This is a genomic window from Mesorhizobium sp. B3-1-8, assembly GCF_006439495.1.
Taxonomy (GTDB): domain Bacteria; phylum Pseudomonadota; class Alphaproteobacteria; order Rhizobiales; family Rhizobiaceae; genus Mesorhizobium.
Genome location: NZ_VFTK01000014.1, coordinates 1 through 57,671 on the forward strand (window position 1 = coordinate 1; position 57,671 = coordinate 57,671).

Annotated in this window: 49 protein-coding genes (1 of these 49 running past the window's edge); 17 read left to right on the plus strand and 32 right to left on the minus strand. The window is 63.8% G+C overall.

The window, feature by feature from the left end:
• Positions 1-948: 948 nt before the first annotated feature.
• The 13 genes from FJ424_RS14740 to FJ424_RS14800 all read right to left on the minus strand — a co-directional run bounded on the left by FJ424_RS14740 (position 949) and on the right by FJ424_RS14800 (position 15,878).
• Entirely contained in the window at positions 949-1,881 is a 933-nt protein-coding gene (locus FJ424_RS14740) for a LysR substrate-binding domain-containing protein (protein ID WP_181182202.1), read from the minus strand.
• A complete protein-coding gene (locus FJ424_RS14745) occupies positions 1,868-2,554 on the minus strand; it encodes an alpha/beta hydrolase (RefSeq protein ID WP_181182201.1) in 687 nt (228 codons plus the stop codon). The genes FJ424_RS14740 and FJ424_RS14745 overlap by 14 nt, the downstream gene beginning before the upstream one ends.
• Before the next feature lie 155 nt (positions 2,555-2,709).
• The gene (locus FJ424_RS14750) at positions 2,710-3,816 is read right to left on the minus strand and encodes a zinc-binding dehydrogenase (protein WP_181182204.1); all 1,107 of its coding nucleotides are present in this window, start codon (positions 3,814-3,816) and stop codon (positions 2,710-2,712) included.
• On the minus strand, positions 3,816-5,162 hold the full coding sequence (locus FJ424_RS14755) for an FAD-dependent oxidoreductase (RefSeq protein WP_140659197.1): 1,347 nt from the start codon (positions 5,160-5,162) through the stop codon (positions 3,816-3,818). Before FJ424_RS14755 ends, FJ424_RS14750 begins: the two co-directional genes overlap by 1 nt.
• Entirely contained in the window at positions 5,069-6,064 is a 996-nt protein-coding gene (locus FJ424_RS14760) for a fatty acid desaturase (RefSeq protein WP_140659196.1), read from the minus strand. Before FJ424_RS14760 ends, FJ424_RS14755 begins: the two co-directional genes overlap by 94 nt.
• A 97-nt stretch (positions 6,065-6,161) precedes the next feature.
• Positions 6,162-7,646: a sugar ABC transporter ATP-binding protein gene (locus FJ424_RS14765; protein ID WP_140659195.1), complete on the minus strand. Its 1,485-nt coding sequence runs from the start codon at positions 7,644-7,646 to the stop codon at positions 6,162-6,164.
• A gap of 5 nt (positions 7,647-7,651) precedes the next feature.
• Positions 7,652-9,202 carry an FGGY family carbohydrate kinase gene (locus FJ424_RS14770; RefSeq protein ID WP_140659194.1) on the minus strand — a complete coding sequence of 517 codons (1,551 nt, stop codon included), beginning with the start codon at positions 9,200-9,202 and terminating at the stop codon, positions 7,652-7,654.
• Positions 9,203-9,223: 21 nt separating this feature from the next.
• Positions 9,224-10,243: an ABC transporter permease gene (locus FJ424_RS14775; RefSeq protein WP_140659193.1), complete on the minus strand. Its 1,020-nt coding sequence runs from the start codon at positions 10,241-10,243 to the stop codon at positions 9,224-9,226.
• Entirely contained in the window at positions 10,240-11,229 is a 990-nt protein-coding gene (locus FJ424_RS14780) for an ABC transporter permease (RefSeq protein ID WP_140659192.1), read from the minus strand. Before FJ424_RS14780 ends, FJ424_RS14775 begins: the two co-directional genes overlap by 4 nt.
• Before the next feature lie 77 nt (positions 11,230-11,306).
• A complete protein-coding gene (locus FJ424_RS14785; protein ID WP_181182200.1) occupies positions 11,307-12,605 on the minus strand; it encodes a sugar ABC transporter substrate-binding protein in 1,299 nt (432 codons plus the stop codon).
• 56 nt (positions 12,606-12,661) lie between these two features.
• Positions 12,662-13,006: a non-heme iron oxygenase ferredoxin subunit gene (locus FJ424_RS14790; protein ID WP_210239411.1), complete on the minus strand. Its 345-nt coding sequence runs from the start codon at positions 13,004-13,006 to the stop codon at positions 12,662-12,664.
• A gap of 737 nt (positions 13,007-13,743) precedes the next feature.
• The gene (locus FJ424_RS14795) at positions 13,744-14,391 is read right to left on the minus strand and encodes a hypothetical protein (RefSeq protein ID WP_140659190.1); all 648 of its coding nucleotides are present in this window, start codon (positions 14,389-14,391) and stop codon (positions 13,744-13,746) included.
• A 134-nt stretch (positions 14,392-14,525) separates the two neighbouring features.
• A complete protein-coding gene (locus FJ424_RS14800) occupies positions 14,526-15,878 on the minus strand; it encodes an aromatic ring-hydroxylating dioxygenase subunit alpha (RefSeq protein ID WP_140659189.1) in 1,353 nt (450 codons plus the stop codon).
• Between the two features lie 118 nt (positions 15,879-15,996).
• Between FJ424_RS14800 and FJ424_RS14805 the strand changes: the two genes are divergently transcribed.
• The gene (locus tag FJ424_RS14805) at positions 15,997-16,890 is read left to right on the plus strand and encodes a LysR family transcriptional regulator (protein WP_140659188.1); all 894 of its coding nucleotides are present in this window, start codon (positions 15,997-15,999) and stop codon (positions 16,888-16,890) included.
• Between the two features lie 13 nt (positions 16,891-16,903).
• On the opposite strand, the gene FJ424_RS14810 is transcribed toward FJ424_RS14805, so the two are convergent.
• On the minus strand, positions 16,904-18,163 hold the full coding sequence (locus tag FJ424_RS14810; protein WP_140659187.1) for an FAD-binding oxidoreductase: 1,260 nt from the start codon (positions 18,161-18,163) through the stop codon (positions 16,904-16,906).
• A 12-nt stretch (positions 18,164-18,175) separates the two neighbouring features.
• The gene (locus FJ424_RS14815; RefSeq protein WP_140659186.1) at positions 18,176-20,206 is read right to left on the minus strand and encodes a prolyl oligopeptidase family serine peptidase; all 2,031 of its coding nucleotides are present in this window, start codon (positions 20,204-20,206) and stop codon (positions 18,176-18,178) included.
• A 202-nt stretch (positions 20,207-20,408) separates the two neighbouring features.
• On the opposite strand from FJ424_RS14815, the gene FJ424_RS14820 reads away from it, so the two are divergent.
• From FJ424_RS14820 to FJ424_RS14850, 7 genes are all read left to right on the plus strand, one after another.
• Entirely contained in the window at positions 20,409-21,401 is a 993-nt protein-coding gene (locus FJ424_RS14820) for a membrane dipeptidase (RefSeq protein ID WP_140659185.1), read from the plus strand.
• A 184-nt stretch (positions 21,402-21,585) separates the two neighbouring features.
• Positions 21,586-23,145, plus strand: a complete 1,560-nt coding sequence (locus FJ424_RS14825) for an ABC transporter substrate-binding protein (RefSeq protein WP_140659184.1) — start codon at positions 21,586-21,588, stop codon at positions 23,143-23,145.
• Between the two features lie 47 nt (positions 23,146-23,192).
• On the plus strand, positions 23,193-24,140 hold the full coding sequence (locus FJ424_RS14830) for an ABC transporter permease (RefSeq protein WP_140643122.1): 948 nt from the start codon (positions 23,193-23,195) through the stop codon (positions 24,138-24,140).
• 37 nt (positions 24,141-24,177) lie between these two features.
• Positions 24,178-25,005 (plus strand): ABC transporter permease, encoded by an 828-nt coding sequence (locus FJ424_RS14835; protein ID WP_246677244.1) that lies wholly within the window; start codon positions 24,178-24,180, stop codon positions 25,003-25,005.
• Positions 25,002-25,982 (plus strand): ABC transporter ATP-binding protein, encoded by a 981-nt coding sequence (locus tag FJ424_RS14840; RefSeq protein WP_140659183.1) that lies wholly within the window; start codon positions 25,002-25,004, stop codon positions 25,980-25,982. Before FJ424_RS14835 ends, FJ424_RS14840 begins: the two co-directional genes overlap by 4 nt.
• Positions 25,979-26,989, plus strand: a complete 1,011-nt coding sequence (locus FJ424_RS14845; protein WP_140659182.1) for an ABC transporter ATP-binding protein — start codon at positions 25,979-25,981, stop codon at positions 26,987-26,989. The genes FJ424_RS14840 and FJ424_RS14845 overlap by 4 nt, the downstream gene beginning before the upstream one ends.
• Before the next feature lie 15 nt (positions 26,990-27,004).
• The gene (locus FJ424_RS14850) at positions 27,005-29,032 is read left to right on the plus strand and encodes a CocE/NonD family hydrolase (protein WP_140659181.1); all 2,028 of its coding nucleotides are present in this window, start codon (positions 27,005-27,007) and stop codon (positions 29,030-29,032) included.
• A 24-nt stretch (positions 29,033-29,056) separates the two neighbouring features.
• Here FJ424_RS14850 and FJ424_RS14855 read toward each other — a convergent pair whose 3' ends face one another.
• From FJ424_RS14855 to FJ424_RS14930, 16 genes are all read right to left on the minus strand, one after another.
• Complete coding sequence (locus FJ424_RS14855) at positions 29,057-29,719, minus strand: TetR/AcrR family transcriptional regulator (protein WP_140659180.1); 663 nt, start codon at positions 29,717-29,719, stop codon at positions 29,057-29,059.
• A gap of 51 nt (positions 29,720-29,770) precedes the next feature.
• Entirely contained in the window at positions 29,771-30,295 is a 525-nt protein-coding gene (locus tag FJ424_RS14860; RefSeq protein ID WP_140659179.1) for a hypothetical protein, read from the minus strand.
• Positions 30,288-33,167, minus strand: a complete 2,880-nt coding sequence (locus FJ424_RS14865; protein ID WP_140659178.1) for a sarcosine oxidase subunit alpha family protein — start codon at positions 33,165-33,167, stop codon at positions 30,288-30,290. The genes FJ424_RS14860 and FJ424_RS14865 overlap by 8 nt, the downstream gene beginning before the upstream one ends.
• The gene (locus FJ424_RS14870) at positions 33,164-33,433 is read right to left on the minus strand and encodes a sarcosine oxidase subunit delta (protein ID WP_140659177.1); all 270 of its coding nucleotides are present in this window, start codon (positions 33,431-33,433) and stop codon (positions 33,164-33,166) included. The genes FJ424_RS14865 and FJ424_RS14870 overlap by 4 nt, the downstream gene beginning before the upstream one ends.
• A 13-nt stretch (positions 33,434-33,446) precedes the next feature.
• The gene (locus FJ424_RS14875; protein WP_140659176.1) at positions 33,447-34,700 is read right to left on the minus strand and encodes a sarcosine oxidase subunit beta family protein; all 1,254 of its coding nucleotides are present in this window, start codon (positions 34,698-34,700) and stop codon (positions 33,447-33,449) included.
• Between the two features lie 333 nt (positions 34,701-35,033).
• Positions 35,034-36,908: an alpha/beta fold hydrolase gene (locus FJ424_RS14880; RefSeq protein ID WP_140659175.1), complete on the minus strand. Its 1,875-nt coding sequence runs from the start codon at positions 36,906-36,908 to the stop codon at positions 35,034-35,036.
• A complete protein-coding gene (locus FJ424_RS14885; protein WP_140659174.1) occupies positions 36,908-37,795 on the minus strand; it encodes a branched-chain amino acid ABC transporter permease in 888 nt (295 codons plus the stop codon). Before FJ424_RS14885 ends, FJ424_RS14880 begins: the two co-directional genes overlap by 1 nt.
• Positions 37,792-38,583, minus strand: coding sequence for an ATP-binding cassette domain-containing protein (locus tag FJ424_RS14890; protein WP_140659173.1), 792 nt, complete (start codon positions 38,581-38,583; stop codon positions 37,792-37,794). Before FJ424_RS14890 ends, FJ424_RS14885 begins: the two co-directional genes overlap by 4 nt.
• Positions 38,580-39,305, minus strand: a complete 726-nt coding sequence (locus FJ424_RS14895) for an ABC transporter ATP-binding protein (protein WP_140659172.1) — start codon at positions 39,303-39,305, stop codon at positions 38,580-38,582. Before FJ424_RS14895 ends, FJ424_RS14890 begins: the two co-directional genes overlap by 4 nt.
• A gap of 118 nt (positions 39,306-39,423) precedes the next feature.
• Positions 39,424-40,671: an ABC transporter substrate-binding protein gene (locus FJ424_RS14900; RefSeq protein WP_140659171.1), complete on the minus strand. Its 1,248-nt coding sequence runs from the start codon at positions 40,669-40,671 to the stop codon at positions 39,424-39,426.
• Positions 40,672-40,718: 47 nt separating this feature from the next.
• Positions 40,719-41,879 (minus strand): acetylornithine deacetylase, encoded by a 1,161-nt coding sequence (argE, locus tag FJ424_RS14905; protein WP_140659170.1) that lies wholly within the window; start codon positions 41,877-41,879, stop codon positions 40,719-40,721.
• 41 nt (positions 41,880-41,920) lie between these two features.
• Entirely contained in the window at positions 41,921-42,817 is an 897-nt protein-coding gene (locus FJ424_RS14910) for an amidohydrolase family protein (protein ID WP_140659169.1), read from the minus strand.
• 186 nt (positions 42,818-43,003) lie between these two features.
• Positions 43,004-44,071, minus strand: a complete 1,068-nt coding sequence (locus tag FJ424_RS14915; protein WP_140659168.1) for a branched-chain amino acid aminotransferase — start codon at positions 44,069-44,071, stop codon at positions 43,004-43,006.
• 65 nt (positions 44,072-44,136) lie between these two features.
• Entirely contained in the window at positions 44,137-45,156 is a 1,020-nt protein-coding gene (locus FJ424_RS14920; protein ID WP_140659167.1) for a succinylglutamate desuccinylase/aspartoacylase family protein, read from the minus strand.
• Between the two features lie 234 nt (positions 45,157-45,390).
• Positions 45,391-46,308, minus strand: coding sequence for an AraC family transcriptional regulator (locus FJ424_RS14925; RefSeq protein WP_140786364.1), 918 nt, complete (start codon positions 46,306-46,308; stop codon positions 45,391-45,393).
• A gap of 245 nt (positions 46,309-46,553) precedes the next feature.
• Positions 46,554-46,874 (minus strand): DUF1330 domain-containing protein, encoded by a 321-nt coding sequence (locus tag FJ424_RS14930; RefSeq protein WP_140654773.1) that lies wholly within the window; start codon positions 46,872-46,874, stop codon positions 46,554-46,556.
• A gap of 128 nt (positions 46,875-47,002) precedes the next feature.
• Between FJ424_RS14930 and FJ424_RS14935 the strand changes: the two genes are divergently transcribed.
• The 3 genes from FJ424_RS14935 (at position 47,003) to FJ424_RS14945 (ending at position 49,146) form a co-directional block, all read left to right on the plus strand.
• Positions 47,003-47,452, plus strand: a complete 450-nt coding sequence (locus FJ424_RS14935; RefSeq protein ID WP_140654770.1) for an Lrp/AsnC family transcriptional regulator — start codon at positions 47,003-47,005, stop codon at positions 47,450-47,452.
• A 163-nt stretch (positions 47,453-47,615) separates the two neighbouring features.
• A complete protein-coding gene (locus FJ424_RS14940) occupies positions 47,616-48,386 on the plus strand; it encodes a fumarylacetoacetate hydrolase family protein (RefSeq protein WP_181182074.1) in 771 nt (256 codons plus the stop codon).
• 25 nt (positions 48,387-48,411) lie between these two features.
• Positions 48,412-49,146, plus strand: coding sequence for an SDR family oxidoreductase (locus FJ424_RS14945; RefSeq protein WP_140654764.1), 735 nt, complete (start codon positions 48,412-48,414; stop codon positions 49,144-49,146).
• A gap of 25 nt (positions 49,147-49,171) precedes the next feature.
• Here the strand turns inward: FJ424_RS14945 and FJ424_RS14950 are convergent, their stop codons facing one another.
• Positions 49,172-52,054 (minus strand): AAA family ATPase, encoded by a 2,883-nt coding sequence (locus tag FJ424_RS14950; protein ID WP_140654760.1) that lies wholly within the window; start codon positions 52,052-52,054, stop codon positions 49,172-49,174.
• Between the two features lie 335 nt (positions 52,055-52,389).
• On the opposite strand from FJ424_RS14950, the gene tssA reads away from it, so the two are divergent.
• The 6 genes from tssA to tssF all read left to right on the plus strand — a co-directional run.
• Positions 52,390-53,562 (plus strand): type VI secretion system protein TssA, encoded by a 1,173-nt coding sequence (gene tssA / locus FJ424_RS14955; protein WP_140654758.1) that lies wholly within the window; start codon positions 52,390-52,392, stop codon positions 53,560-53,562.
• 6 nt (positions 53,563-53,568) lie between these two features.
• Positions 53,569-54,105 carry a type VI secretion system contractile sheath small subunit gene (gene tssB / locus FJ424_RS14960; RefSeq protein WP_140643156.1) on the plus strand — a complete coding sequence of 179 codons (537 nt, stop codon included), beginning with the start codon at positions 53,569-53,571 and terminating at the stop codon, positions 54,103-54,105.
• A 3-nt stretch (positions 54,106-54,108) separates the two neighbouring features.
• A complete protein-coding gene (tssC, locus tag FJ424_RS14965) occupies positions 54,109-55,614 on the plus strand; it encodes a type VI secretion system contractile sheath large subunit (protein ID WP_140654756.1) in 1,506 nt (501 codons plus the stop codon).
• A 71-nt stretch (positions 55,615-55,685) separates the two neighbouring features.
• Positions 55,686-56,135, plus strand: coding sequence for an Hcp family type VI secretion system effector (locus tag FJ424_RS14970; RefSeq protein ID WP_181166839.1), 450 nt, complete (start codon positions 55,686-55,688; stop codon positions 56,133-56,135).
• On the plus strand, positions 56,122-56,874 hold the full coding sequence (gene tssE, locus FJ424_RS14975; RefSeq protein ID WP_140654754.1) for a type VI secretion system baseplate subunit TssE: 753 nt from the start codon (positions 56,122-56,124) through the stop codon (positions 56,872-56,874). The genes FJ424_RS14970 and tssE overlap by 14 nt, the downstream gene beginning before the upstream one ends.
• Before the next feature lies 1 nt (position 56,875).
• On the plus strand, positions 56,876-57,671 hold the 5' portion of the coding sequence (tssF, locus tag FJ424_RS14980; protein ID WP_140654752.1) for a type VI secretion system baseplate subunit TssF. 1,079 nt of this gene lie beyond the right edge of the window; only the first 796 of its 1,875 coding nucleotides appear in the window; its start codon is at positions 56,876-56,878; its stop codon lies beyond the right edge, outside the window.

The following is a 57,671-nucleotide window of genomic DNA, read 5'->3' on the forward strand; positions in this document are numbered from 1 at the left end:
CTTGCTCTCCTCGCAAAGGGCCGAAAGTGTAACCCATCTATCCGGAATGAACTGTCACCCATCTCTCGGGAAGGGCACTTCTCCCAACATACCCTTTCATCAAAGCTTCTACGCTTGAGTTTCTCCAAAGCGCTGAAATTGCTCATCTTTTTACAAGAAAGGGCGCGAGTAGGCGCGTTTCGGGGAATTTCGGCGTATTTGGTCCAACGGAGCGCAGGGGTGGTATTTCCGTTGGTATTGGACATCCTGTTGGTATCGAAACAGCCAGAGGGAGGTCTCACGAATGGCCCGTTCTGAGGTTGTGTGCGTCAAGTTCTGCAAAAAGGGGCGGCCATGGATACTGGTATTTCGGAGCGTCGGAATTCCTGCCTGGAATCTTCTGCGACGGTGCCGCAGGCCTGCTAATGATAGCGGTCGGCATCGTTCTAATGTTGTCGGGCGCAGTACCTTAGGCGCGGGTGCTAGACTAGGCGGACTTTGTGTACGGTTAGGACCAGCTTTGACGCGACCTTGCGGTTCACGCCCTGCGGAAGCACTATCCCAACCGCAATGGTCCCTCAAATAGTGTATGGTCCGGCCTGCGATCCTGTGTCACCATCGGAAAGCAGGCTGGGCTTTCCGAGGTGCGCGAGATGTCAGATATAAGCGCCGAGGCCATTCTTTCCCGTATCGAGGCGGTTCACATGATGCGTAAACGACGCGCGAATTTGCCTTCAATCCAAGCCTATCAATCACTGAGCAATTCGGACATCCTCGCCGCTTGAACGGGGCGTACAAAGCTCCCATGTGACCCTAGCCTCGAGTTGCGACAGAACCCATTCCGGCACATGAAATCCGGGCGACTAATTCCTCCGCGACCCGATCCATTGTGGACTTGGCCTTCCAGCCACGTCGCCACTTCCGCCTATAGCCTGAAGGATCTGTGATCCTAGCGCCTCTGGTTGAGGGTCATTCCTTGCAGAGGACGGCGGCAGCCATCTGGTTGAACTTCAGATTTGAAACTTCCGTCACAAGCTTCATGAAGGCCCCGATTGGACGAAGTTCTTGACGTGCCTTCAGGCACGTTGCGAAAGACTCGGTGAATGGCTTGTGATCTGCGATCGACAATGGCGTCAACCGGTCATCGAGCTGGAACTCGGTCTTTGACACAATGCCGGCACCCAAGCCTGCCGCGACCGCTTCCCGAACGCCATCGCGCGGGATCTCCATGACCACGTTTGGTCGGATCCGATGCAATTCCAGCATCTCCTCCAACGCGCGACGCGTCATCGAACCGGGTTCGCGAAAAATCATCCGCTGCCCGTCGAGTTCCTCAAGATCGATCTGCTGCCGGCCTGCCCACGGATGGTTGCGGTGGACGAAGATAATGACCTCATGGCGGCCGAGCTGAACGAGATCGAGACGCGGATCGTCATAGTCCCGGCCGATGATGGCGACGTCCACCTCGTAATTCATGAGCTTGTTATAGACGACGTCGGAATTGCCGCTTTCGAGCGAGACCTGCACTAAGGGGTATTGAGCATGGAACGCGGAGAGAAGTTCCATGACGAAGAACGGACCCACCGTGCCGACGCGCAACTTGCCCGAAATCTGATTGCCCTCGGCGCGCAGTATGCCGACCGCCTGCTCCTCCAGCGAGAAGATCTGGCGCGCCACTGTCAGAAGAGCTTCTCCCGCGTCCGTCAGCTTCAGGCCGCGCGGCGATCGCAAGAAGAGCTGAACGTCATAAGTCTCTTCAAGCGCTTTGACCTGGGTGGTCACGGTCGGCTGGCCGATGCAGAGCAGATCGGCGGCCTTTGTGAAGCTAAGCTCACGACCCACCGCATAGAAGGAACGCAGCTGGCTGAAATTGACGAAATGAAGCTTGTTAGTGCCGCCCACGGCCTGTCTCCCTGCGAAAGGCTTCAGCCATCCGCACGATTTGTTCAGCGATTTCCGAGCGTTCCTCCAACAGATCGCACAATATCGTATAGTGGTTTTTTCCGCGCATCGGAACCAGTTCGGCGTGCTGGCCCGAGCCGCTCCAATAGGAAGAGAACTGCCGCGACTGCTCGCGGAACTCCTGGGTCTCGTCTGTGCCGACGATGGCCGCGAGCCGACAACGCGGCACCGGCCAGCGGATCGGGCTGATCCTTGCGGCCCGCTCGCGATCGAGCCCAAGCGCCGCGTTGAGTGACGTCTCTGCCAGCGGCTCGACATCGAAGATGCCGCTGATCGGAACGCAGCCCGCCAGCGGCGCGCCTGCCGTGAGGCTTCTCATCGCGAGTGTGGCAGCAAGATGACCGCCGGCGGAATGGCCGCTCGCGATCCAGAAAGCCGGGGGCGCTGCAAGGGTTCGCAAAATCGCCCGCACGCAGGCCCCGACGCGTGCAACGATCGCGTCGATACGGGTCTCAGGCGCCAGCGGATAGTTTGGCAGCGCCACGGAGAAGCCGCGGCGAACGAGCGCCGAGGCGACAAAGGAATAACGGTCCTTGTCGAGGCTCTGCCAGTAGCCGCCATGTACGAAAACCACCAGCGGCGCACCCGCGCCAGCCGCAAACAGGTCGAACACTTCACGCGGATGCGCGCCATAGGCGACGTTGCGCCGGCATGTCAGTGAGCTGCGGGCAGCGGCGCTCGTCTCGTCGAAACGTCTATAGACGTCCGTTCTTTCCGGATGACGGTCGCGGAAGACATAGCCATGTTCCTTGTTGGAATTCGCGCCATTCATTCGAAGAGAACGATGCTGCGCACCGACTCTCCCGCTCGCATCAGGTCGAAGCCGCGATTGACCTCACTGAGCGCCAGGTTGTGTGTGATCTGCCGATCCAGATCGAGCCGGCCGTCCATGTAACAATCAATCAGCTTGCTCAGCCCGCTGCGTCCTTTGACGCCACCGAAATAGCTGCCGCGGATCGTGCGGCCATAGCGGACGCCAACCGGCGGGAATCCCATTTCGGCGCCGGGCGGCTCGACACCGAGCAACACAGCGGCGCCCCAGGCCGGCTGGCAGCAATCAAAGGCCTGCCTCATGACCGGCACGATGCCCGTACATTCGAATGCAACATCGACGCCGCCGTCAGTGAGATCGCGAACCGCCTGCACGACTTTGGCGTCCTCGCGTGACGCATCGACAAAGTCGGTCATGCCGTAGGAGCGGGCGATTCCGGTTTTGCCATCCGTCACGTCGATGCCTATGATCCTTCCGGCGCCGGCAAGCCGCGCTCCCTGCACAACATTGATGCCAATGCCGCCCAGCCCGAAGACGGCAACGGCGTCGCCCTCGCGGACCTCGGCCAGCGCCGCGCCGACGCCCGTGGTGACGCCGCAGCCGAACAGGCAGACCTTGTCCAGCGGCGCATCCTTGCGGATCTTCGCCAGCGCAATTTCAGGGACGACCGTATAGCGGGAAAGCGTCGAGGTGCCCATGAAATGGTGCACCGGCCGCGATTCGATCGAGAAGCGCGAAGTTCCATCCGGCATGACGCCCTTGTCGCGCGTCGGCTTGATGGTCCAGCAAAGATTGGTCCGCCCGCTCCTGCACATGCGGCAATGCCTGCATTCCGGGCCATAGAGCGGAATGACATGGTCGCCCGGCTTGAGATCGTAGACTCCATCGCCCACCTCGACCACTCGCCCTGCGCCCTCATGTCCGGGAATGAGAGGATAGACGCTGGTCGCGTTGACGCCATCGAGCGCGGTGAGGTCCGTGTGACAAAGGCCCGAGGCGACGATCTCGACGAGCGCTTCGCCGTGACCGGGCGGCGCAACCTGCACTTCTGCTATCGCTAGCGGCTTGTGGATCTCGAAGCAGATCGCGGCGCGTGAACGGATCATGACGCCTGCCTGCCGAGTTCATCGCCGAAGCGCGCAAAGCCCTTGTGAATGAGTTCGGCGTCGTCTGGCCTTGCGCCGGCCTTGATCATCTCGCGCGCGATGCGGATGTCGCGGCCGCATCCGACCCCGACCGCGCCGACCAGCCGGTCGCCCGCCGTAAAATATGCGAGATAGGCACGATCGCCCGGTTTGCCGCGTTCATATGCCGGCTCTCCGATGCCTGGTATCCCTGCCACTTGTAAGTTGAGGTCGTATTGATCCGTCCAAAACCAGGGCACCTCGCTGTAAGGGGATGGACTGCCGCACAGATATGACGCAACGACGGCCGCTTGGTCTTCCGCATTCTTCCACGACTCCAACCGCCAGCGCTGACCGAAGAAATGGTTCTCATGAGCCGCGACATCGCCCGCTGCAAATATGTCGGGATCGCTGGTCTGCCCAAATTCATTGACGACAATGCCGTTGTCGACATGCAGGTCTGCTTCGCCGGCAATCCGGTCGTTCGGCGTGCCGCCGATGCCCACAACGACAAGGTCGGCCTCCAGCATCGATCCGTCATCGAGATGGAGGTGCCCTGCGGCGTCCAGCGTCTCGGACGAAACGACTTGCCGATCACAGAGAATGCGTACGCCTGCCCGTTCATGGAGATCGGCGAGCCATTGTGAAAGATAAGGCGGAAGCAGTCGGCTCAACGGGCGCCCGGCGGCTTCCAGAACCGTCACCGCCGCGCCGAGTTTGGCCGCGCTTGCGGCGACCTCCAGGCCGATCAGCCCCGCCCCGACAAGCACTAACCGAGCGCCAGCCACGATGCGGCTGCGTAGCGCGAGCGCATCCGAGAACGAGCGAAGATAGAAGGTGCGTGCCGCGACAGCCTCAAGCGATCGGATCCTGCGGGGCGACAATCCCGTGGCCAAAACCAGTTTCCGGTAGGAGAGGCTGCGGCCGTTAGAGAGAGCCACGATCTTCTCTCGCCGGTCGATGCCGATCGCCTCAGCGCCCAGATGGAACCGGACGCCGATCTCGTTCCACCGTGCCGGCGATAGCAGATAGGCATTTGCCGGGACGCCCGCCGACGTCAGCACGCCCTTGGACAAAGGCGGCCGCTCGTAGGGCAGCTCCGTTTCGACCCCGGCCACGTCGATCGGCCCGACAAAGCCGCCGTGCCGCAACCTTTCTGCGACGCGACCGCCGGCGTGTCCTGCGCCGACGATCACAACCCCGGTCGTCCTCCCTGGGCCTGCCACGCCGTTCAGGCCCCCTGCCCGGCAGGCGTGGCGCGGCCACTGCGCAGCACCTCGCGGATGATCTCGCGATGCACCTGGAAGTAGCTCTTGCTGACACATTGAAGATGCGGCGAGACCTCGTCATGAAGCCGGCCCAGCGCATGAAACGGCACAGAGGAAGCGAGGTGGTGCTCCGCATGGAACGGCATGTTCCAGTAGAGCATCCTGAGCAACGGGTTCGCGAGCGTGGTCCTGGTATTGGCAAGCAGGTTCGGACTTTCCTCGGCGCCGGTGTGCTCGGCCATGCGGATGGCGCGCAGCACCGGCTCGCCCATCACCCGGGGCAGCAGCCAATAGACCAGCGCGATCGTGCTGCCGAAATAGATCGAGACGGCGGCGACGGCGACATAGAAGAGGACGAGCAGCCGAATCTCCAGCATCACCTGCTTCCAGACCGATTCCGGCAGGAACTCACGCTCTTCCTCGGTGAAGCGCCCGGTCGTGCCGCGCCACAGCGTACCGACCAGCTTCGGCCAGAAGGAGAGGCCGACTATCTGCCCGAAATAGTCGCGAAGCGATGTCGGGAACGGCACGATATCCGGATCATGGTCCTCGTGCTGGGTGAACGTATGGTGGGCGGCATGCCTGTATTTGAAGTAGAGAAAGGGACGGAAGGTGAAGGCGGCGACCGCGAAACCGACGGCGTGGTTGATCCATCGCGAATGGAAAGCGGTGCCGTGCGAGCATTCATGCAAGGGCGCGAACAGCAGCACGACGACGATGCCGTAAGCGAGCATCGAAGGTATCAGCAACCACGGTGTTCCACCCGAGAGGTAGACGGCGAGCACGCCGAGGGCCAGGGCCGTAAGATGGACCGCCAATCTGATCAGCCCCGGTCCATTGGACCGCGTGCGAAGCGTCTTCAGCTTGTCGCGTGAAATGATCTCCGGTCCCGTCAGCGGCCATATCTTGCTGCCGATGCCACCGATCCCAGCATAGCTCGCGGAATTATCGCCTTGCATGCCGATCCTCCTTCAGATTGCGCATTGTCGCGACAGGTCTAACGGGTCGCGACATCGAAGAAAAATTCATTGTTCCTATGGCGTTATCGCTTCGGCGCTAGGCCACGAAGCAATGCGCGATTGCTTCCGCGGAGAAGTCCTTGCGGTGAAAATGTCCGGTCACTCGACCGCGGCTCATGACGAGGATGCGGTCGCAGGCATCCATCATCTCCTGCAACTCAGTGGTCAGCAGCAGGATTGCCTTGCCCTGTTCCGCCAGGTCCTGGATGGCGCCCCATATCTCGAACTTGGCGCCCACATCGACGCCGCGGGTCGGGTCCTCGGCGATCACGATGTCGCCGCCGCGTGCGATCCATTTGCCGATGACGATCTTCTGCTGGTTCCCGCCAGAGAGTTGCGACGCCAGTTGCGCCAGGCCGTTGGTCTTGATTGCCAATGTGCGCACCAGGCCGTTGGCCGTCGCGTTTTTTTGCCGGCGTTTCATGAAGCCGAGGCGGCCGAGTCGGCGCAGGATCGTCATTGCGATATTGTCGCCGACGCTCATCGGCAGGACGAGGCCCTCACCTTTGCGATCGGCGGGCATGAAGCCGATGCCGAAGGCGATGGCGTCACGCGGAGAGCGCAGTTGCACCTTGCGTCCCTGAACACGGATCTCGCCGCGATCGATAGACTGGTCGCCGAAGATCGCGCGCACGACAGCCTCGCGCTGGCAGCCCAGCAATCCGGCGATGCCGACGATCTCGCCGGCCCGCACCTGCAGGCAAATATCCTCGAAGACCCCGGCCTTGCCGATCCCCTTCGCCTCCAGCGCGACGTCGCCACAGCGCCTCTCCTTGTAGGCGGACTGGCCCGGCTTGTGTTCACGCCCGACCATCAACGTGACAAGAGCAGCCTCGTTCAAGCCGGCTATGTCCCGGGTGGCGACGACATGGCCGTCGCGGAGCACGGTGACGCGATCCGAAATCTGCACCACCTCGCTCAACCGGTGCGAGACGTAGACGATGCCGAGACCGTTGGCCTTCAGCTTGCGAATGATGGCAAGCAGATGCACGACTTGGTCATCGTTCAGCGAGGCGGTCGGCTCGTCGAAGACGAGGACGCGCGGACGGCTCGCCAAGGCGCGGCATATCTCGACGATCTGCTGCTCGTTGAGGCTGAGTTCGCCGACCGCCCGCGAAGGATCAAGGTTGACATGAATTTCATCGAGCAGGTCCTTCGCCATGCGGTTGAGCATAGCGCGTGTCTTGCCAAGACGACCGGCCGGTTCACGGCCGAGAAAGATGTTCTCGGCGACGCTCAGGTTCGGACATAGCACCAGTTCCTGGTGGACCAGCGCCAGCCGGTTGGCGAGCGCCACCGTGGGATCGTTGAGGACCACGGGCTGGCCATCGATCCTGATTTCGCCGCTGTCGGGCGCGACGAGGCCATTCATGACCGACAGCAGCGTCGACTTGCCGGCGCCGTTCTCGCCGACCAGGGCATGAACTTCGCCGGCCTTCAGATCGAAGGTCACGTCGGAGAGTGCAATGACGCCGGGATATGTCTTGCGGATCGATTGGACCTCGAGCAGTGGGGCGCTCATTGCGATCAAGCCGAATGATACTTGTTGAGAAGCGCGCGATGGCGATCCATGTCTCCGCGCAGGTTCTGATAGACCGACGACCAGACTTCGAAGAAATCCTGGTAACGCTCGTGCAGTTTCGGATCGGGGTCGATCGTCTCCTTAATGCGGACGATGCTTTCAAGAGGCTCGGTTGGCGATTTGTAGATCCCGGCTGCGACGCCGGCCAGGACAGCATCACCGATCGGAGCGGCCTCGCCGATGTCTGGCGTCTTCAACGGCAGGTTCACCACGCTGGCGGTGATCTGGTTCCAGAACCGGCTCTTCGTCGGACCTCCGTTCAGGATCAAACCATCGACCTTGACGCCGGCCGCGTTGGCGGTGCGGACGTTGGAATAAAGGTCGAAGGCGACGCCCTCGATCAGCGCCCGGATGAAATGCGCCCGTGTCGTCGTTGGACGCACGCCGAAGAAGTTGCCGCAGGCATTGCTGTTCCAGTTGGGCGACAGCGTGTTGCCGAGGTATGGCAGATAAAGCAGGCCGTCGGAACAAGCCGGCACGCGCTTCGCCTGCTCGGTGAAAAGGTCGAAGACATTGTGGCCCATGCGCTCGGCCAGGCGGAATTCGGCATCGCCGAACTGATCGCGGAACCATTTCAACGACGCGCCGGTAAAGGCCATCGGGCCGTCGAACATGGTCAGGCCGGGCAGCACGTGCGGCCATTTCAGGATGCGGTATTCCTCGACGTTCTGCCCGGTCGGGATCATGATGCCGAGGTTGGAACCCGTGCCCATGGAGTAGTAGGCCTCACCGGCTTTGGTGACGCCAACGCCAAGGGCTGCCGAACTGATGTCGGTGCCGCCTGCCGCGACTATGGTGCCGGGACGCAGCCCCGTCTCCTCGGCCGCCTGCCTGGTCACCTCGCCCACCACTTCATGGGACTGGTAGAGCCGCGGCAGCTTCTCGAGCGGAATGCCGATCGCCCTGGCGACCGACTCGTTCCAGCGCTCTTCGCGATATTCGTAAGCGTAAGCGAGCCCGGCATCGCCGGTGTTCATCGTGAAGTTCCCGCACATCCGGTAGGTGCAATAGCCGGAAGGCGACAGGAACTTGTGCGTGGCGTTGAAGATGTGCGGCTCGTGCTTCTTGATCCACAGCGCCTTGGGGTCGATGAACCAGGGCGCGATACGGTTGCCGTTGTTCTTGTTGATGGTCGCCTCGCCGACGCTGCGGCGGATGTCTTCGCACTCTTCCTCGGAGCGGGAGTCCATCCAGATCATGGCCTGACGCAACGGCTTACCCTGATCGCTGACGGGCAGCGTTACGCCGACAAGGCCCGAAAGCGCCACGGCCGCGATATCGTCGGCGAAGCGGCCCTGCTCCAGACATTGCCTTACGGACGAGACCACGGCGCCCCAGTAATTCGACGCATCCTGTTCGGCCCAGCCCGGAAACGGGTGAAACAGCGGATGCTCCTGCGAGCCGGACGCCACCACCTTGCCGGAGTTGGTGTCCAGAACCGCGGCCTTCACGTTGGTCGTGCCGATATCGATGCCGAGCGTGAGATGTCCGCCCATAAATCGCTCCTCCCAGAGTGCCTATGCTTGTGTTTTCTTGCGGCTCATCTTCGACAAGCCGACCGATAGGATGAGAACAACGCCAATGGCGAGGTTCTGGTACCAGGTCCCGACGCCCCAGATGGCGAGCAGGTTGAGGCCGGCGGCAAACGCAATGCTGCCCAGCAGCGTACGCCAAGGCGATCCGATGCCTCCAGCCAGCGCCGTGCCGCCGATGACAGCAATGGCAATGGCAGTCAATTCATAACCGGCAGCGAGCGGCGCATCGACCGACTTCAGCCGTGCGGTGAAGATGATGCCGGCAAGGGCGGCGCACAATCCGCTGATGGCATAGGCCAGGACCACGTAGCGCTGCGTCTTGACGCCGGCATAGAGCGCGGCTTTTTCGTTGCCGCCTATAGCGTAGAAGCGGCCGCCCCGCATGCTGCCATTTACGAAGCCCATGAGAGCAAGAAGAACGAGAAGGAAGATAACGAAACAGATCGGGATGCCGACTATCTTGCTATCGCCGATCCAGCTGTAGAGCGGTGCCTTGAGATAATAGGGGTGGCCATTGGTGAGTACGTAATTGAAGCCGCGCAAGGCCGTCAGCGACACCAGCGTCATGATGAAGGACGCGACCTTGAAATACGCCACGCCAATGCCGTTGAGCGCGCCGACCGCGATGCCCGTCGCCAGCGCGATCAAAATGACCGGGACGATCGGGCCGGCATAGGTGTTGCCGCGCACCAGCCAACGGCTTCCCAGCATTGGGCCGATCTCGGCCATGACGACCACGCCGACAATGACCGAAAAGATCATCAGCGCCGCGACCGACAGATCGATGCGGCCGGTAAGCAGCACCACCGTCATGCCGAGCGACAACAGGCCGATGACAGCGATGCTGCGCATGAGGTTCTCGATGTTGAGCGCGGTGAGGTAATACTCGGAGGTTAGCGCGCCGACAGCGAAGATCAGCAGGATCAGCCAGATGATGGGATCGCGCAGCAATCCCTGCAGGAAGGGCGTGACGCGCGGGGCTGAAAATTCCAGGACGCTCATTTCGCGATCCCCCGCTGCCACATGCCAGGCATCACGACGGCGAGGATGACTGCCGCGGTCACGACCTGCTGCAGATAGATGCTGACACCGAGCTGATTGAGAAGGTTGTTGACGATGCCGATGATCAGGGCAGCCACAACCGTACCGGTGATCGAGCCCGAGCCGCCGGACAGCGCCGCGCCTCCAAGCACGGTAACCGCCAAAACCGAAAGCTCCATGCCTTCGAAGCCGGCCGGATTGATGTAGGACAGCCTAGCGCTTTCAAGCATGCCGGCAAGCGCAGCACAGATGCCGGAAATCGCGAACACGGCGGTGCGCACGCCGACGACATTGATGCCGGACAAAGCGGCTGCTTTGACGTTGCCGCCGGTTGCGTAGAGCGCACGGCCGAAGATCGAATATTTGGTGAGCGCGATCGCAGCTGCGCCAAGCACTACAAGCAGCACGATCGGCAGCGGAACGCCGACAAGGTCGCCGCGGCCGAGCCAGAGATAGGCGGCGATCGGTTCGGGATAGAGCGCCTGACCGCCTGAGAAGATGTTGGCGAGCGCGCGGGTGATGCCGAGCATGCCGAGCGTGGTTATCAGCGAAGGAATGCCCAATGCTGCGACGAGAATGCCGTTGACCAGGCCGATGGCCAGCCCCGTCAACAAAGTGGTGCCGATGACGAGCACTGCGGAGCCGGTCGGGATCAGTAGCCCGCCGGCGACGCAGGATAGTATTGCGACCCCGGCGATGGACAAGTCGATCTCTCCGGTGATCACCACTAGTGTCATTCCGTAGGCCATGATGCCGATCGCGGCCACGGCGAGAAGTATGACATGGATGTTGGCGAGGGACAGAAAGGACGGTGTGATCGCCTGCCCCGCAATAAGCAGGGCGATCAACACCGCGACGCGGCTCATCTCGCCAACGCCTAGGTGCCGCAAGGCGTCGGAAGGCCGCGCCTGTGAGGCAACCTTGGTTTCAAGAGTACTCATGGTCATGACGTGCTCGCCTGCCTGTTCGTTCAACGCCTGCCGGTCCTCACCAGAGAATCCGGCAGGCGCATGGGAGCTGGCGATCAGCCCGCGACTGCCGGACCGTAGGCATAAGGCCACTCGTCCGGTGTCAGCGTCTCGATGCCCTCAATGTTCATCTTCTCCTTAGTGATCATCGGCAGGTTGGGCGTCATGATGAGCTTCGGCGGCGCTTCGTTGAGGCCTGCCTTGGCGCCGATATGCATGACAACGGCGCGGATGCCGATGTCGCCGATCAGCGGTGTGTAGGGCGACACCATCTCGATGTTGCCGGCCTTGATTTCCTTCAGCACCTCACGGGCATCGTCATTGGCGAGGATCATCATCTTCTTCCCGCCCGGGGCGCTGTTCAGCCGGTTTGCCTCGCGGATCGCGTCGAGTGCACCCATGGCTTCCTCGCCGCCGGTGTTGAACGACACCGAGATGTCCTGGAAGGCTTGCAACGCATCCGCCGTCGACTTGAACGCCAGCGTGCGCTGGCTGTTGGTGTGATAGTTGGCGAGCACCTTGTAGCCAGGTGTATTGCCGATCGTCTCCAGGAAGGCGCCGGTGCGGATGGAGTCCGCCGTGCTGCCGAGATCCTTGCGATTGAAGATGATGTTGCCCTCGGGCGCAGCATGCTTGAGATAGAGACCTTGCTGCAGACCGTTGGCATAGAAGTTGCCAAGCACCTCCGAGCTGATCTGCTCGGACGAAGTGCGGCGATCGAGGCTCACCACCGGGATGCCGGCCGCGATGGCGCGATCGACCGGTGGCCCCATCGGTGCTTCGCGGTTAGGCCAAAGCACGATGCCGTCATACTGCTTGGCGATCCAGGTATCGATGACCTGGCCCATCTTGTTGTCGTCGAACTCGGCGTCAATCACCTCGAGCTCGATGTTGGGATGGCGTTTGGCCTCCCAAGCGGCGGTGTCGGCGAGGCTGATCAGCCAAGGGTGGTTGAAGCCGTGAAAGACCAGCCCTATGCGGTACTTCTTGTTGTGATCCAGCACCGGACCTTCCGCAAGCGGCAGATAGTCGGTGAAAGGCGACTTGATTTGAAGCTTGCTGTAGGGGCCGACAAAACTCGCACCCATGCCCGGCTTCCATACGAACCCGCCGGCGAGCTCGCCCACAGGGTAGACGTCGAGGTAGTCGCGAAAGCCATCTTTCTCGAACAGCGCTCTCACGTCACCATTCGACATTCCGGCCTTCGCCTCGCCGGAATACTTTTTGATGAGCGCGTTGATGATGGAATGGACCGACTCCTCAGCGGCCGCCGGAGCGATTGCCAGCGGGGCGGCAGCAAGCACGGTCAGTGTCGCAGCCGTCTTCAAGAGATAACGGCGTGATAGTTTCAGCATTAGGTTTCCTCCCATATTTTGGTTTCAGCTCGGGATATGTCCCGAAGAAGTCAGTGCTAGTCTCCTCCTCCCACCAGGATGTGGACGTAGCCGTCCGCCACCTTGGTTTCGTAGGTCTTCAGTCGCTCGGTGACGGGCGGCGAAAGCGGCATGCCGGTCGGGATATGGAACAGTCCCTGATGCAGCGGGCACTCAATCGTCTGGCCATCGATGTAGCCCTCGGAAAGAAATGCGTGTGCATGGGTGCAGACGCCGGCTGTCGCGTAAAATCTGCCGCCGAGATTGAAGATTGCGATGCACGCCCCGGCGTGCTCTATGCGCGTCGCGTCGCCGACGGGCAGGCTGTCAACGCGGATCGCCTGTATCCATTGCATGTCCTTTGTTGTCGTTTCCGCCGCCATTCATTCCTCGCAGTCGTCATTCTTTTCGTTTATTTTCGTTGTCTTTCCTTATGCAGCCAATTCATTGTAAGAATGCCGGTATTGATGACTCCGATAACAGTTGCCGGACGGACCCGCTCGTCACAGCGACAGCCGGAAGAAGCCCGTAGGTGATCGGCGACTGGATTGCAGCTTCAGCGGATCGCGGCACACGGAGCCGGCGCGAGCCAGACGTTGAAAAAGCCTGCCATCATCGCGTGACGCGAGTCGGCGCTAGCAGCACAGTCGCAGCCAGCTGCGAAATCGACCCCGTTCACAGAGGCGAGCGGCGCGTTGGGGCCGAAAACCTGACCGCCGCGTCAGGAGGCCGGCTGTTTTGGCGCTGCCACGACACGTAGTAATTGCCGGCAAGAACTGCTTTCAGAAACCTACGAAGTCGATCTCTACGACTGACATTGAGGCGCAAACCGGTCGTCCACGCGTCGGCAGACGTCAGTCGCCGTTGCGTCATGAGCTGACCTTTCCGGCCCGCGATCAGAGCGCGTCTGGTCTACCTACGGCGAAGGAATAGAAGATAAAAAGCGGTAAACACACGAACTATCCCAATATTTACCGCCAGCCGCTCCCAGAATCGACCTCTGAGGACCAGAAAGTCGACACCGACGGTCGCAAAGCAGTCATTCAGAACTTTGTGGTCGACCTGTGCCATGGCATTGGCGACTCGGACTGCTGCAACGACGTATCCCGACCGGCGGCAGTCAAGCTGCGCCGGGCCGGAGCTGCGAGTAATATTCGGGAACCGAACCATCCACTTTGGCGGCGTCCTCTACGTTGCCGATGGAAACCCTAGCCAGCGCCCAAAAAGAAATCGTTCCGCCACCGGCCTCATGCCGGACGGGCGCGCCGTTCCTGTCGATGAACCGCGCCGAGATGACGGCGCTCGGTTGGAACGAATGCGCTTCCTTGAAACGGCGCCGTAGGGGATCGGCCGCCCAGGACGGGCACTCGAGGCGCACCTCTTCCGGCATGCCGGGATGGTCGATTGTGCATCTCTGCAATTTGATCAGCAGCGCGTGCTCATGATCCATCAGGATGGCAGGCGCGAATTTCACCCCATTGAACAAGCGTTTGATCTGTTCGGGCGCCCTGCCTTCCTTCGGCGTGAGCCATGCGAGCAGCCAGGTGCGGGGCATATCCTCGCGCCCATGCTTGACCAGCCACCAACCAAGCCGTCCTTGATGCCGGAGAAGCACATAGAGCGACACCAAAATCTGACCACGGTCCTTGTCGCCGATATAGCGTCGGGCGCGAAACCAGGCCGGGACGACAGCATCCGCGGGACGCGCGACGCTATCGACTTCGTGCGTAAGATCGAGGGTGGCTTGCAGACGTGCGGCAGGGATCACGGAACGACGATCAGGCTGAAAACGCCTATCAAGGCGACAGGGCTGCTCCTGACCATTGTTCGCGCGTGTCGGCCTGCCGCCAGCGAGCGATTATCGCGGGGCGACAACCCACATTTGGATCGTGGTCACAACATCTAGGATGCGGCCTGGCCATTTTTTTGCGCCCTGCAGGCTGCTTGCGGCGAGGCATAGAGCTGTGACGGCGCAGCCCAAGCCTCGTCCCCTTCCCTACGTTCGCCGGTGACCAGGGTGCGCATCTGCGATAGATAGGTCTCTATGAAAAAGGCGGTCTGCGACTCCAGCGGCGTATAAGGCCCGGGGCGATAGGCGCGCGAGGCAATCCCTTCGGCGTTGTCTTCCGTGATCTTCTTGTCCTGGACGGTCGTCACGTCCCACATCCAAGAAATCTTGTCGGCGTCCACGGCCGGATCGGCATCCTTGTCGACGAGCCAGGTCAGGATCACGTCGGTTTCGTTGGCGTTGCGCGGAATCATCTGGAACATCGTCAGATAGTCGTTGGGCGCGCTCAGGAACGAAAGCCGGCCGATCCGGAACCCGTTCTCGCCGCCGTCATACTTGCCGCGCCCGCCCATCAGGCACGAGACCGGCTGGCCATCGTCGGAAAGCGTGAGGCGGCCCGAGCCGATCGGCTTGCGATGCATGGCGTAGGGCATCGTGTCCAGGTCGCCTGGCTCCCACACGCCCTTGTGGAACTCGGCGTCGCCGATGACGCTGTGCCAGGCGTCGATCTCCTGCCTCCATTCGGCGGCGTTGTAGTCGTCGCGCATGGCGGTCACCTTCACATGGCCGTTGACGCGGAAATATTCGGGGTGGGCCGGGCGGCAGTGGTAGCATTCGAGGAAATTCTCCAGCACCAGTTTCCAGTTCGCCTTGGTCAGGTAAATCTTGCGCGCGACGATGCGCGCGTTGGCGACCCCGTTCTCGCGCAGAAGATCCGTCAGCCCGGCCGCCGCCGGTTCGATGTCAGGCAGGCTGGAGGCATCGAGGCCGCATATCACCAGACCACCCATCACCTTCGTCGGCACCTTGTGCAGTCCGAGGCTGTCGCCATCGACGCCTTCGGGCAGGTCGCGCCGGGTCTGCAACTCACCGGTCAGCCGGAAGGACCAGGCATGATAGGGACAGACCAGCAGCTTGCCGCGGCCATCCTTGACGCACAGGCGCGAGCCGCGATGGGTGCAGACATTGTAGTAGGCGGCAATATCATCCTCGCCATCGCCATGACGGGCGACGATGATCTCCTCGTCGAACAACTTACGGATGACGTAACTGCCCCTCTCCGGCACTTCGCTCAAATGGGCGACGATGACCCATTGGCGAGGGAACCACAATTCGCGCTCGAGCGCGAAAATGTCCGGGTCGAGGTAGAAGGCCTGCTGCAGCGACCAGTCCTTGCGATGCTCGTCAATCAGCCTGACCACGCGCGCGCGATCGAGGCCGGACAACATCTTGTCGTTTGCATACATGGCGGGCTCCCCGGCTGGCTAATGCCTTTTGATCAGGGTTGCAGCGAATTGCGGCACTCATCAACCATGGATTTGGCAGGCTTCCATCTCAAAAAGTCATGGAATACTCTTATCCTCGATGAAGACGCTCAAAGCCTCGCTCCCCTTGCTCAACGCGATGGTCGCATTTGAAGCGACCGCGCGACGCGGCAACCTGACGACCGCCGCCGAGGAGCTTGCCATCGCGCAATCGGCCGTGTCGCGCCACATCGCCAATCTGGAAAAGCGGCTCGCGCTGGACCTTTTGGCCCGCAAGGGCAATCGCGTCTCGCTGACCGAAAACGGCGCCGCGCTGGCCGAGGCGATACGAGACGGGCTGGGCACGATCCGCGACGCCGTCGCGCGCCTGCAGGAGGCCGATCGCGATTCCCTCGTCATCGCCAGCGGCTACGACCTCGTCCAGGCTTGGCTGATGCCGCGCTTCGACCTTGTGACCTCGCTCGTCACGCATGGCCGTGTCACGCTGCTGACCTCAAGCAATCCCGACGATTTCGGCCGGCCGGAAGTCGGGATTTCGATACGCTTCGGACGCCCCGAGCTTTGGCCTGGCCTCGCCGCCCGCAAGCTGTTCGACGGGGAGTGGTTTCCCGTCTGCTCGCCGGGCTTCCTCGAACGGCACCCTGCTCTGGCCTCGGAGGATCCGGCATCCTTCCTCGACGTGCCGCTGCTGCATCTCGCAGCTCCCGAAGATGCGATCGACAATTGGAGATCCTGGATCGGCACTACGCGGAGCCTGCCCGGTCCGACATTCTCCAGCTATCTGTCGATGATGCATGAGGCGATAGCCGGCCGCGGCGCGGCGCTCGCCTGGGCCGGCTTCGTCGAAGAGCAGCTCAGGCTCGGGCAATTGGTGCGGTTGACCAGGACTCCGCGCCGCCATGCCGATGCGTTCTACATCGTCACCCGCAGGAAGACGACGCCGACCGAACAGATGGTGGCGCAAGCCCTGCTCGACAGCGCGACGACCCGCTGACCTGCCGCCGGTCTCATTCCGCGGCGGTGGCGAAACGCCTGGCGCCGTGGCGCGCGCTCCATGCGGGCATTGAGGCCTCGACATCTTCCTCGCTCGGGAAGGCATCGCGCGCGTAGCGGTCGACCCTGAAGCGCGCCGGATCGACCAAGCGAGGCGTGTCCAGCAGGATCTCGGTGGCCAGCCTGCCGAGGCCCGGTCCATGGCTGACGCCGGTCTCGTTGTCGCCACCCGCGACGACGATGTTCGCGTGGCCCGGCACATGCCCGACCATCAAGCCAACGTCCGGCGTGTAGCAGGGGATGCCCTGCGACCAGTTCGCGACCTGCGAGCCGCGGAGCGGCGGGAAGACTTCCTGCAGCTTGCCCATCTGGTGATCGACCATGGACTGCATCAGCTCGCGATTATGCGGCTGGCCGGGTTCGAGGTCGCTCTCCTCCAGGCGATGCATCGGCGTGTAGTGGCTGCCCGTGCCCCACATGATCGCGCCAAAGGTTTCGCGCAGCCAAAGCCGCAACTCGCGGCACTGGATGGTCGGCAGCGTCGAGGGCAGGCCTCGATCGTCGGTGACCACGCGCGTGGCCAGCACCCGCAGCAGCGGCAGGTGCCAGTCGAGGCTGGCGAGGACCTCGTTGTTCCAGGCGCCCGCCGCCACGACCACGCCATCGGCCTCGATGCTATCGCGGTCGGTTTCCAGCGTGACCTTGCCGCCGGCGTCCTCGATCTTCAGGACCCTGGTCCTGTCGCGCACGACGCCGCCGAGCTTCTTGATCTCGTTGACCAGCACGCCGAGCGCGAGCTTGGTGTCGAGCTGGATGCCATGCGGGTTGTAGGCGCCGGAATGAACTTTCGCCGGATCGACCAGCCCGCCCATCTTCTCGCCGATCTGCGCGGCGTTCAGATCCTGCATCTCCTTCGGCGCATAGGGTGAGCGGAGCACCGGCATGACGAAATCCTCGCGCCCCTGCGGCGTGAGCGCCATGATCAGCGTGCCGTTCGGCCGGTAGCCGATCTCGGTACCCAGTTCATGCAGCATGCGGTAGAAGTCGAGGCCGTATTGCTGCAGGCGAAGGCCTTCTTCGCCGGCCGGGATCATGCCGGCCGACCAATGCGAGACGAAGCCAGCGCCGGCGCTGGTCGTTGCCGCGCCCGGCTCGGTTGCCTCCACGAGCGTCACGTTCTTCACACCCGACTTCAGCAGATGGTAGGCGGTGGAGCAGCCGATGATGCCGCCGCCCACGACCACGATATGCTTGCTGTTGCTTGCTGCCGGCATTTCTCTTCCTCCTTAGATCTTCGCGGTCGAAGAACCGCCAACATAGGTGTCAAGCCACCAGACGATGCGGGCGGCGGTGTCGATATATTCCGGATAGCCGCGCAGGCTATGGCCGGCGCTCGGATAGGTCGCGAGCGCGCTTGGCGAACCCGAGCGCAAGGCCGCGAAATGGCACTCCAGCGCCTGGCCGGGCGGCGTGCTCTTGTCGATGCCGCCGGCCATGACCAGCGTCGGGACCTTGCTGAGCTGCCGGTAAAAGGCGGGGCTGCGGGTAAAATAGGCGCCGCCTTCTTCCCATGGCGAGGATTCCAGCATCAGCGCGTCGAATTCCGGTATCTGCGTCGTGCGATGTTGGCTGTACCAGTCGCCGACGGGCGAGATCGGAATGGCGGCGGCGAAGCGGCCGCTGCGCGTCGGCAGCCATGCGGACATGAAGCCGCCATAGCTGGTGCCGGTGACGGCGACGCGATCCGGGTCGACCAGGCCTTTCTCCACCAGGGCATCTATGCCGCTCAAAATGTCGTCGGCATCGGCGCCGCCCATGTCGCCCTGCACGGCGCGGGCGAAGGCTTCCCCGCGTCCCGTGCTGCCCCTGGGGTTGGGAAAGAAAATCGTCCAGCCGCGCGAGACGAGCAGTGGAGCGGAACGCGTTCGCGCCATCCAGCGGTTGCGATGGGACGAGATCGGCCCGCCATGGATATCGACCAGCAGCGGCGTCGGCCCGGCTGCCGCCAGCGGGCGGACAAGCCAGCCCTGGATTTCGAGTCCGTCGCGGGCACGCCAGGAAAACGGCTCGGCCTTGCCGCGGCCGGCCATTGCGGATTGCGCATCAGACGCCATGAGCGACGCGATTTCGCGCAGTCCGCCGTCGGCGACTTCGGCCAGGAATGGAGCCCGGTCATAAGCCTCCGCGATGAAGAGTGAGCCCGCGGCCCCGACCGGCACGCTGGAGGGCGCCCACTCGCCGCAGGTCAATTCGGTCGACGACCAGCGTTCGGTCACCCCTGCGCTGGAGACATCGCAATCGGCCAGCACCGTCTCGTGGCCACGGATGCCCGCCATATGCAAGCTGGAGGCGGAGCGCCATTCGATCGAGGTGACGTCGATCGAATTGGTCGGCACGACTGCAACCTCGCCGCTGAACGGATCTAGGATCGACAGCTGCCCGGCAACAAGGCCGCGATCGCTGCAGAAGGCCTGGATGAAGGCGATGCGGGCGCCGTCGGGCGAGCCGCGAGGAACGCCGATCTGGTCGCGCGGCGTGTGAAGAAGGGCGGCCGATCCCGACTTCGCGTCGATCAGCGAAAGCTTCGCCGCATACCAGCTGCCCTCGCCATGGTCATCGCTGGTCACGGCGGCGATCTTGTCGGCGCCGCACCAGCTCGCTTCCCAGACATTGAGCGGCGCCGACGTGAGCGGCGCAGGTTCGGCCTTCATATCCCAGAGCCAAACCCGGCGCCAAAGGTCCTCACCTTCGCCCCAACCGACTTCGGGCAGCCATGCGGGGGCATCCGTCTTCTGCTTCTGCGCGTAGCTACCGTGAATTCCAGCCAGATCCGCGCCGACGCCGGCAACGACGAGCAGCAACCTTTGGCCATCGGGCGCCCAGTCCATCAGCTCGATCCGGCCGGGCACATCCGCCACCGCGGTGCCTTCGCCGCCAGACCAGATCTCGATGCGGTCGACGCCCGCCTCTCCACCGGCGTAGGCGACCGCCAGGCTCTCTCCGTCCGGCGCAGGACTGATTTGCCTGGTCTCCGCATCATTGAGCCGTTGAGGCGAGTGATCGCCGCGCCGCATTTGATAGAGACGGCTGACCGGCGGGCTATCGAGGCCGCCCTCGAAGCTCTGGCCGATGAAAAACATCGCATCGCTGGAGGCGTGACCGCAAAGAGAGCGAGCCGCGAAGACGTGCCCGTCCAGCCCGAAGAGGGCGGCGTACAAACCCGCTGCCTCGGCGAATTCCGCGGCGGAGCGGAAATCCCCGGACATCCGGCCGGCAATCGGCGCGATCATCGATCCGGAGTTCCGCACGCTGCTCATCTCGACTTCCCGACACCGCGCTCAACCTGGCGCTATCGCCACGGCAAGCTCACGGACCCAACCATAACGGCAGTCGGAGCATTGTCTAGACACCGGTGTACATTAGATTGGGCCAAGGGCCTTGACGGCCCGATGGGCGGTTGACCCGCCATGATTGGAACGCGCAGATTTCGAAGCGACGTAACAACCGGACAAAGACGCGATGAACCTTGACGACAAAGTCCAGTCGATCCTGAAGAGCGAAGTCATCTGGGATGCGCATTCCGGCTTCATGCCCGACCCGGCCGCGGACCTGAACAATCTGCGGATCTGGCGCGACGCAGGCGTCGACTATCTTTCCATCGATGTCGGCTTCGATCTCCTGCCCTGGGAAAAGACAGTCGCCACGCTTGCCTGTTTCCGGCACTGGATCCTGGCGCGTCCGGCCGACTACGCGCTCGTCTCGTCGGCCGACGAAGTCCTCGCCGCGAAGGCGCAAGGCAAGCTGGCGGTCACTTTCGACATCGAAGGCATGAATGCGCTGAACGGCCGGGTCGAAATGGTCGAGTTCTACCATCGCCTCGGCGTGCGACAGATGCTGTTCGCCTACAACCGCAACAATCTCGCCGGCGGCGGGTGCCACGATGAGGACACAGGTCTGACCGCATTCGGCCGGCAGGTAATCGACGAAATGAACCGCCTCGGCATGTTCGTGGACGTGACCCATACGGGCTATCGCACCACGATGGACGTGATGGAATATACGGACCGGCCGGTGATCTTCTCGCACTCCAACCCGAAGGCGCTGTGCGCTCACGGGCGCAACATCACCGATGACCAGATCAAGGCTTGCGCCCGTACCGGCGGCATCATTGGCGTCGTGGGCCTCAACCGCTTCCTCGGCGAGGGCCGCACCGATTCTGAGCGGCTGGCCGACCACGTCGAATATCTGATCGACCTTGCCGGCCCGCGCCATGTCGGCATCGGGCTCGACTATGCTTTCCCGGTCGAGGTCGAAGGCATCGAGGACATCATCTCCAGCAATCCGCATTTCTGGCCGAAGAACGAATATCCCGAAGGCAAGACGACCTATTCGAGCCCGGGCCAGACGAAGGAGCTTATCGAGGTGCTGCTGCGCCGCGGCCATCCGGAACGCACTGTTCGCGACGTCATGGGCGGCAACTTCATGCGGCTGGCGCGCGAGATCTGGAAATAGCCGATCGAAATGGCAATCGCGTCGGTCGCGGATAAAACGCGTCCGGTCCGACGGCACAGGATGCATTTTTTTCACTAGACATATGTGTATAGCCGGGGCAGGCTGATCGAAACGGGGGCCTTTGGAAGGATCTCCCGAAGCCGGGCCGATGCCGGCGGACAAAATAAATCAAGAGGGGCAGAGCATGATCGAAACCGCAAACATCAACATGACGCGCCGCGGCGTGCTGGCCGGCGTCGGTGCGCTAAGCCTTGCCTCGCTGATCTATTCGACGAAACGCTCGCAAGCGACGGGTTCCATCCTCAAGGTGCGCTCATACGGCGATATCCAGACGCTGGATCCGGCCTTTCGCCTGGCCGCGCCCGAAGGCGACATCACCAACGTCATTTTCGCCGGCCTGGTTGTCGCCACACCCGGTGACAGCTGGGGCTGGAAGCCGATGGCGGTGGAGAAGATCGACCAGCTCGACCCACTCACGATCGCCTTCAAGCTGCGCGACAATATCGGCTTCACCGACGGTTTCGGTCAGCTGACCGCAGAGGACGTGAAGTTCTCGATCGAGCGCCTCGCCGATCCCGCCAACAAGTCCCCTTATGCGGGCGACTGGGCGACGCTCAAGGAAGTCGAGGTCAAGGACAAGCTTTCGGGCATCATCCATCTGAACAAGGCGTTCGCGCCGTTGTGGACCTCGACCTTGCCGACGCCGTCGAGCACGATCCTGTCCAAGCGCGCCGTGACCGAGGCTGGCGGCAAGCTCGGCGTGAAACCCGTGGCGCAGTCAGGCCCCTATCTGCTCAAGGAATGGACGCCCAAGCAGCGCACCGTGCTCGTGCGCAACCCGGACTGGAAATACGAGCAGGGCGGCTACGACGAGATCCACGTCCATCCGATCGAGGACGAAAAGACCGCCGAGCTTGGCTATGAGGCAGGCGACCTCGACTACACCTGGACGGCCGTGTCCTCGATCAAGCGGCTGAAGGAAACGCCGCCGGCGGACACCGTCGTGGTCGAGAAGCCATCGCTGGCCTTCGTCTGGCTCGGCATGAACCAGATCGCGGCGCCCTTCGACAATCCGGACCTGCGCCGCGCCGTGCAGTATGGCGTCGACCGCAAGGCCGTGGTGGACGCGGCCTATTTCGGCGCCGCCGCCACCTCCACCGGCATCATCGCGCCCGGCCTGGTCGGCCATCGCGAGAAGAATCTCTACGAATACGATCCCGACAAGGCTCGCGAGCTGGTCAACAAGGCCGGCGCCAGCGGCGTCACCGTCACGCTCGACATCCTCAACAAGGCGGAACGCCTGTCGGCGGCGCAGGTCGTGCAGGCGAACCTGCAGGACATCGGCATCAACGTCGAAATCAAGCAGAATGACAGCGGCACGTTCTGGACGCTGGGGTCGAAGCAAAACCCTTATTACAAGAAGCTCCAGATGGTGCTGTCGCGCTTCTCGATGCAGCCTGATCCGAGCTGGGCGACGGAGTGGTACACGACCAGCCAGATCGGTGAGTGGAATTGGGAGCAGTTCAGCAACGCTGAATTCGACAAGCTGGTCACCGAAGGCAAGATCGAGCTCGACCCGGCCAAGCGCGACGTCATGTACAAGAAGATGCAGGACCTGATGGAGGAGAGCGGCTGCTACGTCTTCCTCACCCATGAAGTCACCGGCGTGATGTACCGCAAGAGCGTTGCCGCCGGGCTCAAGCCGAATGGCGAGCCTTGCTTCGCGGACTTCAAACCTGCCTGACGTGATGGACAACGGCACGGCATGGGGCGGAATGGCCGGCTCCTGAGATGCTCCGCTATGCGCTGAAACGGCTGGGCCTGGGCATCATCATCGTGAGCGTCGCGATGGTGATGCTGTTCGCCATGATCTATGTGATCCCGGGCGACCCGGCATCCGTGGCGCTCGGACCGCGCGCCACGCCCGAGATGGTTCAGGCGTTGCGCAGCCGCATGGGGCTGGACCAGCCGATCTGGATCCAGTTCCTCCGGTTCTATTTGTCCGCGTTGCGCGGCGACCTCGGCACCGAGGTGCTGTCCGGGCGGCCGGTGCTGGACGTCGTGTTCGAGCAGTTGCCGTACACACTGGCGCTGATCGCGGGCGCGATCTCATGGTCGGTGCTGCTCGGCATTCCGCTGGGCTGCATCGCGGCGGTGCGGCGCGGCGGCTTCGTCGACCGCGTCATCGGCATCCTGTCGGTCGCGGTCATCGCGGTGCCATCCTTCGTCATCGCGATCTATTCCCTGCTGATCTTCGCCGTGGCCCTGCAGTGGCTGCCGGCCATCGGCGCCGGCGAGCCAGGCAATCTCGCCAGCCAGCTGAAGCACCTTGCCCTGCCCTCGCTCGCAATCGGCGTCGGCTGGGTCGGCTACATCGCGCGCATGGTGCGCGCTTCCATGCTGGAAACGCTGGAAGCCAGCCACATCCGCACCGCGCGCGCTTTCGGCCTGACGGATCGGCGCATCACCTATTCCTATGCCTTGCGTATCGCCATCCTGCCGACCGTCACGCTGCTCGGCGTCGGCATCGGCAATATGGTGTCTTCGGCCGTCTTCGCCGAGATCGTCTTCGCCCGCCCCGGCATCGGCAAGCTGGTCTACGAGGCGATCTCGGTACGCAATTATCCGGTCGTCACCGGCGCCGTTCTGGTGACGACCGTTTTCTTCGTCGTCGTGAACGCTCTCGCCGACATCCTCATTGGTGCGTTGGACCCTCGTGTCAGAACAAGTCTTAATTGACCGGCCATCACGGCAGCGCGTCGCCAAGATCGGCCGCGTGCTTCGGCGCATCGTTCGCGAGCCGCTCGGCGCGTTCGGTCTCACCCTGGTCGTGATCGTCGTTCTCTCGGCTCTCTTCGCCGACGTGCTCAGCAGCTACCCACCGACGAAACTCGCCCCGGCCGAGCGCTTCGCGCCCGCAAGCCTGCATCACCTGCTCGGCACGGACCATCTGGGGCGCGATCTGTTCTCGCGCGTGCTCCATGGCGGCCGCATCGCGCTGGCCATTGCGCTTGGCGCGACCGGACTGTCGCTCATCGGCGGCATCGCGCTTGGGCTCATCGCAGGCTACGGGCCGCGCTGGCTCGACAATCTGATGCTCCTGCTCTTCGATGCCATCAAGAGCTTCCCGACCGTGATGCTGGCGCTTACGCTGGTCACGCTGACCGGACCTTCGCTGCTTGCGGTGCTGATCGTGGTCGTGCTGGTCAACGTGCCCGGCTATGCCCGCATCATCAGGACACAGACGCTCGTGCTGAAGTCCGCCGAACATGTGATGGCGGCGCGCTCGATGGGCGCAAGCACCGCGCGCATTCTCACCGTCCACATATTGCCCAACGTTATCGGCCCCATCCTCATCCTCGCGTCGATGGACATCCCGGTCGTCGTGGCGATCGAGGCCGGTCTGAGCTTCCTCGGCCTCGGCGTCAGACCGCCTCTGCCAAGCTGGGGCGCGATCCTGAACGACGGCTTCGTCAACATCCGCGATTCATACTGGATCTTGGTCGCGGGCGGCCTGCCGATCATCCTCACAACGCTCGGCTTCACCTTCCTCGGCGAGACCCTGCGCGACGTTTTCGACCCCCGGCTGAAGAGGCGCGGATGACCGTCCTCGACGTCAAGGACCTCAGCGTCGACTTCGCCACCGAAGCCGGCACGTTGCAGGCGCTGCGCAAGGTGAGCCTGGAGGTGCCGACGAACCGGATCGTCGGCGTCGTCGGCGAGTCGGGTTGCGGAAAATCGACATTGATCAACGCCATTCTCGGCCTGCTCGCAGACAACGGCAGGGTCACGTCGGGCCAGATTCTGTTCGAGGGCAAAAGCGATCTCGTCCGTCTCGACGACACAGGCATGCGGGCGTTGCGCGGCCAGAAGATCGCAACCGTCTTCCAGGACCCGATGGGGGCGCTGAACCCGGTGCTTTCCGTGGGCAAGCAGATGCGCGACATCCAGTACCGCTCCGGACTGTCGCGCAAGGCGAAGGACGCGCTCTCCATCGCGATGCTGCGCAAGGTCCGGATTCCCGATCCTGAGCGCCGGCTGGCGCAGTTTCCGCACGAATTCTCGGGCGGCATGAAGCAGCGCATCGCGATCGCCATGGCGCTGCTGATGCAACCTTCGCTGCTGATCGCCGACGAGCCGACAACGGCTCTCGACGCCACGCTCGAAGTCGCCATCATCGAGTTGCTCAAGGACCTGCAGAAGCAGATCGGCTGCTCCGTGCTGTTCATCTCGCATCATCTCGGCGTCATCGCGGAACTGTGCGACGAGATGATCGTCATGTATGCCGGCGAAGTGGTCGAACGCGGCTCGACCCGCGACATCTTCCACAACCCGCGACATCCCTACACGAAGAAGCTGCTCGCCTGCGATCCGGCAAGGCTCTCGCGGCGCGAGCCGCGGCTGCCCACCATTCCCGGCACGCTGCCGGACCTGCGTAACCGCCCCAAGGGTTGCGTTTTCCAGGCACGCTGCGAGCTCGCGGACGATGTCTGCTCCGCGATGCCGCCCGATACCGCGCTGAGCGCGTCGCACATCGCGCGATGCTGGCACACCGATGAAACGGCCGGAGCGGCCGCATGACGACAGAACCTCTGCTTTCCGTTTCCGATCTTCGCGTGCGCTTCCGCGTCGGCGGCATGATGAGCGCGTTGGCCGGCCGGCGGACGGAGATCGAGGCCGTCGCCGGTGTCGGCTTCACGCTGGAGCGCGGCCAGACGCTTGCGCTGGTCGGCGAGTCCGGATCGGGCAAGACCACGCTCGCGCGCGCCGTGAACGGCCTGCAGGCGGTGGCTGGCGGTTCGGTCCGCTTCGAGGGCCGAGAGCTGAACGAGCTGACCAAGGCGGAATGGAAGCCGCTGCGCCGCAAGATGTCGATGATGTTCCAGGACCCGGTCGGCTCGCTGTCGCCGCGCCTCAGCGTCCGTTCGCTGCTGGCGGAGCCGTTCGCCATCCACGGCCTGTCCGGCCGCAGCCTCGAAGCCGAGGTGGAGCGCCTGCTCGCCCTGGTCGGGCTTCCGCGCGATTTCGCCGAGCGCTATCCGCACCAGCTCTCCGGCGGCCAGGCGCGCCGGGTCGGCGTCGCAAGGGCCGTCGCGCTCGACCCGGTGCTGATCATCGCCGACGAACCGACAGCCGGGCTCGACGTATCGATCCAGGGCGAGGTGCTCAACCTGCTCAACGACCTGCGCGACCGCATGGGCCTGTCGATGCTCATCATCACGCACAATCTGCACGTCGTGCGCCAGATCGCCGACCGGATGGCGGTGATGTATCTCGGGCGCTTTGTCGAGGAAGGCGAGACCGAGGCGATTTTCCGGGCGCCGCATCATCCCTACACGGCCGCGCTGCTGTCCGCGAACCCCGAGCCCGATCCCGACAAGGTGCATAACCGCATCGCGCTGCCGGCCGAAGTACCGTCACTGCTCGACAGGCCTTCGGGCTGTGAGTTCCACACACGCTGCCCGTTCGCGCAAGACATCTGCACAACGCAGGCGCCGACCTCGTCCGCAGTCGGCTCGAGCCGGCTCACCTGTCACTTCCCGCTCAATGCCGGCCCAAGCGCCGTCGAGGCAATCGCCGCAAGTTAAGAGAAGGTCCGTCCGATGAAAGACATCCGCGTGGTCACCGATTTCCCGCGCAAGGTCCGCCAGATCGAAAACTTGTGGATCCCGATGCCGGACGGCGTGAAGCTCGCCGCACGCATCTGGCTCCCGCAGAACGCCGAAGCCGATCCGGTGCCGGCCATCCTCGAATACCTGCCCTATCGAAAGCGCGACGGAACGGTGGAGCGCGACGCGCTCACCCATCCCTATTTCGCCGGCCACGGCTATGCCGGCGTGCGTGTCGACATGCGCGGCACCGGCGACAGCGAAGGCGTCTGCAAGGGCGAATATCTAAAGCAGGAACAGGACGATTGTCTCGTCGTCATCGAATGGCTGGCGAAGCAGCCCTGGTGCTCGGGCGCGGTCGGCATGATCGGCATCAGCTGGGGCGGCTTCAACGGACTCCAGGTCGCCGCCCGCCGCCCGCCGGCGCTGAAGGCGGTCATCTCGCTCTGCTCCACCGACGACCGTTACAACGATGACGTCCATTATCTCGGCGGCGCGCAAATGTGCGACAATCTGATATGGGGCACCACGGCCTGGGCGATCGCCATGACGCCTCCCGACCCGCTGATCGTCGGCGACCGCTGGCGCGAGATGTGGGAGGGTCGCCTCGACGGCAACGGCATCTGGATGCAGGACTGGTTCGAGCACCAGCGCCGCGACGACTTCTACAAGCACGGCTCGATCTGCGAGGATTATTCCGACGTCGAAATCCCGGTCTACGCCGTCGGCGGTTGGGCGGACGGTTATCCGAACCCGATCTTCCGCATGCTTGAAAGCTTGCCGGGTGTCCGCAAGGGACTGATCGGCCCGTGGGGCCACAAATACCCGCACTTCGCCATGCCGGGCCCGCGCATGGGCTTCCTCCAGGAATGCCTGCGCTGGTGGGACCAGTATCTCAAGGGCATCGACACCGGCATCGCCGACGAACCCATGCTGCGCGCCTGGATGCAGGAGCCGGCGCCGCCGGCCGCCATCTATGAGGAGCGCCCAGGCCGCTGGGTTGCCGAGCCGTCATGGCCGGGACCCGGCATCGGCGAGCGCGCGCTCGCCTTGTCACCCGGCCGTCTTGCCGAGGGCGCGGGCAGCGACGACGTGCTGACGATCCGCTCGCCCTCGACGGCGGGGCTCTCGTCCGGCGCGTGGTGCGGCTACGGCGTCCTGCCGACCTTGCCGGTCGACCAGCGCATGGAAGCCGGCAACGCGCTCGTCTTCGAAACCGATCCTCTCGAGGAAGCCGTGGAGATCCTCGGCTTCCCGGAATTCGAGGTGAAGCTCGCCTCGGACAAGCCGGTCGCGCTGATCTCGGCCACGCTGTCGCTCGTGCTTGAAGACGGCGCGGCCTCGCGCGTCAGCTACGGCATCCTCAACCTCACGCATCGGCATGGCGATCTCGAATTGGCACCGATGACGCCAGGCAAGGCCGAAACGGTGCGCTTCAAATTGCGCTGCTGCGGCCAGCGCTTCGAGAAGGGCCAGCGCATCCGGCTTGCCGTTGCAACGGCGCATTGGCCGATCGTCTTTCCGGGACCGGAGAAGGCGACGCTGTCGATCCATTGCGCCGGCAGCAGGCTATTCCTGCCGGTGCGCAAGCCGCAGCCGCTCGACAAGACACTCCCGGAATTCGAGGGACCGGAAAGCGCCACGCCGATGGCGCAGGAAGCGATCAAGGCGGGCGAGCCTTTCCGGCGCGAGGTGACCACGGACCAGATCACCGGCGAGACGAGCTATTCGGTCGTCATCGACGCCGGAACGGTGCGCCATCCACACACCGGCATGACCCTGTCGCAGAGACAGACCGAGATCTTCGTCGTCTATCCGGACGATCCGAACTCGGCGCGCGGGACCGTGACGTGGGACAAGACCTATTCGCGCGGCGACTGGAGCGCCGGCGTTTCGGTCTCCGCCACGGTGCGCGCGCTGCACGATGTCTGGCGCATGGAAACGCATCTCATCGCACGCGCCGGCGACGAGGTCGTGGTCGACCGCGAAGAGGTCAAGGAGTTTCCACGCGATCTGAATTGATGCGATCGTGGATGGCAGGACTGCTCAGCCGGGACGTCTCGGCAGTATCTTTTTGGCGAAGGACTCCACCTCTCCTTCGCGAGGAGCTTCGCCCGTGTGCGTGAGCAGGTAGGCCGGCGTCAGGAAGAGACGGTTGCTTACCGGTTCGACGATCTCGAGCGAATAATAGCCGATCTGCGTGAAGTACAGCACGCGCGCCCGCACGAACGCTTCAGTGGCTTCATAACCATGCCGTGAAAACATCGCCCGGATGGCTTCGACGCGCGCGTCGTCCTCCTCGTTCACGACCCGATGCACGTCGGCGGACTGGCGCGACCAGGCGCGCACGGCGAAGTCAAGTCGCGGATTGAAGAGCGTTTCGTCCAGCCAGCACTCGAAGACATTGAGCACGGCTTGCGTGATCGACGCGGCCGGCCGGCCGGCCTGCTCGACGATGAAACGGGTGTTGTTATTGCGCCAGTAATCCAGCAGCTGGTCGAGCAGGTCCTGGCGGCTCTTGAAGTACCAGTAGAAACTGGAACGTGAGACGTTGAGCTTCTGCCCGAGCGCCAGCACGCGCACCGCCTCCACGCCCTCGGAGATCAACGTCTCCAGCGCGAGGTTCATCCAGTCCTCGCGCGTCACTTTGGTGTTGCCGATCAGACCGGACCGCCGCACGACTTCATCAGCACTGGAATCAGAGAACATAGCGGACCGGCCAAGTTTGAACGCCGGCTAGATAGACCTGAAACCACCACGCTACAATACTTGCACTTGTTCAAGCCACTCCCAAAGATACGGGGCAAGGCCCCGGTCGACGTGGAGACGCGCCCGATGGGGGTTCCCGAACCGGTAGAAGAGAACGCCGACGCCGGCAAAAAGGATCGAAGCCGAGCGGCTTGCCGCTCCGGGATCGAGCGCGGTGCCCCTGGCGATCAGGCGATCCAGGTTCGGCCCCTCGATCTCGAAGACATGCAGTCCGGCATCCATGACCGTCACCGCGAAACCGGCCGCGTGCCAGCCGGCCGCAATGGGGAACGGCTGCTCCGCGACCGCAAGAACACGGTCGCGCGCGATCCGCACCATGTATCTGTCGCCACTGGCAATTGCGCCGGCGCCGACGCCCTCGCCAGCAAGCCCCGAAGCCTTCGACCAGGCGGCGAGGTCGCCGCTGACCAGAAGCTGGTTCAGCCCGCCAAGCGTTCGCATGCCGACGCTGCCTTTGCTGAGCGTAGCGGTGGACCAATCCGGCGCCGCCGGCCACTTTTCGGCAAGGTTACGCATGGAGCCGGCTCCCTTCCGGATCGAAGGCGCAAGGCGCGACGATCGTCGCCTGCCGCACGACACCCAGATGTTGAACGTCGATCGTTTCGCCGTGCCGCGCCGCGCCCCGTTCGATGAGCGCCAGGGCGACAGGGCGTCCCAGGGTCGGGCTTTGATAGCTGGAGGTGACGAAACCGATGCTCCTGAGGCGCCCGTCGCGCTTCTCCACGCCATGCGCGCCGGTCGCAAGCGGCGCCTCGCCTTTGCGCAGCGCAAGGCCGACAAGCTGGTTGCGGTCCATGCCGTTGCCGGCTTCGGTGAAAAGCGAGCGCCGGCCGACGAACTCGTTGGCGCGCTTGGTCCGCGGTCCGGCGACGCCGAGATCGTGCGGCATGGTGGTTCCGTCCGTGTCCTTGCCGATGACGATGTACCCCTTCTCGGCGCGCAGGATCATCAGCGATTCAAGTCCCAGCAGAACGGCGTCGAAGGCGCGGCCCTCCTGCTGCATCCTCGCCCACAGCGCCTCCGCCCGGTCGGCGCGGATGGAGATCTCGTAGCTGCGGTCGCCGGTGAAGGAGACCCTGGCGATGCGCACCTCGTCGCCGGCAAAGCGGCCGGCGGCGACGGCCATATGCGGCAGGCTGGCATCGTCAAGTGCTACACCCAGATCGAGCGCCTCCACGACCTGGCGCGCATTCGGACCCGAAACGGTCAAGGTGGCGTAGTGCGCGGTGGCATTGTGGATATAGAGCGCGTCGCGGCCGAAGCGGTCCTGCCGCCATTCCTCGAGGCGCGCGTGGACCGCGGTGACATGCGAGGACGAGCAGGACACGATGAAGCGATGCTCGTCCAGGCGGACCAGGACGCCGTCATCGAAGACGACGCCATTTTCCGACAGCATGAAGCCATAGCGGCAATGGCCCGGCTTCAGGGTCGACATGGTGTTGTAATAGATGAAGTCGACGAACTCGGCCGCGCGCGGGCCGATCACCTCGATCTTGCCCAGCGTCGAACCGTCGAAGAGCGCTACGGATTGCCGGGCTCGCCGCGCCTCCTCCTGGATCGAGGCGCCGGCTTCACCGCCGCCATAATAGGCAGGCCTCAGCCAGCCGCCATATTCCTGGAACACCCCGCCGGCGGCGCGATGGTTTGCCTCCAGCGGCAGACGGCGGACCGGAGCGTGCATGCTGCCCCGGCGCGCTCCCGCAAGGCTGGCGAAGGGGACAGGCGTGAATGGCGGCCGGTAGGTCGTGGTGCCGACTTCCGCGATGCCGCGCCCGGTGATGTCAGCCAGCAGCGCAAGACCGTTCAGGTTCGAGGTCTTGCCCTGGTCAGTCGCCATGCCGAGCGTGGTGTAGCGCTTCAGGTGCTCGACGGAGACGAAGTTCTCCCGCGCCGCGAGCTCGACATCCTTTGCGGTGACGTCGCTCTGATAGTCGATCCAGACGCGACCCTTTGCCTTGGGTTTCGGCCACAGGCCGGCGACGCCGAGCGATGCTTCCGCCCCGGTGCCGCGAGGCGCCGGCGTCGACGAACCGAAGTCGCCGGGAGCCGCGGCGCCGCTGGCCAAGGCATCCGAAAGCGAGACCGTGCCGGCCACGGCGCCGGCGACGCCAATCCCGTCGACGGCTTCGCCAGGGATGAAAGCCGCCAGCTGATCGCTCCAGGCGAGCTTGCCTTTCGCCTGCGAGAACAGGTGCACAGTGGGTGTCCAGCCGCCGGAGACGAGGACGCAGTCGACGCCAAGCGTCGTGCCGTCGTCCAGCAGGACTCCCTGGACGGCGTTGCGCCCGCGCGCCGCCGTGATCGTGCGCCCAGCCACGACTCGAATATCGGCTCGTCCTTGCGCGCCGCCGTCGCGCCGGCAGTCGACCACCGTCACCGAAGCGCCGGCAGCGGCGAGCGCGGAGGCAGGTTCATAGGCGCTGTCGTTGTTGGTCGCGACCACGATTTCCCGGCCGACAAGCACGCCATGCCGGCGCAGATAGCTGAGCGCCGCGTCGGCGGAGAGGATTCCCGGAAGGTCGTTGTTGGCGAACGGCACAGGCCGTTCGATCGCGCCTGTCGCCAGCACGATGCGGCGGGGCCGCACGCGCCAAAGCGTGTCCGGCCTGCCGTCGGAGTGGCGCTGGTTGAGCGCGACCAGATTGTGGTCGTAAAGGCCGAAAGCGGTCGTATCGCTGAGCACGAGCTGGCCATCGCTCTTCAGCCTCGCAACTGCGGCGTCGACCCACGCCTTGCCCTCGACGCCATCGACCTCACCGGCGCGGTGACGCAGCGACCCGCCGGGATGCGTCTTGTCGTCGACCAGGACGACCGAGTGCCCGGCCGCCGCCGCGCTGGCTGCCGCGGCAAGGCCTGCGGGCCCGGCGCCGACCACCAGGACGTCGCAATGATGGTTGATCTGGTCCGAGACCTGGCGCGGCTTCCAGTCCGGATCGACGATGCCAAGTCCGGCCATGGCTCGGATGCGCGGTTCGAACAGGTGCCAGTCCGGCCACATGAAGGTCTTGTAGTAGAAGGCGGCGGGCAGGAAGCGGGCGAAGCGATCCAGAACGGCGTTGCGGTCGGTCTCGGCCGTCGGCGAAGCGTTGGCGCTCTTGACCTTGATGCCGTCGACGGCTTGCACGGTCGTCGCGCGCGCATTCGGCACGCGGCCGATCGCGCTCTCGACATCGACCAGCGCATTGGGCTCCTCGACGCCGGAGCCCCAGATGCCGCGCGGCCTATGGTATTTGAAGCTGCGGCCGACCACAGCCTGGCCGCTCGCGAGCAAGGCGGAGGCGATCGTGTCGCCCGCGAAACCCTGCACGCGCCTGCCGTCGAAGGTGAAGCTCAACGGGCGGTCGCGGTCGATATCGCTGCCGTCGGTGGTGAGACGGGAAGCGCTCATGCGCCGTGCTCCGCTTCGCCGAGCACGGAAGAGCCCGACACCTTGTGATTGACGCTGTCGCGGCTCATCGCGAAGAACTCGCCGCATGTCGTATGCACCCAGATCTCTCGCGTCGGCCCCTTCGGATTGTCGCGCATGTGGAGATAACCGGCCCAGCGCTCCGCGGTCGCGTCGCTGCCGTCGGGCCGCAGATTGCCGGCCTCGCCGCCATAGTGGAATTCGCTTTCTTCGCGCGGCCCGCAGAACGGACAGGGAAAGAGCTGCATCTTTTCTACACTTTCAATGGGCAATGCCGGAGCCGGCCGCTTCGTCGATCAGGCGGCCGCGGGCGAAGCGGTCGAGATCGAAGGGCCGGCTGATGTCGTGATGCCTGCCGGTGGCAAGCAGATGGGCAAGCAGGGTGCCGCCGGCGGGAATAGCCTTGAAACCGCCCGTGCCCCAGCCGCAATTGAGGAAAAGGCCGGGCAGCGGCGACTCGCCGATGATGGGCGAGGAATCCGGGACGACGTCGACGATGCCGGCCCATTGCCGCATCATCTTGAGCTGGCCGAAGATCGGATACATTTCGAGCATGCCGGCGATCACGCTTTCCAGCACCGGCAGATTGCCGCGCTGGCCATAGGACGGGATGCGGTCGAGCGCGCCGCCGATCACCAGTTCGCCCTTGTCCGACTGGCTGACATAGACGCCGGTGTCGGGCGAGATCACCACCGTGTCGATGATCGGCTTGACCGGTTCGGACACGCAGGCCTGCAGCGCATAGGAATTGACCGGCAGCCGGAAGCCCGCCTTCGCCGCCAGCACCGACGAATGGCCGGCCACCGCCATGCCTGTACGCTCGGCCCGGATTGCGCCGCGCGAGGTGACGACGCCGCGGCACCGCCCATTCTCGATGATGAAATCGGAAATCTCGCAATTCTGGATGATGTCGACACCGAGACGGCTCGCCGCGCGGGCGTAGCCCCAGGCGACAGCGTCATGACGGGCGGTGCCGCCGCTTGGCTGCCAGGTGCCGCCATAGACGGGGAAGCGTGTGTCCGGGCTGAAATTGTAGATCGGCACGACGCGACGCACGTCCTCGACCGAGAACAACTCGCAATCGATGCCATTGACCTGAATGGCGTTGACCGACCGCGCGGCGGTTTCCATTGCGGATTCGCTGTGCGCGAGCGTGAGGATGCCGCGCGCGGAAAACATCACATTGTAGTTCAGGTCTGTCGAAAGGCTCTTGTAGAGGCTGTGGGCCAGCCCGTAGATCGCCGCGCTTTCCGGGTAGAAGTAGTTCGAACGCACCACCGTCGTGTTGCGGCCGGTATTGCCGCCTCCGATCCACCCCTTCTCCAAGAGCGCGATGTTGGTGACGCCGTGATTTTTGGCGAGATAGTAGGCGGTGGCGAGGCCGTGCCCGCCGCCGCCGACTATGATCGCGTCGTAGCGCGGTTTCGGATCAGGAGAGCGCCAGGCCTTTTCCCAACCGGTCTGACCGGCGATGCCCTCCTTGAAGAGCGAAAGCGCCGAATACTGCCTCGTCATGCGCCCAAACCGCCGTCAGAAGCCAGTGACGTCGCTCCACCGCAAGGGCTTGGTCGCCGGGCCTCCAGCTCGAACATGTGCATCGATCGCCTCTTAAGATACCTGCCGTTGGTGCCGAACACCGCAAAGCAGCGCCAAGCACACACTTAGCGTTAATGTACACCTGTGTCCATTCAAAGCTATGAGCTCGCTTTTCGCGCGTTTCACAGATTTTGCGCATTGGTCCAACGAGACCGATAAGCGCCGAAAGCCTTCGTAAGCGGTGTTCCCTGCAAGCTGGACCGCTTTAACTTGGCGCCCCGACACTCACGGCAGCTTTCCGTGTTCAGGACATCAGGCGACCGCGTCGGCACCATGACGGCTTCTTGCTTCAGCGGCGCGCAGGAAAGCAGCAAGCTTTTCGTTGAAGATCGCCGGCTTCAGCAGGAAGGGTGCGTGCTTGCCGTCCTGGATGTCGTCCGGCTCGCCGGTCCATTGCTCGAGCTTGAGGTGCCGGAAATACCGATGGTCCAGAAACGGATCGTCCGAGCCGTTCAGAATGGCGAATGGCATCGCGGCCGAGCGTAGGAAACGCATCTGGCGCGGCCAGTCCACGATCTGGAGCTTGCCCAGCGTATAGGCGCGGGCGCGCCCGTCGGTCCTTCGCACGGCTCGATGGAGGTGGGCCGTCTCCGGCGTTTTCGGACCGGTCGTCGACGCGGCGAAGTCGCGGCTCTCGGCCGGCGACAGGAAGGTCTTGCTCGCCAGAACGAAATGGCTGGTCGCGTCGTAGGCGCGGCCGACATCCTCCGGAACCACCCTGAGCGGTGGCGTGCCGGAAATGGCAAACGCCCTCACGGGATAGCCGCGGGCCGCGAGTTCGATGGCGATATAGCCGCCCAGCGACCATCCGAACACAAAGGGGTTTGCCGCGCCGAGCGCCTTGAGCACGTCTTCGGCCACGTCGGCGAAGGCCTCGACGCTATAGTCCTTTTCCGGATCGGCGTTGTCGGACACGCCGTGGCCAGGCAGGTCGAAGGAGATCACGCGATAGCGGTCGCTGAACGCCTTGAACTGGTTTGCGAACACTTCCTTTGCGGAGGAGTTGCCGTGAATGAAGAGAAGCGCCGGCTTGTCGCCGCCGGTGTCGGCCACGGCGATCCTGCCATGGCGGGTGGCGACCATCGTCTCATGCGCTCCGGTCATCGCTTCCCGCTGGCCGAGGCCGAAGCGGCGGCGCAGCCTGGCCGTCGCCTGCGAACGGACCACGTCGAGCGCTTCACGAAATGTCTGCAGCAAGGCCCACAGGCCACCCGGATAGAAGATCAGGATGACGATCAGCAACAGCGACATGATGATGTTGCGCCAGGCGCCGTAGGCAGCGAAGACCTCCGACACCATGGTCACGAAGAAGGCCGCAAGGATCGGACCCCAGATCGTTCCGGTACCGCCGAGCAAAAGCATCGAGAGCAGCAGGCCAAGCAGCCCGAGGCCGAAATTGTCGGGAGAGGCCACGCGCATGTAGGAGCCGTAGAATCCGCCGGCCACGCCGCTCAGCGCGGCGCTCACCGTCAGCGTGAACAGCCGGATGCGCGTCTCCGACATGCCGCGCGAGATGGCATAGTATTTATGGTCGCGCATGGCCAGGATGGCGCGGCCGAAACGCGAGCGGGTGATCTTGTAGAGGATGATGGTGGAGGCCACCAGCATCAGCAGGGCCAGATAATAATAGCCGACCTTGCCGCCGCGATTGAAGCGGTAGCCGAAGAGATCGAGCGCCGGCAGGCTTACCATGCCCGACGTGCCGCCGGTGATGTCGGACTGGCTGATGATGATCTGGTAGAGCACCTGCGAGGCCGCGATGGTCACCAGGATGATGTAGATGCCTGAAAGCCTGAGGATGGGTAGTGTTATGAGGGCCGCGACAAGCCCCGCGGCGACCCCGGCGAACGCTATGCCTAGCCATGGCGACAGGCCGAGAGTCTGGCCGACCAGCCCGAACGCGTAGGTGCCGATGGTGAAGAGCGCGACATGGGCGAAATTGAATAGGCCGCCATACCCAAGGCTGAGGTCCCAGCTCGAGGCCACGATGCCGAACACGAAGGCCAGCACGAGGAGATGCCGCAGATACATGTTCGAGGAAAGCAGCGGCACAAGCGCCAGCACGGCCAGGACGACCAGAACCGGGATCAGCCCGGAACCGCGGGCAAAGGACGGGCTGTACCGCATCAGACGGATTTCCTGTAGCGGCCAAACAGGCCTTCCGGCTTGGCGACGAGCACGACGATCATGATGGCGAAAAGCACTGTCGGGCTCCAGTAGAGGCCGACGAGATAAGTCATGATAGCCTCGAGCAGGCCAACGATAAAGGCTGCGTAGATCGGGCCCGTGAAGCGCGCGATGCCGCCGAAGATCACCACGATCAGCGCCTTCATCAGCGGGTCGGAGCCCATCGAAGGGTTCATGAAGCGGGTAGAGCCGATCAGGATGCCGGCCAGCGCCGCCAGTGCCGCCGACAGACCGAAGGCGATCGCATAGAGCCGCTCGACATCGATGCCCATCAGCTGCGCCGCCTCGCGGTTCTGCGCCACGGCGCGCATGGCGCGACCAAGCGGCGCGCGCTGCAGGAAAACGCCGAGCGCCGCCAGGATGACGAGCGCCAGCGCCACCACCGCCATCTCGTTGCGGGATATGGTGATGCCGAAGAGCGACATGTCTCCGCCGAGCAGAGGAGAAAGCTGCTTGTTGCGCGGTCCCCAGACGAGGTTGATGACGTTTTCCAAGATGGTCGCGCCCGCCAGCGTGGTGATGACGGATTTCACCACGATGTCCGGGCTTCGTTCGAAAGGCTTGATGAGGAGGTAGTAGACGAGCATGCCGATGACGAACATGCCGATGATGGAGACCGCCGCCCCGGCCAGCAGGCCGGCGGCCGAGGCTTCGGTGCTGGCAATCTGCCAAGCGATATAGGCGCCGAGCGCGATGAACGTCCCATGGGCGAAATTGAAGATGCCGAGCGTCGTCCATACGAGCGCCAGGCCGGTCGCCATCAGCGCATAGAGAGCGCCCAGCACGATGCCGCCGAGCAGGATCAGGTTGAGCGTCTCAAGGGTCAATGGTGATCCTCGCCGAACATCAGTTTCATGATCTCTTCATGCGTGGGCATGTCCGCCTTCTCGATGCGTCGCGAGATGCGGCCGTGATCGAAGAGGTAGAGCGTGTCGATCAGTTCCTCGAGGAAGGCGATGTCCTGATCAACCACGATCAGCGGTACGCCGGATCCCCGGATGGTCTGGATCGCCGACGCGAGCTCCCCGCGCAGCTTGGGCGACAAGCCCAGCGTCGGCTCGTCGAGGATGAGAAGCTTCGGCGCCGCCATAAGCCCGACGCCTATGGCCACCATCTGGCGCTCGCCGCCCGAAAGGAAGCGTATCTTGTGGCCGAGCCGCTCGTGCACCCGGGGAAAGAGCCGGAAGACCGTGTCCAGCGTCTCCGTCGCGTTGGCGCGCCCGCGTGAAGCATAGGGCGCAATCGACAGCGTTTCGGCGACCGTCATGTCCGGGAACAGCAGGTTTCCCTGCGGGACATGGATCAGCCCGGCACGCGCCACCGCTTTCGGATCCATCCGGCGCCGGGTTATGGCGTCGTAGTTGAAATTGCGCCAGCGCCGGCTGCCGCGCGCACCCGGCCGGTTGAGCTGGACGCCGTCGAAGAAAATATCCCCGTCCCACGGATCGATAATACCGGACAAGGTTCTCAGGAACGTCGTCTTGCCGTGGCCGTTCGGGCCGAACAGCCCCACGCTCGCGCCCTGCACCAGCGAAAGGTCGATCTTGCGGAAGATCTGCAGCGGCTCGTAGCCACCATCGAGGCCCCTGACGTCGAGGAGAAGCGTGCCCGTCATCGTGCCTGCCCCAGATAGGCTTCGATCACTTTTGGATCGGCAACGACTTCGGCCGGAAGCCCCTGGGCGATCACCCGGCCCTGGTCGAGGACGATAAGCCGGTCGCAGACCGACATCAGCAGCGGCAGGACGTGCTCTATGAGCAGGATGGCGATGCCGCGCTGGCGCAGCCCGAGAATGAGCGCCTTCATGTGCTCGATCTCGCCGGGCGTCAGGCTCGACGCCGGTTCGTCGAGCAGCAGCACGCGCGGCGACATGGCCAAAGCGCTGGCAATCATCAGTATCTTGCGGAAGAAGATCGGAAGGGTCGCGGTCGGCGCGTTGTGCAGCGTCTGGGGAAAGCCCACCATGTCGAGCACCGCGATCGCGGCGATCTCGTCCCGCCTCTGCCCCTGCCTCTTGCCGCTGTGCTCGATGGCCACCAGCACATTGTCGATAGCGCTCAGCGAGGCGAAGATGCTTTCGCGCTGGAAGGTGCGGGCAATGCCGGAACGGCTCACCTCCTCCGGCGCCACGTTCTGGATCTCCTTCCCCTCGAAAACGACGCGGCCGCTGTCGGCCGGAAAGGGAATGTTGGTCAAGATGTTGAACAGCGTGCTCTTGCCGCTGCCGTTCGGCCCGGCGACGCCGAGTATTTCGTTCTCGGCCAGCGCAAAGCTGACGCCGCCCACCGCGCGCAAACCGCCGAAGGACTTGGTGAGATTTTCAGCCGTAAGGATCATGCAAGACTGCTTTGACGAAAGCGGAACGCTGCTGGGCTTCGGTACCTTGGAGATTTGCCGGCGCGATAGGCCGCGCCGGCAAATCGGACACTTTCGGGTACCGACCGGAAGGCTTCTGCTACTGCTTGATCCAAGGCGGAAGCTTGAAATCGCCCGTAGCGTATTTCTTCGGCCCGATCAGGAAGCGCTTGCCGTCCCAGATCTGGTAGAAGGTCACCGGAATGTGGTTCTCGTCCTGCACGGCGAGATGCGTCGCCTGGTCGAATTCCACCGGCCCCGGCGCGGCGTCGAACTTGGTTTCACCAAGCGCCTTGCCGATCGCGTCATGATCCTTGGGGTCGCCGACCTTCTCCAGCGCCGCGAAGTACATCTCGGCCTCTTCGTAGAGAGCCGAGCCGTAGACGCCCGGAGCGACTTTATACTTGTCCTGGAACTTCTTCAGCACTTCCTGCCCACGCTGCCAGCCGGGCGAGTCGATGGCGCCGCCGATCAGGTTGTAGAGGACGCCGTTCGACTGTTCCTTGGTCAGGTCGACGAATTCGGGAACCGACGGCGCGTATTGCAGGAACACCAGGCTTTGGGTCGGCTGTTCCAGGAACTGTTTCAGGAACAGAGCGGAGTTCGAGGGTTGATAGTCGGTGTTGACCACGAGGTCCGGCGGGTCCTGCCGCACCTTGGCAAGGATAGCGCGCCAGTCGTTGACGGGGCCGAACGGCACCATCTCGTCCACGGTCACGGTCCACCCGGCAGCGGAGAAGGACTTCTTCATGCCTTCCGAGATGACCTTGGAATAAGGGTTGTCGGACGAGATCATCGCCAGCTTCTTACCCGCGGGCTTGAACTTGCCATCGGCGATCAGCCCTTCCAACAGGGGAAGCACGTCCGTCTCGTAGCCCTTGTAGGACGGCGAGAGCGACCAGCAGCAATTGTAGTTGCCCGGGTCCTTGGTCACGATGCCGGCAAACGAACCGGACGGGCCGGACGAGATGTAGGGCATGTTGGCATCGGCGAAGAGATCGACCTCGAAAAGCGACAGGCTGGCATAGCCGGTCAGCACGACCTGTACGCCTTCGGTGTTTATGAGGCGCTGCGCCGCGCTGCTGACGTTGTCGGGCGACCCGTCCTTGACGTCCGCCGAGATGATCTCGAACGTGTGGCCGGCCACGCCGCCGTTGGCGTTCTTTTCGTCAACGGCGAGCTCCACGCCCTTGACGAAATCCGCGCCGTCGGAGGCCGAAGGTCCCGAAAGCGGCGCGAGCACGCCGATCTTGACGACGTCGGCGGCCGCCGCCCCCATTGCCGTGCCCAGAGCCGACGCGCTCAGCGCGCCGACGAGAAGCAACTGTCTCAGTAGTCCCCTCTGCATGAGATCATTCCCCATTTTTGCGATGTTCAGTTCCACGGCATGCCCTTTCAGGCATGACGCGCATGGTCAATCAGCCGGTCGATGAAGCCGAAACAACGTTCGAGCTGCTCGACGGTGATCCATTCGTCGGTTATGTGCGCCTCGCTGTCGCGCCCCGGGCCGCAGACGATGGTCGACATGCCGGCGGACTGGAAGATGCCGGCCTCGGATCCATAGTTCACGGTCGTCACCTCGTTGCGGCCGGCAAAACGCTTGGCGAGCGTTTCGGCGTGCGAGCCCGCATCGAGGACGAATGGCGGAACGTCATAGGCGATATTGGTCACCACGGCGGAGCCGGCGAAGCCTTCCTTCATGGCCGGAACGACCTTGCCGTCGCTGAATGCCCGGAACCTTTCGACCAGCGTCTCCACGACACCGCCGCGAGTAGCGCGGATATCCCACTGGAAGGTGCAGTCGCCGGGTATGGCGTTGCGTGCCGTGCCGCCCTGGACGACGCCGACGCTCACCGTCGTGTATGGCAGCTCGAACGGCGAGTCCGCCTCGGGGGCCGAACGAAGGTCGTTCGCGTAGGAGCGCAATTCTCCCATAAGGTCCATGGCATGGAAGATGGCGTTCACGCCGAGGTCGGGTCGCGACGAGTGACAGGCCTTGCCGGTCACGGTCGTCAGCAGGCCGGCGCTTCCCTTGTGACCGCCGACCACGCCCATGCCGGTCGGCTCGCCGACGAAGACGGCGAGTTGCGGCGGCAGGGTCTTCGCCATGTGTTCGATGATGCCGTGGACGCCCAGGCACCCGACCTCTTCGTCATAGGACAAGGCAAGATGGATGGGCGCGGCAAGCGGCTCCTTCAACATGGCGGGCACGCCGGCCAGCGCGCAGGCGACGAAACCCTTCATGTCCGAGGTACCGCGCCCGTAGAGCCTGTCGCCGTCGCGCCACATGTTGAACGGGTCGCGCGACCACTCCTGTCCGTCGACCGGAACGACGTCGGTATGGCCGCTCAGCACATAACCTGGCCGGTCGGCCGGCCCGATCGTGGCGAACAGGTTGGCCTTGGTGCCCGTCGCGTCGGGGATGACGACGCTCTCCACTCCGAAGCCGGCAAGGTAGGCCTTGACGAAGTCGATAGCCTCCAGATTCGACCGGCTGCTGACGGTGTCGAACCCGACCAGCCGGCTCAAGAGTTCGATCGCGGAGGAATGTGCCATTGTCTGTCCTGGTCCGTCCGGTTCGGCGCGGCGATTGCCGATCAAAGCCGGTAGAAGCGCTTGGCGTTGTCGTGGAACAATTGCGATTGCTCCCGTGGCGACAGGACGGCCGCGATCTTCCTGAAGGTGTCGTAGATCTGGTCGAAGCTCATCTGGATCTTCGAGACCGGGTAATCCGTGCCGAACATGCTGCGCTCGGTGCCGAAACAGTCGATGCAATGCATGGCGACGTCGCGCACGCTTTCCAGCGTCCAGTTGCGATCATAGGCGCCCGGGTTCGATATCTTTATGGCGATGTTCGAACTAGCGGAGATGTGCTTCAGGCCGTCGCGCCAGCGCTGCATGCCTTCCGGATCGCGGTCGATCGGGCTGCCGCAATGATTGATGATGATCTGCAGGCCGGGAAGCGCCTCGGCGATCTCCCGCACGACGCCGGCCTGGTAGGGATACATCATAAGCTCAAGGTTGAGCCCATGCTCCTGCAGCCGCGCGATATCGCGGCGCCACTGCGGATTGCGCCCGAGTTCGGGGTCGGTCACGAAGCATTTCTTGGGATCCGGGTGCCAGCTCAAAATGCCCCGGATGCCGGTCAACCGGCCGAACGCCGCCTGTCTTGCGATGGCGTCTGCCGCTTCAGGCTTGCCCAGCGAGGCGCCGCCGACATAGCGCGAGGCCACGCCCTTCGACTTGTCCAGGGTTTCCAGCCAGCGGGTCTCCCCCACGGGATCGCCGGCCCACAACGCCTCTATATGGACCGTGGCGACGATATTGTGGCCGCGGGAATCGCGCACATAGTCGTCCACGAGATAGTCCGTGGCAATCTCGGAAAGACCGGCCACCGCCTGCACCGAAGGGTCCGTGGGCAGCAGCCATGGATGCTTGCCCATGGAAAGGTCCCACAGGTGATGGTGCGGATCGATGATCGGTCCCGAATACATATACACTCCCGGTGTGGGGATGCGGTCAGACCGGGGATGTCAGCGTTCACGACTCCTTACCGGAACCCGCATGCTAACCGTTCGTATCCGGCCTGCAACCCAAGCAGTCATAGTGATTGCAACACAAATGCCGGTATTGTCTCTTCAGGACACGATTTTGCAGGAAGGACTCCACCGGCATCCATCTCAGTCCACGGCGACGGACCAGCCATGGCTGTCGGGCACGGTCCCGGCATGCAGCCCCGTCAGGTGCTCGAACAGTTTCGCAGCGACCGGCCCCGTCTGGCCACCGTTGACGACGATCTTTTCGTCGCGCCAGGCGAGCTCGCCCACCGGGGAGATCACGGCAGCCGTGCCCACGCCCCACATCTCCTCCAGCGTACCGGCCCTCGACGCCGTCATCACGTCCTCGATGTCGATGGGCGCCTCGGCCACCTCCATGCCCCAGTCGCGCATGAGCGCGAGCACGCTGTCGCGCGTGATGCCGGGCAGAATCGAGTCGCTCAATGGCGGGGTGCGGATGCGGCCGCCGATCTTCACCATGATGTTCATGGTGCCGACCTCCTCCAGGTAGCGGCGCTGGACGCTGTCCAGCCACAGCACCTGGCTGAAGCCCGCGGCGGCGGCCTCGCGGCCCACCTTGAGGCTGGCGGCATAGTTGGCGCCGGCCTTGGCCGAGCCGATCGCGCCCTTGGCCGCGCGCACGCGCGTCTCCGAGACGAGGATACGGACCGGACCAGCGCCTTCCGAATAATAGGAGCCGACGGGGCAGAGGAAGATGAGATAGGTATAGGTCCTGGAAGGCCGCACAACCATGTAGCCCTCGGTTCCCACCATGGTCTGGCGCACATAGATGGCATTTCCACGCTTGGCCGGCACCCAGTCGCGGTCGAGATCGATCAGCTTGCGCATCACCGAAAGCACGAGGTCGGGATCGACCGCCGGCATGCACAACTCGCCCGCGCTGCGGTTGAGACGCGCGATATGGGCCTGCGGCCGGAAGAGATGGATCGAGCCGTCTTCGCGGCGATAGCCCTTGGACCCGTCGAAGATCGACTGGGCATATTGGATGACGGAGGATGAGGGGTGGAGCTGCAGCGGGCCGAACGGCACGATGCGGGGATCGTGCCAGCCACGTCCTTCCGTGTACTCCATCTGGAACATATGGTCGGAGAAGTAGTCGCCGAAGCTCGCCTTGACGTCTTGCGGGATGGGCTTGCGCGCCGCGGCGCGCGTGACGGGAATGTCATGCATGATGTTATGGATATCCTGATTGTCGATGAAGGCGGCAGGCCGTGCCCGCGCAACCGAGGTGCCGTTCAGGCGGGGGACGCCAGGTGACCGAGGCAGTCACCGGCTTCCACTAACGAGAAGGTGCGGATGCAGACTGCGAAACCGCCATGCCTGAAATGGACGGGCACCGGCTCGGCCCAGGGATTGTCCAGATCGTAGATCAGACCGGCCAGCGCGCCGGCCGGCACATCGTCGCCGAGCGCGAAGCGCGGCTCGAAGAAGCCCCGGCGCGAGGCAAAGGCATAAAGGCCCGGATCGTCCATCACCAGCCGGCGGACCTTGCCGCGGCGCTTCGGCAAGGGTGCTGCGGGAGCCAGAATCTTCAGATGCGACAGCACCGAGCGCAGGCCGTTCTCCACGACGGCCAGCCCTTCGGTGTTGACCGTCGAGCCCCCGCCGAACTCTCCGGTGACGAAGAAGACATTGTTCTGGTGCGCATAGTTGCCGATGACGCGGTCTTCGCCGCTCAACGCCCTGATGCTGTCGAAATACACCACGTTCGGCGGGTCGAAGGCGTCGATGAACTCTTCCAGGCGCTGCTTCTGCGCGGGATCGGACCAGCGCGGCGCGAGCAGCGTCGGCAGGTATTGCAGCGAGCTGCCGCCGGCGTGGAAATCGACCAGATAGTCCGAGCGCGGCAACAGCTCGGTGGTCACGTAATGGGCGATCATCTCCGTCGCCGTTCCGTTGCGCTTGCCTGGAAAGGTGCGGTTTAGGTTGATGTCGTCGATGGGCGAGGTGCGGGTGCCGGCGACAAAGGCGGGATAGTTGACCGCCGGAACGACGACCAGCCTTCCCGAAAGCCGGGAAAGGTCGAGCTCGCGAACAAGCCGGGCCAGCGCGATCGGACCCTCATATTCGTCGCCATGGACGCCGCCGGTCAAAAGGACCGTCGGCCCTTCGCCGTTCTTCGCGACCGCGATGGGGATGGCGATGTGGCCATAGGCGGAGCGATGCACGGAATGCGGCAAACGCAGCGTGCCTGTCTGCAGGCCGTCGCGATCGAAATCGATATTCGTTCCGATCATGGACTTGTCGTCGCTCATCGCATCTCTCCAGGCTTCATCCGCATCGACTGGCGAGCCTAGGGCGAGCGGGAAAGGCAAGTCTTGCGCGATAGGGCCTAAAGCGCGTCGCGATCCTTCAGATTCGCTCCATGCGCTTTAGTTATTGATTCTATGCATGTCTTTGTCCCGAAACCGGTTCCCACTTTCGGGAGACATGCATTGATCTTTCGCAGATTGGCCATGGCCGGCGCCGGTCCGGGCCGGTCCATCCCTTCACACAAGCTCGCGCCGCCAGCGCAGCGGGGTCAGGCCGGTAGCCTTACGGAAACAGGTCGTAAAATGACTCTGGTCGGCGAAACCGCAGGTGAGCGCGACGTCGGCCAGCTGCAGCTTCTGTTTCCTCAGCAAGTCCTTTGCGCGATCGACGCGCCTCAGCACAATGAAATTGTGCGGGGTCTGGCCCGTGGACTGGCGGAACATGCGCGTGAAATGCCGCACGCTCCACCCGGCCAAATGGGCGAGGTCCGCCAGCGCGATTTCCTCCTGCAGATGGGCGTCGATATAGTCGCAGACACGCCGCCATTCCCGCGGGGAGAAGGCGCCGGAGGCCGGATGCGGGGTCCCGGCTTTCGCAAGGATGAGAACCTGGCAGATCAGCGCAAGCACCATGCTGTCCGCCAGCATGCGGCCCAGCGGACCTTCCGGATCGCCGAGCGTCCAAAGCTGCTCAAGAAGCGTGCTCACCACGGCGTTGGGCGCGGTGGAGCCGGAAAGCGGCTCGAGCGCCGATGACAGGTCGTCGGGACATTCGGGGCCAAGCAAGCTCCTGACATGGCCGACCGGCACCGCCAGTATGACCAGCTTGCGGGGACCGCCGACGCGCCAGCGGCTCTCGACGTTGGGCGGCACGATGATGAGGTCCCCGGTGCGGGACTTTCCCCCCGCCCACCCGGCCCCCATGTTCCAGTCGTAGGAACAGGCCGGTGCCGACAGGGGCGTTGATATGACGACTTCCTGCACGGCCGGGTCGGCAAGCTCATGCCTCCCCTGCTCGACCAGTATCATGCTGGACCGCCCGGTGCCCTGGATGGTGCGATGCTGCTGGGGAAAGGCGGAGTAGGAAGATTTGCGGTAGAATTCCGCATAATTCTCATACGCTTCCCGCGCGACCTGCAAATCCTCGGCCCTCATGACCGGCCTCCAACGAGTCAAATTCTGCCTCGCAAGTTCGACCTGAAGCGGGTCGGCGTTTCAAGGAAAACTCGCACTGTCCCGCTCACGTTTGTAGCATGAACTTTTCCGGGGATCGCAAGATGCGTTCCCCGGACCGCGCTCTAAGTTTTTGTTTTTATGCATGTCGTTGTCCCAGAACCGCTGCACACTTCTGGGCGACATGCATCAAGGACGCACTTTGCCGGCTCAACGGCTTGGCCCGCTCAGACGAGCGGGTCGGGAGCGGCGCTTTCGCCGCGTCCCTGCTGCAGGATCATCCGTTCGCGATCGGAAGAGGCGCGGCGGAATTTCGACGCCGCCTGATAGTCGGTGTCGTTGTACCAGGCCTGGGCCGTGGCCTCGTCCGGAAACTCGAGGATGACCATCCGGTCGGTGAAGGTCTCGCCCTCGCATGTGGTCACCGGATCGCCGCGCGTCAGGAACTTCCCGCCATACTTCTTCAACGTGGCAGGGGTGAGCGCCGTGTACTTCTTGTAGGTTTCGGGGTCGTGGACCCTCATCGTGCAGATCATATAAGCGGCCATGGCCTCCTCCTTGATTTTCGATCGAGCTTATCGCTTTATCAAAGCGCATTCACGATAAATTTCGTTTGTCATCGCCAACTTTTCGCGCATAATCACCAAGGCTGGAGAAAATTTTAGCTGAAAGCGCCATGATCGCACTGGACGGTATCGACCATCGCATCCTGCGCGAGCTGCGGCAGGACGGCCGCGTCTCGACGGTGGATCTGGCCGAGCGCGTCGGCCTTTCGCCCACGCCCTGCGCGCGCCGGCTGAAGCGGCTCGAGGAGACGGGCGTGATCCAGGGGTATGCGGCGCGGATCGATCCGGCGGCGCTGGGCCTCGGCGTCTGCGTGATGGTTTCCGTGCGCCTGGGGCAGCAAGGCCCGGAAGGAGCCGGCTTGTTTCTCAACGAAGTGGCGAAACACCCGGAGATCACCGAATGCCTGCTCGTGACGGGAAACATCGACTATCTGCTGCGGGTATGGGTGAAGGACATCGCGGCGCTTCGCGAATTCATCAGCAACGTGCTGCAATCGATCCCATCGGTGGCCGAGACGTCGACTATGGTGGTGCTCAACCCCGACGAGACCAATCTCTGATGCATGTCGCCCAGAAGTGTGCAGCGGTTCCCGGATAACGACGTGCATCGAAACGAAGTTGGGAAATCCCGATGCCGAAAACCCCTTAGGTGGTCTGCGGCTTACGACGAATTTGTCCGGCAATCGGCGAGCGAATTGTCGGACGGGAATGGAGAGATTTGATATGGCGTTCGATATTGTTGGTGCCGCACAAGCGCTGGTGCGCGGCCATCAGGACAACACGCAGTTCGCGACGATCGAGGGATTGTCGGATCTTGTCTCCGCCTACAAGGTGCAGGATGCCTATGTCGGGGCGATCATCGGCGACGACCGCATAGCCGGCTACAAGATCGGCCTGACCTCGCACAGCATGCAGAGCATGTGCGGGATCGACCACCCTGTCGCCGGCGCCGTTTTCGGGCGACGGGTGATGCATAGCGGAGCGAAGCTCTCGCTGAGAGGCTACGGCCATCTCGGCCTGGAATTCGAGATCTGCGCTCGGCTAGGGCGCGATCTCGCGCCGCGCGCCGCGCCCTATACGCGCGACGAGATCGCCGCGGCGGTCGACGGCGTCTGCCCGGCGGTCGAGGTGGTGGACGATCGCCATGCCGATTATTCTGTGCTGGATGTGCGCTCGCTGGTCGCCGACAATTCCTGGAATGCCGGCGTGGTGCTGGGCAATTTCGTCGCCCCGCCCATAGCGCTGGAGAAAGTCGAAGCGATCGTCTACCAGGATGGCGCCGAGATCGGCAGAGGGGTCGGCGCCGATGCGCTCGGTCACCCCTATGAGCCGCTGGCCTGGCTGGCCGACCATCTGGGCACCTCCGGCAGGGGCATGAAGGCGGGCGACATCGTCATGACGGGCAGCATCGTGCGCACGCGTTTCCCCGACAAGGCTTTTTCCTATCGGTTCGACATTGCCGGTCTTGGCAGCGTCGAGGTCAGCGGCGCCTGAGGCGCGGCATCATCGGAGAGGACGGATGGATCTTGGATTGAAGGGCAGGAACGCGCTCGTGCTGGGCGCTTCGAAAGGATTAGGCCGCGCCGTGGCCAAGGAATTGCTGGACGAAGGCGCGCGCGTGGCGATCTGCGCCCGCACCGCGGCGGTGCTGGAGCAAACCGCCCGCGAGATCGGCGCGACGGCGCTCGTCTGCGACCTCGCGAAGCCGGGCGCGGCGACGGAACTTGTAGAGCGGGCCAAGGCGACGCTGGGCGCGCCGGACATCGTGGTGGTCAACACCGGCGGCCCGCCCACCGCGCCCTTCGACGAGATCACGATCGAGCAATGGCGCGCCGCCTTCGACAACCTGTTCATGAGCGCGGTGGAGATCGTGCGGGCGGTGCTGCCTTCGATGCGCGAGAAGAAATGGGGCCGCGTGCTGTTCGTGACCTCCATCGCCGCGAAGGAGCCGATCAACCGCTTCGCGCTCTCCAACTCGCTGCGCGCCGGCATCCACGGACTGATCAACACGCTGAGCAAGGAAGAGGGCGCCAACGGCATCACCTTCAACGCGCTGATGCCGGGTTATACGCTGACGGAGAGACTGGCGGACGCGAAGCTCGACCTGGAAAAGGTGAGCCAGGCCATACCCGCCAAGCGCATCGGCCGTCCCGAAGAGTTCGCGGCGCTGGCAGCCTTCCTCGCCTCCGACCGCGCCTCCTACATCACCGGCCAGGCCGTCGCCTGCGACGGCGGCGCGCTCTGGTCCATCTGAGGGCGGCTTCACTCGCCATGAAGGCCTATTCGAACGAGTAGGTAAATCCTTCCGGCGACGCGCCGACGGTGACTTTCGCCATCTTCTTGCCCTCGAGCGAGCGGTTGAGCACGCCGCGGCTGAGTTCCGGCAGCAGCGTGTTGGTGAGGATGGCGTCGATCATGCGCCCGCCGGACTCGATCTCGGTGCAGCGCGCCTTGACCAGGTCCATCACGCCGTCGCCGATGACCAGCTCGGCATCGTTGGTTGCCTTGAGGCGCTTGGCGATCTTGGCGAACTGGTGCCTGGCGATCGCCTCGATCATCGCATCCGAGAGCGGATAGTAGGGAATGGTCACCACCCGGCCGAGGAAGGCGGCCGGGAAGACCTTCAGCAGCGGGGCGCGCAGCGCGGTGTCGAGATCGTCGATGCCGGTGCGCACCGTGCCGTTCCTGGTGCGGTCCATGATGACGTCGGAGCCGACATTCGAGGTCAGCAGGATCAGCGTGTTCTTGAAGTCGATGCGCCGGCCCTCGCTGTCATCCATCATGCCCTTGTCGAAGACCTGGAAGAAGATCTCGTGCACGTCCGGATGCGCCTTCTCGACCTCGTCGAGCAGGATCACCGAATAGGGTTTCCTGCGCACCGCCTCGGTCAGGATGCCGCCCTTGCCGTAGCCGACGTAGCCGGGCGGCGCGCCCTTCAGCGTCGAGACGGTGTGCGCTTCCTGGAATTCGGACATGTTGATCGAGATCAGGTTCTGCTCGCCGCCGTAAAGCGTCTCGGCCAGCGCCAGCGCGGTTTCGGTCTTGCCGACGCCGGAGGGGCCGCAAAGCAGGAACACGCCGACCGGTTTTTCCGGCGCGCCAAGGCCGGCGCGGCTGGTCTGGACGCGCTTGGCGATCATTTCCATAGCGTGGTCCTGGCCAACCACGCGCTCGGACAGGGTCGCTGCGAGCTTCAGCGCCTTCTCGGTCTGGCTGGATAGCATGCGTCCGGTCGGGATGCCGGTCCAATCCTGGACCACGGCGGCAACCGCATTGCGGTCGACCGACGGCAGGATCAGCGGCGCCTCGCCCTGCGCGTCGGCAAGCTCGGCCATCAGTTCGCGCAGCCGCGCGAGATCGGCGGCGGCCTCATCAGCCGGCTCGGCGGAAGCCGTTTCGGCCTTCGCAATCTTGGCTTTCGAGGACTTTGCCTTCTTCGACTCGGCAGCCTTGCCGTCGCCGGCCTTGCTCTCGCCAGCCTTGCTCTCGCCAGCCTTGCTCTCGCCAGCCTTGCTCTCTCCAGCCTTGCTCTCGGGCGCCTTTTGTTCGGGCGCCTTTGCCGCGCCCTCGACGCTCCCCGTCTCCGCGGCGGCCTCTTCAACCGCAGCCTCGTCGAGCGGCACGCCCTCGCCGCGCAGCTTGGCGCGCAGGTCGAGGATTTCGCTCACCAAAGCCTTCTCCCGGTCCCAGCGCGCCTGGGCAGCGGCCAGACTGGTCTCGGTTTCCGCCAGCCCGGCGTCGACACGAGCCTGCCGGTCGGCGACGTCGATGCCGATCGCCGCCTCGCGGCCGATGATGCCGCTCTCGACCTCGAGCGCCTGGCGGCGGCGCAGGATGTCCTCGACCTCGGCCGGCGTCGCATGCTGCGAGACCGCGACGCGGGCGCAGGCGGTGTCGAGCAGGCTGACCGCCTTGTCCGGCAATTGCCTGGCCGGGATGTAGCGATGCGAAAGCGAGACCGCCGCCTCGATCGCCTCGTCCAGGATCTGCACCTTGTGGTGCTGCTCCAGGACGCCGGCAACGCCGCGCAGCATCAGCACGGCCACGGCTTCCGAGGGCTCGTCGATCTTGACCACCTGGAAACGGCGGGTCAGCGCCGGGTCCTTCTCGATGTGCTGCTTGTATTCGGCCCAGGTCGTGGCGGCAATGGTGCGAAGCTCGCCACGCGCCAATGCCGGCTTCAACAGATTGGCGGCGTCGCCGGTGCCGGCCGCGCCGCCGGCGCCGATCAGCGTGTGCGCCTCGTCGATGAACAGGATGATCGGCACCTCGGAGGCCTGGACCTCGTCGATGACCGCCTTCAGCCGCTTTTCGAACTCGCCCTTGACGCTGGCGCCCGCCTGCATCAGCCCGACATCGAGCATGCGCACGCTGACGTTCTGCAATGTCGGTGGCACGTCGCCCTGGGCGATGCGCAATGCAAAACCCTCGACCGCCGCTGTCTTGCCGACGCCCGCCTCGCCGGTCAGGATCGGGTTGTTTTGCCGGCGTCGCATCAGGATATCGACGATCTGCCTGATCTCCGGATCGCGGCCGACGACAGGGTCGATCTTGCCGTTGCGGGCGCGTTGGGTGAGGTCGGTTGCGTATTTCGCCAGCGCCGAATCCCCGCCCGGACCGCGCTTCATCGGCGTCTCGGTAGCGGCCGCGGCGGGCGGTGAGCCGGCTTCGAGAGAGCCTTCGGTGACGTCTGCGAAGCGGGAAACGACACCGTCCGCGTCGATCTTGTCGAATTCGGCGCTGATCTTGGACACCAGGCCTTCCAGCACCGGCGTCTTCAGGCAGGCAAGCAGGATATGGGCGCTGCGCACCTCTTCCACGCCGAACTCCAGCGTCGCCAGGTTCCAGCCTTCCTGGATGGCGTGGAAGATGTGGTCGGAGAATTCCTCCACCGAGGTGGCGCCGTAGGGCAGCTTGTCGATCGCACGGGTCATGTCGGCCGTCAGCCGGCTGGCATCGATACCGGCGTCGGCGACGATCATCTGCACATCCGAGCGCTCGGACAGCACCAGTTGCTGGATGAAATGGACAAGCTCGACATAAGGATTGCCGCGCAACTTGGCCGTGTCGGCCGCGGCCTTGAAGGCGCGCACCCCCGTGGCGTTGAGCTTGGCAACCAGTTCCTTACGCTTGAAACTCTGCGATGACCGGCGCTGTTCCATCGAACCTGCTCCCGCAACCTGCCGACCGTACCCTGCCATATAAGCTGCTGCTTGACAAAGCCGCGTGGCGGATAAGGTTTTTGAATCTATCCGGGCGGCACCGCCCGGTTACACAAGCCTTGCAAACTCGCTGCAACAAACACCGGATTGCTGTCCGGGCTATGCGAGCCATTTCACATACCGGGTCCGGCAATCGCGCAATGGGTTTGGCCAAAGAAAGAACGGTCGCGTTTAGCTTCCGTTAGTTTTTGCGCAGGTGCTCAATTGTCGTCGCGTGAGGCCGGTGATAACGTTGCGTCACATAGGGGTCTCAGGGCCGCTGGCTGGGGGTTGGTGTGATTGATCTCGCACTCTGGCTGAATCCTCTGAACGGTGAGAATCCGTCGGGAGAGGACTTGCGCAACGACCCGGCCTTTCATGAGCTGGAGCGCTTGACCGAGCCTCAGCTCAAAGTTGTGCATGACGGCAACAGCAAGCCCGCGTCGCAGTCCAGTCCAGTCGACTGGGCGGCGGTGCTCGAAAGAGCCGAAGAGTTGCGCACCCGCGGCCGGGACCTGCGCCTGCTGGTCATCGTCGCGCGGGCCTTGGCCAACGAGGAAGGGCTGGCCGGCCTCGCCCAAGGGCTGACGTTGATTGCGCGAACCTTCGAGCAATACTGGGACACGATGCACCCGTCGCTGCGGACGGGCGCGCCACGCGAAGCTGCCTTACGGCGCATCAACGCGCTGCTCGATCTGCAAAACGGCCAAGAAGGCTTGCTGGCGAACCTCAGGCAGGTGGCCTTCTTCTCCCCGCGCGCGATCGGGCCGATCAGCGGCCGGGACCTGGAACAGGCTGCGCTCGACGAACGCGTCATGCTCCAGGAAGCAGCCTCTGGCCTCGGGACCGCCGAAAAGGCGGCGCTGACGAGCGCCCACAACCAGCTGTTGAACCGCGTGCGCACCGGATGCGCGGCGCAAATCGATCAAGCAGCGGATGTAATGACGTCGCTGCTGGCCGACGCACGTGCCGCGATCGCCGCGCTCGAGGCGGTGGACACCGCACTCAACGCCCGCATCGAAGGCCATGGCGCCACCGTCCCGGAATTGAAGAAGTTCCTGCAGCGTTTGCTGACGACGCTGGAGCGGAATTCCAGTGGCGGCGCCACGGCGAACGGCGCCGCAAAGTCCGCTCCGCAGGCGGCAGCGGAATCAGCGATGCCCGCCCGCAACGGTCATGGAGCCGAGACGATGGCAAGTGTGGCAAGCCCTGTGGACGCGAGCGCCGGTCTGCCGGACCGGATCAACTCGCGCGACGAGGTCGTCAAATGCCTCGACCTCGTGGTCGCCTTCTACGACCGCACCGAACCGTCCAGCCCCATCCCGCATCTCGCCCGGCGCGTGCGCCGGATGGTGCACATGGATTTCGTGGAACTGATGGAAGATCTCGCCCCGTCGGGGCTGAAGGAGTTCCGGCAGCTTGCCGGCGTCCCCGATCCCAAGAAGCCGGCCCAGAAGGATGAAAGGTAGAAAAGCATGCCAGCAGAGAGCAAAGCGAAGGTCATCGAAAGAAACCGCGCGCCGCGCGTGCAGATCGCCTACGATGTTGAAACCTACGGCAGCCCGACGACGATCGAACTGCCGTTCGTCATGGCCGTGATGGCCGACCTTTCGGGCGCTTCGCAGACCAAGGAAGCGTCGAAGTCGGTGCTTGACCGCAATTTCGTCGAAACCGACGCCAACCGCTTCCCGAAATTCATGGAAGCGATGGGGCCGCGGGTCAAGGCGCGGGTGAAGAACACCCTGCCGCAGGCCGAGGGCCAGGAGCGGGACGAAGAGCTCATGGTCGATCTCACCTTCTCCAAGATGGGCGACTTCGCGCCGGACAAGGTCGCCGAGCAGGTCCCGCAACTGGCCGAAATCCTGAAGATGCGCCGTCAGCTCGAGGAGTTGCTTGGCTTCATGGACGGCCGCGTCGACGCGGAAAAGCGCATAGCGCAGCTTCTGAACAACGAGCCGCTGCTGAGCAAGATCGCCAGCCAGGCGATGGATGACGGCAAGGGCGAGGAGTAAGTCATGGCCGAACAGCAAAAGACCGCAGCCGCCACCGCCGAGGCGGAAGCCATCGATCTTGGCGAATTCAGCGGCCTCCTTGAAAAGGATTTCAAGGTCAAGAAGGACGACAGCGAGAAGCTGCAGCAATTGGTGCGCAACCTGGCGCTTGCCGCGCAATCGCGCTCCGAGACCACGACCATCTCGTCCAATGCGATCAAGTCGATCAAGTCGCTGATCGCCGGCATCGACAAGATGCTGACGACGCAGGTCAACGAGATCCTGCACGCGCCGGAAGTGCGCGAGATGGAAGGCACGTGGCGCGGCCTCTGGTACCTGATCAACAACACCGAGACGGACACCAAGCTGAAGATCCGGGTGATGAACATCTCCAAGGAGCAGCTGGCCGACACGCTCGAAGACTATGAAGGCCAGATGTGGGACCAGAGCCCGATCTTCAAGAAGGTCTACACGGACGAGTATTCGATGCTGGGCGGCGAGCCGATCGGCTGCATCATCGGCGCCTATGAATTCTCCAACCATCCGCGCGACGTCGGGCTGCTGCGCAACATTTCCGGCGTCTGCGCCTCGGCGCATACGCCGTTCATCGCAGCCGCCTCGCCACGGCTGTTCCGCATGGACAGCTGGCAGGAACTGCCGAACCCGCAGGACCTGCAGATGATCGTGAACAACCCGGCCTATGCCTCATGGCAATCGCTGCGCGAAAGCGAGGACGCACGCTATATCGGCCTTACCATGCCGCGCGTGCTGGCGCGCCTGCCCTACGGCTCCGAGACGGTTCCGGTGAAGGGCTTCACCTTCGAGGAAGAGGTGGGCGGCGACCACAACAAATATGTCTGGATGAATGCCGCCTTCCCGATGGGCGTGAACATCAACCGCAGCCACAAGCTCTATGGCTGGGGAACGCAAATCCGCGGCGTCGAGAACGGCGGCACGGTGCTCAATCTGCCGGTGCACGCCTTCCCGACCGACGACGGGTCGATCGCGATGAAATGCCCGACGGAAGTCGCCATAGACGACCGGCGCGAGGCGGAACTGGCGAAGCTCGGCCTGATGCCGATCCTGCACCGCAAGAACACTGATCTCGCGGCCTTCATCGGCGCGCATTCGCTGCAGGACGACGAGACGCGCGCCGGGCGTCTGGTCGACCCCGACGCCCAGTCGAACGAACGGCTGAGCGCGAACCTGCCCTATCTCTTCCCGGTCTCGCGCTTCGCGCACTACCTCAAGGCGATCGCGCGCGACAAGATCGGCTCGTTCAAGGAACGCACCGACATGGAGACCTGGTTGACCGAATGGATCAACCGGTACGTGCTGGCCAACCCTGCCTTTGCCGACGACAAGGCGCGCGCCAAGCGCCCGCTTGCCGCGGCCGAGGTCCAGGTCGACAGCGTCGAAGGCCGGCCCGGTTACTACAATGCCCGTTTCTATCTGCGTCCGCACTACCAGCTGGAAGGCATCAACGCCTCGCTCCGGCTGGTGTCGGAATTGCCGTCAGTGAAGGGCTGAAATCGCAGTCATCTTGTTTCGTTTGAAAGCGGTGGAGAAAGACAATGCCTGATAGAGCCGATGCGCCTTCGATGAAGATCGACGGCTTCCTGAAAGTCCCGGATATCAAGGGCCCGAGCAAGCGCGACGGCCATGAGGACGAGATCGAGATCCATGGCGTCGATTACAAGATGATCGCGCCTTACGATCCCAATTCGCTGTCGCGGCGCGGCCGCGTGTCGATGGGAATGATCAAATTCTTCAAGCACTACGACAAGTCGTCGCCCTACCTGAAGAAGGCGCTGTTCGAGAACAAGGCGCTGGACGAAGTGGTGTTCTCGGCCCGCCGCACCATTGACGGCGAGACCAGCGACTATCTGGTCGTGACGCTCACCGACGCCTCCGTCATGGAATACGACATGCGGCAGGCCCACGACGAGGCGGACCTGATCGAGGAAGAAGTCAGCTTCGCCTACAAGAAGATCAAGTTCGTCTACGACAAGGACGACGAGATCGAAATGGACGTCTATGTCGGCAAGTGAGGCCAAGCGGCCTGGCGCGAAAGCGCAGCTTGCCGGCAGTTCGCGGGCAAAGCGCGAGGCGGTCCAGCCCTCCCTCTGGGACCGCCTCGTCAACGACTTGCCCGGGCTGACGTCGGAGATCGACGGGCTGCGCCGTCTGCTGGAAGAAGAACTCGGCGCCGAGCGCGTCGAGGCTCTTCTTGCCGGCAGCGCGCGCGTCATCGATGCCGATGCCGAACTGACATCCGAGCAGAAACGACGATTGCACAGACTGGTCTTCCAGACCGAGCATCGCACCGAGATCGAAAGCCGCGGCGTGGTGGTGTCGGCGCGGGTGCTCAGGGAAGCGGTGCGGCGCGACATCGAGGCCCTGTTCAACACCGAGCGTTTCGAGTCCGTACCGATGCTTTCCGACGCCGAGCACGAACAGCCTTTGGATGAGCTGCCGCCGCTCGGCGACTTTCCGGAGGTGCGCCGCAGCGTCGTCAACTATGGCGTGCCGTCGTTTTCCGGCCGCTCGTCGCGGGATTTCGACCGCGACACGCTGGCGCGCGAGATCCGCGCGGTGCTCGCCACTTTCGAGCCGCGCCTCAAGGAAAGCGCTACGACCGTCAACGTCACGCTTGGCGACAAGACCGTCGGCCTCAAGATCGAGATCGACGCCGTGCTGATCATGACGCCGACGCCGGAACGCATGCGGCTGCGCACCACGATCAATCTCGACAACGGCCTGGCGCGAACCGAATTCCGGGAGACCTGAGATGGATCGGGTCTTCGTGGAGTATTACGAGGAGGAACTGACCCATATCCGCGCGCTGGCCGCGGAATTCGCCGACATGCATCCGGCGGTCGCCCGCAACCTTTCCCTCGACACCGTTCCCTGCCCTGATCCCTACGTCGAACGGCTGCTCGACGGCGTCGCCTTTCTTGCCGCGCGCACGCGGCTCAAGGTCGACGCCGAGCGCTCGCGCTTTTCGCGCGCCGTGCTCGACGTGCTCTATCCGGACCTGGTGACGCCGGCGCCGGCGACGGCGATGGCCGTGCTGAAACCCGGACAGCAGGTGCAGTCGATGATCGCCGGCCATGCCGTGGCGCGCGGCACGCGGCTGGTTTCCGGCCTGCATCCCGGGCTCTCGACGCGCTCGACCTTCACCACCGCGCAAGAGGTCACGCTGTGGCCGATCGCGATCAATTCGGTCAGCTATTTCCAGGACCGCAGCGCGCTGGCCGCCGCCGGCATCGCGCCGGTCGGCGGCGTGCGCGGCGAAGCGGCATTCCGCATCGCGCTTACCCGGGCCGGGAAGGGCAAGCTCAGCGAATTGTCGCTCGACCGGCTCGATCTCTACTTCGCCGGGCGCACCAAGGCGCCGCTCATCTTCGACGCGATCTTCGGCGCCTGCTCGGCCGTCGGCGCGCGGGCGGAAGGCAAGACCAATCCGCTCACGGCGCTGCCCGAGCCCGAAATGATCGGCATCCACGACGACGAAGCGCTGATGCCGCGCACCCGCCCGACCTTCGAGGGATACCGGCTGCTGCGCGAATATTTCCTGATCCCCG

Coding starts and splice junctions, on each gene's coding strand:
- FJ424_RS14755 (WP_140659197.1), bottom strand. CDS start 5,162: ATGTGTCAGCAAGAGCTACTTCCAGGTGCATCGCGAGATCATCCGCGA.
- FJ424_RS14760 (WP_140659196.1), bottom strand. CDS start 6,064: ATGCAAGGCGATAATTCCGCGAGCTATGCTGGGATCGGTGGCATCGGC.
- FJ424_RS14765 (WP_140659195.1), bottom strand. CDS start 7,646: ATGAGCGCCCCACTGCTCGAGGTCCAATCGATCCGCAAGACATATCCC.
- FJ424_RS14770 (WP_140659194.1), bottom strand. CDS start 9,202: ATGGGCGGACATCTCACGCTCGGCATCGATATCGGCACGACCAACGTG.
- FJ424_RS14775 (WP_140659193.1), bottom strand. CDS start 10,243: ATGAGCGTCCTGGAATTTTCAGCCCCGCGCGTCACGCCCTTCCTGCAG.
- FJ424_RS14780 (WP_140659192.1), bottom strand. CDS start 11,229: ATGACCATGAGTACTCTTGAAACCAAGGTTGCCTCACAGGCGCGGCCT.
- FJ424_RS14785 (WP_181182200.1), bottom strand. CDS start 12,605: ATGCTGAAACTATCACGCCGTTATCTCTTGAAGACGGCTGCGACACTG.
- FJ424_RS14790 (WP_210239411.1), bottom strand. CDS start 13,006: ATGGCGGCGGAAACGACAACAAAGGACATGCAATGGATACAGGCGATC.
- FJ424_RS14800 (WP_140659189.1), bottom strand. CDS start 15,878: ATGTATGCAAACGACAAGATGTTGTCCGGCCTCGATCGCGCGCGCGTG.
- FJ424_RS14805 (WP_140659188.1), top strand. CDS start 15,997: ATGAAGACGCTCAAAGCCTCGCTCCCCTTGCTCAACGCGATGGTCGCA.
- FJ424_RS14810 (WP_140659187.1), bottom strand. CDS start 18,163: ATGCCGGCAGCAAGCAACAGCAAGCATATCGTGGTCGTGGGCGGCGGC.
- FJ424_RS14815 (WP_140659186.1), bottom strand. CDS start 20,206: ATGAGCAGCGTGCGGAACTCCGGATCGATGATCGCGCCGATTGCCGGC.
- FJ424_RS14820 (WP_140659185.1), top strand. CDS start 20,409: ATGAACCTTGACGACAAAGTCCAGTCGATCCTGAAGAGCGAAGTCATC.
- FJ424_RS14825 (WP_140659184.1), top strand. CDS start 21,586: ATGATCGAAACCGCAAACATCAACATGACGCGCCGCGGCGTGCTGGCC.
- FJ424_RS14830 (WP_140643122.1), top strand. CDS start 23,193: ATGCTCCGCTATGCGCTGAAACGGCTGGGCCTGGGCATCATCATCGTG.
- FJ424_RS14840 (WP_140659183.1), top strand. CDS start 25,002: ATGACCGTCCTCGACGTCAAGGACCTCAGCGTCGACTTCGCCACCGAA.
- FJ424_RS14845 (WP_140659182.1), top strand. CDS start 25,979: ATGACGACAGAACCTCTGCTTTCCGTTTCCGATCTTCGCGTGCGCTTC.
- FJ424_RS14850 (WP_140659181.1), top strand. CDS start 27,005: ATGAAAGACATCCGCGTGGTCACCGATTTCCCGCGCAAGGTCCGCCAG.
- FJ424_RS14855 (WP_140659180.1), bottom strand. CDS start 29,719: ATGTTCTCTGATTCCAGTGCTGATGAAGTCGTGCGGCGGTCCGGTCTG.
- FJ424_RS14860 (WP_140659179.1), bottom strand. CDS start 30,295: ATGCGTAACCTTGCCGAAAAGTGGCCGGCGGCGCCGGATTGGTCCACC.
- FJ424_RS14865 (WP_140659178.1), bottom strand. CDS start 33,167: ATGAGCGCTTCCCGTCTCACCACCGACGGCAGCGATATCGACCGCGAC.
- FJ424_RS14870 (WP_140659177.1), bottom strand. CDS start 33,433: ATGCAGCTCTTTCCCTGTCCGTTCTGCGGGCCGCGCGAAGAAAGCGAA.
- FJ424_RS14875 (WP_140659176.1), bottom strand. CDS start 34,700: ATGACGAGGCAGTATTCGGCGCTTTCGCTCTTCAAGGAGGGCATCGCC.
- FJ424_RS14880 (WP_140659175.1), bottom strand. CDS start 36,908: ATGCGGTACAGCCCGTCCTTTGCCCGCGGTTCCGGGCTGATCCCGGTT.
- FJ424_RS14890 (WP_140659173.1), bottom strand. CDS start 38,583: ATGACGGGCACGCTTCTCCTCGACGTCAGGGGCCTCGATGGTGGCTAC.
- FJ424_RS14895 (WP_140659172.1), bottom strand. CDS start 39,305: ATGATCCTTACGGCTGAAAATCTCACCAAGTCCTTCGGCGGTTTGCGC.
- FJ424_RS14900 (WP_140659171.1), bottom strand. CDS start 40,671: ATGCAGAGGGGACTACTGAGACAGTTGCTTCTCGTCGGCGCGCTGAGC.
- argE (WP_140659170.1), bottom strand. CDS start 41,879: ATGGCACATTCCTCCGCGATCGAACTCTTGAGCCGGCTGGTCGGGTTC.
- FJ424_RS14910 (WP_140659169.1), bottom strand. CDS start 42,817: ATGTATTCGGGACCGATCATCGATCCGCACCATCACCTGTGGGACCTT.
- FJ424_RS14915 (WP_140659168.1), bottom strand. CDS start 44,071: ATGCATGACATTCCCGTCACGCGCGCCGCGGCGCGCAAGCCCATCCCG.
- FJ424_RS14920 (WP_140659167.1), bottom strand. CDS start 45,156: ATGAGCGACGACAAGTCCATGATCGGAACGAATATCGATTTCGATCGC.
- FJ424_RS14925 (WP_140786364.1), bottom strand. CDS start 46,308: ATGAGGGCCGAGGATTTGCAGGTCGCGCGGGAAGCGTATGAGAATTAT.
- FJ424_RS14930 (WP_140654773.1), bottom strand. CDS start 46,874: ATGGCCGCTTATATGATCTGCACGATGAGGGTCCACGACCCCGAAACC.
- FJ424_RS14935 (WP_140654770.1), top strand. CDS start 47,003: ATGATCGCACTGGACGGTATCGACCATCGCATCCTGCGCGAGCTGCGG.
- FJ424_RS14940 (WP_181182074.1), top strand. CDS start 47,616: ATGGCGTTCGATATTGTTGGTGCCGCACAAGCGCTGGTGCGCGGCCAT.
- FJ424_RS14945 (WP_140654764.1), top strand. CDS start 48,412: ATGGATCTTGGATTGAAGGGCAGGAACGCGCTCGTGCTGGGCGCTTCG.
- FJ424_RS14950 (WP_140654760.1), bottom strand. CDS start 52,054: ATGGAACAGCGCCGGTCATCGCAGAGTTTCAAGCGTAAGGAACTGGTT.
- tssB (WP_140643156.1), top strand. CDS start 53,569: ATGCCAGCAGAGAGCAAAGCGAAGGTCATCGAAAGAAACCGCGCGCCG.
- tssC (WP_140654756.1), top strand. CDS start 54,109: ATGGCCGAACAGCAAAAGACCGCAGCCGCCACCGCCGAGGCGGAAGCC.
- FJ424_RS14970 (WP_181166839.1), top strand. CDS start 55,686: ATGAAGATCGACGGCTTCCTGAAAGTCCCGGATATCAAGGGCCCGAGC.
- tssE (WP_140654754.1), top strand. CDS start 56,122: ATGTCGGCAAGTGAGGCCAAGCGGCCTGGCGCGAAAGCGCAGCTTGCC.